The organism is Acidovorax sp. sic0104, from assembly GCF_019219095.1.
GTDB lineage: Bacteria > Pseudomonadota > Gammaproteobacteria > Burkholderiales > Burkholderiaceae_C > Acidovorax.
Window position 1 is genome coordinate 284905 of the sequence record NZ_JAHUWH010000001.1, and the last position, 56794, is coordinate 341698.

At 66.7% G+C, this 56794-nt stretch carries 49 protein-coding genes (2 of these 49 running past the window's edge); 30 read left to right on the plus strand and 19 right to left on the minus strand.

Annotated features, from left to right (window positions below):
- Positions 1-856, plus strand: the 3' portion of a protein-coding gene (locus tag KW835_RS01305; RefSeq protein WP_255593180.1) for a phosphodiesterase. Its footprint begins 1019 nt before the window's first position; only the last 856 of its 1875 coding nucleotides appear in the window; its start codon lies off the left edge, out of view; its stop codon occupies positions 854-856.
- A gap of 83 nt (positions 857-939) precedes the next feature.
- On the opposite strand, the gene KW835_RS01310 is transcribed toward KW835_RS01305, so the two are convergent.
- The 3 genes from KW835_RS01310 to KW835_RS01320 all read right to left on the minus strand — a co-directional run bounded on the left by KW835_RS01310 (position 940) and on the right by KW835_RS01320 (position 3849).
- On the minus strand, positions 940-1425 hold the full coding sequence (locus tag KW835_RS01310) for a type II secretion system protein GspG (protein WP_218380473.1): 486 nt from the start codon (positions 1423-1425) through the stop codon (positions 940-942).
- 154 nt (positions 1426-1579) lie between these two features.
- Positions 1580-2875 carry a urate hydroxylase PuuD gene (locus KW835_RS01315; protein WP_218380474.1) on the minus strand — a complete coding sequence of 432 codons (1296 nt, stop codon included), beginning with the start codon at positions 2873-2875 and terminating at the stop codon, positions 1580-1582.
- 278 nt (positions 2876-3153) lie between these two features.
- Entirely contained in the window at positions 3154-3849 is a 696-nt protein-coding gene (locus KW835_RS01320; RefSeq protein ID WP_218380475.1) for a GntR family transcriptional regulator, read from the minus strand.
- Between the two features lie 52 nt (positions 3850-3901).
- On the opposite strand from KW835_RS01320, the gene araD reads away from it, so the two are divergent.
- The 3 genes from araD (at position 3902) to KW835_RS01335 (ending at position 7439) form a co-directional block, all read left to right on the plus strand.
- The gene (araD, locus tag KW835_RS01325; protein ID WP_218380476.1) at positions 3902-5632 is read left to right on the plus strand and encodes an L-arabinonate dehydratase; all 1731 of its coding nucleotides are present in this window, start codon (positions 3902-3904) and stop codon (positions 5630-5632) included.
- 15 nt (positions 5633-5647) lie between these two features.
- Positions 5648-6358, plus strand: coding sequence for a ribonuclease activity regulator RraA (locus tag KW835_RS01330; protein ID WP_218380477.1), 711 nt, complete (start codon positions 5648-5650; stop codon positions 6356-6358).
- A 94-nt stretch (positions 6359-6452) separates the two neighbouring features.
- Complete coding sequence (locus KW835_RS01335; protein ID WP_218380478.1) at positions 6453-7439, plus strand: tripartite tricarboxylate transporter substrate binding protein; 987 nt, start codon at positions 6453-6455, stop codon at positions 7437-7439.
- Positions 7440-7676: 237 nt separating this feature from the next.
- On the opposite strand, the gene xdhC is transcribed toward KW835_RS01335, so the two are convergent.
- Positions 7677-8519 (minus strand): xanthine dehydrogenase accessory protein XdhC, encoded by an 843-nt coding sequence (gene xdhC, locus KW835_RS01340; protein WP_218380479.1) that lies wholly within the window; start codon positions 8517-8519, stop codon positions 7677-7679.
- A gap of 70 nt (positions 8520-8589) precedes the next feature.
- Here xdhC and KW835_RS01345 point away from each other — a divergent pair, with 70 nt between their 5' ends.
- Positions 8590-9138, plus strand: coding sequence for an energy transducer TonB (locus tag KW835_RS01345; RefSeq protein ID WP_370633563.1), 549 nt, complete (start codon positions 8590-8592; stop codon positions 9136-9138).
- A gap of 98 nt (positions 9139-9236) precedes the next feature.
- Here the strand turns inward: KW835_RS01345 and uraH are convergent, their stop codons facing one another.
- A complete protein-coding gene (gene uraH, locus KW835_RS01350) occupies positions 9237-9587 on the minus strand; it encodes a hydroxyisourate hydrolase (protein WP_218380480.1) in 351 nt (116 codons plus the stop codon).
- Positions 9588-9678: 91 nt separating this feature from the next.
- On the opposite strand from uraH, the gene KW835_RS01355 reads away from it, so the two are divergent.
- The 5 genes from KW835_RS01355 (at position 9679) to ggt (ending at position 16641) form a co-directional block, all read left to right on the plus strand.
- Positions 9679-10347 (plus strand): GntR family transcriptional regulator, encoded by a 669-nt coding sequence (locus tag KW835_RS01355; protein WP_218380481.1) that lies wholly within the window; start codon positions 9679-9681, stop codon positions 10345-10347.
- 28 nt (positions 10348-10375) lie between these two features.
- Positions 10376-11359, plus strand: a complete 984-nt coding sequence (gene puuE / locus KW835_RS01360; RefSeq protein WP_218380482.1) for an allantoinase PuuE — start codon at positions 10376-10378, stop codon at positions 11357-11359.
- Positions 11360-11361: 2 nt separating this feature from the next.
- The gene (uraD, locus tag KW835_RS01365; RefSeq protein ID WP_218380483.1) at positions 11362-13140 is read left to right on the plus strand and encodes a 2-oxo-4-hydroxy-4-carboxy-5-ureidoimidazoline decarboxylase; all 1779 of its coding nucleotides are present in this window, start codon (positions 11362-11364) and stop codon (positions 13138-13140) included.
- Positions 13137-14372 carry an ArgE/DapE family deacylase gene (locus KW835_RS01370; protein ID WP_218380484.1) on the plus strand — a complete coding sequence of 412 codons (1236 nt, stop codon included), beginning with the start codon at positions 13137-13139 and terminating at the stop codon, positions 14370-14372. The genes uraD and KW835_RS01370 overlap by 4 nt, the downstream gene beginning before the upstream one ends.
- Before the next feature lie 481 nt (positions 14373-14853).
- The gene (ggt, locus tag KW835_RS01375) at positions 14854-16641 is read left to right on the plus strand and encodes a gamma-glutamyltransferase (protein ID WP_218380485.1); all 1788 of its coding nucleotides are present in this window, start codon (positions 14854-14856) and stop codon (positions 16639-16641) included.
- Between the two features lie 109 nt (positions 16642-16750).
- Here the strand turns inward: ggt and glxR are convergent, their stop codons facing one another.
- From glxR to gcl, 3 genes are all read right to left on the minus strand, one after another.
- Positions 16751-17665, minus strand: coding sequence for a 2-hydroxy-3-oxopropionate reductase (gene glxR / locus KW835_RS01380; protein WP_218380486.1), 915 nt, complete (start codon positions 17663-17665; stop codon positions 16751-16753).
- 49 nt (positions 17666-17714) lie between these two features.
- Positions 17715-18494 carry a hydroxypyruvate isomerase gene (hyi, locus tag KW835_RS01385; RefSeq protein ID WP_218380487.1) on the minus strand — a complete coding sequence of 260 codons (780 nt, stop codon included), beginning with the start codon at positions 18492-18494 and terminating at the stop codon, positions 17715-17717.
- Between the two features lie 183 nt (positions 18495-18677).
- Positions 18678-20468, minus strand: a complete 1791-nt coding sequence (gcl, locus tag KW835_RS01390) for a glyoxylate carboligase (RefSeq protein WP_218380488.1) — start codon at positions 20466-20468, stop codon at positions 18678-18680.
- 153 nt (positions 20469-20621) lie between these two features.
- Between gcl and KW835_RS01395 the strand changes: the two genes are divergently transcribed.
- The gene (locus tag KW835_RS01395) at positions 20622-21551 is read left to right on the plus strand and encodes a LysR family transcriptional regulator (RefSeq protein WP_218380489.1); all 930 of its coding nucleotides are present in this window, start codon (positions 20622-20624) and stop codon (positions 21549-21551) included.
- 291 nt (positions 21552-21842) lie between these two features.
- Here KW835_RS01395 and KW835_RS01400 read toward each other — a convergent pair whose 3' ends face one another.
- On the minus strand, positions 21843-23183 hold the full coding sequence (locus KW835_RS01400; RefSeq protein WP_218380490.1) for a glycerate kinase: 1341 nt from the start codon (positions 23181-23183) through the stop codon (positions 21843-21845).
- Between the two features lie 204 nt (positions 23184-23387).
- On the opposite strand from KW835_RS01400, the gene KW835_RS01405 reads away from it, so the two are divergent.
- The 7 genes from KW835_RS01405 to KW835_RS01435 all read left to right on the plus strand — a co-directional run bounded on the left by KW835_RS01405 (position 23388) and on the right by KW835_RS01435 (position 31555).
- The gene (locus KW835_RS01405; RefSeq protein ID WP_218380491.1) at positions 23388-24668 is read left to right on the plus strand and encodes a C4-dicarboxylate transporter DctA; all 1281 of its coding nucleotides are present in this window, start codon (positions 23388-23390) and stop codon (positions 24666-24668) included.
- Between the two features lie 27 nt (positions 24669-24695).
- Complete coding sequence (locus KW835_RS01410; protein WP_218380492.1) at positions 24696-25535, plus strand: transporter substrate-binding domain-containing protein; 840 nt, start codon at positions 24696-24698, stop codon at positions 25533-25535.
- 133 nt (positions 25536-25668) lie between these two features.
- Positions 25669-27513 (plus strand): methyl-accepting chemotaxis protein, encoded by a 1845-nt coding sequence (locus KW835_RS01415; RefSeq protein ID WP_218380493.1) that lies wholly within the window; start codon positions 25669-25671, stop codon positions 27511-27513.
- Between the two features lie 27 nt (positions 27514-27540).
- Positions 27541-28251 (plus strand): GntR family transcriptional regulator, encoded by a 711-nt coding sequence (locus KW835_RS01420; RefSeq protein WP_218380494.1) that lies wholly within the window; start codon positions 27541-27543, stop codon positions 28249-28251.
- A 219-nt stretch (positions 28252-28470) separates the two neighbouring features.
- Positions 28471-29955 (plus strand): NCS1 family nucleobase:cation symporter-1, encoded by a 1485-nt coding sequence (locus tag KW835_RS01425; protein ID WP_218380495.1) that lies wholly within the window; start codon positions 28471-28473, stop codon positions 29953-29955.
- Positions 29956-29971: 16 nt separating this feature from the next.
- Positions 29972-30739 (plus strand): aspartate/glutamate racemase family protein, encoded by a 768-nt coding sequence (locus KW835_RS01430; RefSeq protein WP_218380496.1) that lies wholly within the window; start codon positions 29972-29974, stop codon positions 30737-30739.
- Between the two features lie 51 nt (positions 30740-30790).
- Positions 30791-31555 (plus strand): GntR family transcriptional regulator, encoded by a 765-nt coding sequence (locus KW835_RS01435; protein ID WP_218380497.1) that lies wholly within the window; start codon positions 30791-30793, stop codon positions 31553-31555.
- Between the two features lie 25 nt (positions 31556-31580).
- Here the strand turns inward: KW835_RS01435 and KW835_RS01440 are convergent, their stop codons facing one another.
- Positions 31581-32117, minus strand: a complete 537-nt coding sequence (locus tag KW835_RS01440; protein ID WP_218380498.1) for a hypothetical protein — start codon at positions 32115-32117, stop codon at positions 31581-31583.
- A gap of 280 nt (positions 32118-32397) precedes the next feature.
- On the opposite strand from KW835_RS01440, the gene KW835_RS01445 reads away from it, so the two are divergent.
- Together KW835_RS01445 and KW835_RS01450 are read left to right on the plus strand one after the other, a co-directional pair.
- Positions 32398-33885, plus strand: a complete 1488-nt coding sequence (locus tag KW835_RS01445; RefSeq protein ID WP_218380499.1) for a nucleobase:cation symporter-2 family protein — start codon at positions 32398-32400, stop codon at positions 33883-33885.
- 180 nt (positions 33886-34065) lie between these two features.
- The gene (locus KW835_RS01450; protein ID WP_218380500.1) at positions 34066-36372 is read left to right on the plus strand and encodes an NADP-dependent malic enzyme; all 2307 of its coding nucleotides are present in this window, start codon (positions 34066-34068) and stop codon (positions 36370-36372) included.
- A 324-nt stretch (positions 36373-36696) separates the two neighbouring features.
- Here the strand turns inward: KW835_RS01450 and KW835_RS01455 are convergent, their stop codons facing one another.
- Complete coding sequence (locus KW835_RS01455) at positions 36697-37515, minus strand: HDOD domain-containing protein (protein WP_218380501.1); 819 nt, start codon at positions 37513-37515, stop codon at positions 36697-36699.
- A gap of 342 nt (positions 37516-37857) precedes the next feature.
- On the opposite strand from KW835_RS01455, the gene KW835_RS01460 reads away from it, so the two are divergent.
- The 4 genes from KW835_RS01460 to KW835_RS01475 all read left to right on the plus strand — a co-directional run bounded on the left by KW835_RS01460 (position 37858) and on the right by KW835_RS01475 (position 41762).
- Positions 37858-38889, plus strand: coding sequence for an ABC transporter substrate-binding protein (locus KW835_RS01460; protein ID WP_218380502.1), 1032 nt, complete (start codon positions 37858-37860; stop codon positions 38887-38889).
- Between the two features lie 116 nt (positions 38890-39005).
- Positions 39006-39830 (plus strand): ABC transporter ATP-binding protein, encoded by an 825-nt coding sequence (locus KW835_RS01465; protein WP_218380503.1) that lies wholly within the window; start codon positions 39006-39008, stop codon positions 39828-39830.
- A 21-nt stretch (positions 39831-39851) separates the two neighbouring features.
- Positions 39852-40619: an ABC transporter permease gene (locus KW835_RS01470; protein ID WP_218380504.1), complete on the plus strand. Its 768-nt coding sequence runs from the start codon at positions 39852-39854 to the stop codon at positions 40617-40619.
- Between the two features lie 93 nt (positions 40620-40712).
- A complete protein-coding gene (locus KW835_RS01475; RefSeq protein WP_218380505.1) occupies positions 40713-41762 on the plus strand; it encodes a patatin-like phospholipase family protein in 1050 nt (349 codons plus the stop codon).
- A gap of 309 nt (positions 41763-42071) precedes the next feature.
- On the opposite strand, the gene KW835_RS01480 is transcribed toward KW835_RS01475, so the two are convergent.
- Both KW835_RS01480 and KW835_RS01485 read right to left on the minus strand, forming a co-directional pair.
- Positions 42072-42554 carry an ASCH domain-containing protein gene (locus KW835_RS01480; RefSeq protein WP_218380506.1) on the minus strand — a complete coding sequence of 161 codons (483 nt, stop codon included), beginning with the start codon at positions 42552-42554 and terminating at the stop codon, positions 42072-42074.
- Positions 42555-42889: 335 nt separating this feature from the next.
- Positions 42890-43753 carry a LysR substrate-binding domain-containing protein gene (locus tag KW835_RS01485; RefSeq protein WP_218380507.1) on the minus strand — a complete coding sequence of 288 codons (864 nt, stop codon included), beginning with the start codon at positions 43751-43753 and terminating at the stop codon, positions 42890-42892.
- A gap of 165 nt (positions 43754-43918) precedes the next feature.
- On the opposite strand from KW835_RS01485, the gene phnD reads away from it, so the two are divergent.
- The 6 genes from phnD to phnY are packed head-to-tail and all read left to right on the plus strand — an operon-like array spanning position 43919 to position 50230.
- Positions 43919-44794, plus strand: a complete 876-nt coding sequence (phnD, locus tag KW835_RS01490) for a phosphonate ABC transporter substrate-binding protein (RefSeq protein WP_218380508.1) — start codon at positions 43919-43921, stop codon at positions 44792-44794.
- Positions 44791-45615, plus strand: a complete 825-nt coding sequence (phnC, locus tag KW835_RS01495; protein WP_218380509.1) for a phosphonate ABC transporter ATP-binding protein — start codon at positions 44791-44793, stop codon at positions 45613-45615. The genes phnD and phnC overlap by 4 nt, the downstream gene beginning before the upstream one ends.
- The gene (phnE, locus tag KW835_RS01500; RefSeq protein WP_218380510.1) at positions 45612-46427 is read left to right on the plus strand and encodes a phosphonate ABC transporter, permease protein PhnE; all 816 of its coding nucleotides are present in this window, start codon (positions 45612-45614) and stop codon (positions 46425-46427) included. Before phnC ends, phnE begins: the two co-directional genes overlap by 4 nt.
- Positions 46427-47668, plus strand: coding sequence for a phosphonoacetate hydrolase (gene phnA / locus KW835_RS01505; RefSeq protein WP_218380511.1), 1242 nt, complete (start codon positions 46427-46429; stop codon positions 47666-47668). The genes phnE and phnA overlap by 1 nt, the downstream gene beginning before the upstream one ends.
- Before the next feature lie 10 nt (positions 47669-47678).
- Positions 47679-48788 carry an iron-containing alcohol dehydrogenase PsrA gene (gene psrA / locus KW835_RS01510; protein ID WP_218380512.1) on the plus strand — a complete coding sequence of 370 codons (1110 nt, stop codon included), beginning with the start codon at positions 47679-47681 and terminating at the stop codon, positions 48786-48788.
- On the plus strand, positions 48785-50230 hold the full coding sequence (phnY, locus tag KW835_RS01515) for a phosphonoacetaldehyde dehydrogenase (protein WP_218380513.1): 1446 nt from the start codon (positions 48785-48787) through the stop codon (positions 50228-50230). Before psrA ends, phnY begins: the two co-directional genes overlap by 4 nt.
- A gap of 129 nt (positions 50231-50359) precedes the next feature.
- Here the strand turns inward: phnY and KW835_RS01520 are convergent, their stop codons facing one another.
- The 6 genes from KW835_RS01520 to KW835_RS01545 all read right to left on the minus strand — a co-directional run.
- Positions 50360-51310 (minus strand): sugar kinase, encoded by a 951-nt coding sequence (locus KW835_RS01520; RefSeq protein WP_218380514.1) that lies wholly within the window; start codon positions 51308-51310, stop codon positions 50360-50362.
- Positions 51311-51314: 4 nt separating this feature from the next.
- Positions 51315-52856: a UxaA family hydrolase gene (locus KW835_RS01525; protein WP_218380515.1), complete on the minus strand. Its 1542-nt coding sequence runs from the start codon at positions 52854-52856 to the stop codon at positions 51315-51317.
- 42 nt (positions 52857-52898) lie between these two features.
- Positions 52899-54041, minus strand: a complete 1143-nt coding sequence (locus KW835_RS01530; protein WP_218380516.1) for a mannitol dehydrogenase family protein — start codon at positions 54039-54041, stop codon at positions 52899-52901.
- 150 nt (positions 54042-54191) lie between these two features.
- On the minus strand, positions 54192-55202 hold the full coding sequence (locus KW835_RS01535) for a zinc-binding alcohol dehydrogenase family protein (RefSeq protein ID WP_218381029.1): 1011 nt from the start codon (positions 55200-55202) through the stop codon (positions 54192-54194).
- 172 nt (positions 55203-55374) lie between these two features.
- On the minus strand, positions 55375-56145 hold the full coding sequence (locus KW835_RS01540) for a transporter substrate-binding domain-containing protein (RefSeq protein WP_218380517.1): 771 nt from the start codon (positions 56143-56145) through the stop codon (positions 55375-55377).
- A 158-nt stretch (positions 56146-56303) separates the two neighbouring features.
- A protein-coding gene (locus KW835_RS01545) for an amino acid ABC transporter ATP-binding protein (protein WP_218380518.1) crosses the window boundary here: on the minus strand, positions 56304-56794 show its 3' portion. The gene runs 238 nt beyond the window's last position; the window shows 491 of its 729 coding nt (coding positions 239-729); its start codon lies beyond the right edge, outside the window; its stop codon occupies positions 56304-56306.

Consider the following 56794-nt stretch of genomic DNA (forward strand, 5'->3'; position numbering starts at 1 on the left):
CCGCCAGCAGTTCATGAACCACTACGCCACGCTGTACTTCCGCGAGGTGCACGGGCGCAAGCCCTGCCTGGCGTTCGCCAACCCGTCACCGCGCGTGGTGGAGCTGGACTGCGATGTGGACCAGCTCGTGGGCATCCTCACATCGCAGGACCAGCGCTACCTGAGCGACGGCTACATCGTGACCGACAACGGCCGGTATCTGGGCCTGGGCACCGGCGACCAGCTGGTGCGCGCCGTGACCGAGACCCGCATCGAAGCCGCACGCCATGCCAACCCACTCACCTTCTTGCCCGGAAACATCCCCATCAGCCTGCACATGCAGCGCCTGCTGGACGCCGGCACCGAGTTCGTCGCCTGCTACGCGGACCTGAACAACTTTAAGCCCTTCAACGACCACTACGGCTACTGGCGCGGCGACCAGATGATCCGCCTGGTGGCCCGCCTGGCCACGGCGCACTGCGACGCGCGGCGCGACTTCGTGGGGCATGTGGGCGGGGATGATTTCATGCTGATTTTTCAGAGCAGCAACTGGCTGCAGCGCTGCAAAAACATCGTGGATGAATTTGCGCGCGAGGCGCTCACCCTGTTCGACGACGCGGCGCGCAAGGCGGGCGGCATCGGGGCCGAGGACCGGCACGGGGTGCAGCGCTTCTTTGCGTGCACCACGCTGTCGATCGGCGCGGTGCGGATCATGCCGGGGCGGTTTCGGCATGCGGAAGAGGTGGCTAATCTGGCGGCAGTGGCCAAGCACGAGGCCAAGCAGTCATGCTGCGGGGTGGTGCTGCACGGTGCAGCGGGTGACCTGGCTTTGAGCAACCTTGCAATCAGTCGTGCGCTGAAGGTGCTGGTGGCGTAGGTGCTTGGCACAAAGAAACCGGTGTGGAATGTCTAGGCCCACACTTGGAAGTTGCGCGTGAACTGAACTCGGCACTTCACCGCTCAGGGCAGCGTGGTGCCACGCTTCATCTTGCGGCGGAGCGCGCGTAAAAATGGGAATGAGACAGCCAGCAACGCCAAGCTAGCAATCATGCTCAGCACGCCAAGGGAAGGGCCGCAGTTCACCCCATAGTCATTGCACGTGTAGCGCTTTTTCCAGCCCGTTATGTCGTCCCCGCCCCCGTTTTCATCCATGCCATTCCTTCCCTTGGAATACAGCAAGTATCCGGGCTGATCTCCTGTCACTTTGTATACAAAGTTGTTTCCCCAGCGATCCTTTGGCGGAGAATTTAAGTACGGCCTAAACAGCTCGTCCAGGGAGAGAGGAAGCTCCTTGAAATCATGCTCATAGAGCTGCACGAGTTGCTGCAAAGACTCCACCTCAGAGGCCACTACATAGACCACTTGTGTTGTTGGAAGCGCGGCCCCGGGCAGTGCCGCGAGTGCCAGGCTGTATGAGAGCGTGCGAATACGCAGATGTCGGATCATGCACGCCCAATGTAAGAGACGCTCCATCCGACCATGGCTCTTTCGTAGTCTGTGCTCACGAGACAGCGGGGGAGGGATCCGAAAAGCATTCCCATAGAGCCGATCCGCACTCACCGCAGTTGTCTGCTTGCGCCTCAAGCCCCACGCCAAAACCTTACTGCCCCGTCACCGCCCCCGCCTCGAACCACCGCTTGACCAGCGCCCTCTCCGCGTCCGTCATACCCGTGGCATTGTTCATCGGCATCAGCTTTTGCACGACCACCTGCTGGTAGATGGCCTGCGCGTGCTGCTTGACGCTGGCGGGCGCATCCAGGCGCAGGTTCTTCATCTGCACCTGCTCGCCGTGGCACATGTAGCAGCGCTGGGCCAGCACGGGCTGCAGCGATGCATACTCATTTTGGCCGCTAGCGCTCGTTGCAGCTGCGCCAGCAGCTACTGAAACAGGAGCAGACCCTGCCGCTGCGGCGGTTCCGGCAACAGGCGCTGCAGATGCTGCGGGCGTAGCAGCGGGCACCACCACCGGCGCAGGCCGCATCCACGCAATCACGCCCAGGATGACCACCACCCCCACCAGCGCGTACGGCAGCGGGTTGCCGTTGCGGCCCAGCTTGTAGCCGTGGCGCGCCACGAAGAACTGGCGGATGGCGGCGCCGGCGAACATCATGAGGATCAGCACCAGCCAGTTCTGCGGGTGGCTCCAGGTAAAGCTGTAGTGGTTGCTCAGCATCGCAAACAGCACCGGCAGCGTGAAGTACGTGTTGTGCACGCTGCGCTGCTTGCCGCGCTTGCCGTGGATGGGGTCCACGTCCTGGCCGGTGCGGATCTGGCGGATCACCGTGCGCTGGCCGGGGATGATCCAGAAGAACACGTTGGCGCTCATGGCGGTGGCGATCATCGCGCCCACCAGCAGGAAGGCCGCACGGCCCGCGAACCAGTGGCAGGCCAGCCACGATGCGATGCAGACCAGCCCGAACACCAGCGCGCCCACGATGGCGTCGCCGTTCTTCTTTTGGCCGAAGATGCGGCAGATCGCGTCGTACAGCAGCCAGAACACGACAAAGAACGCCAGCGCCACCACGATGGCCGTGGCGGGCGCCCAGTCCATGCGCGACTTGTCGATGAGATAGGTGCTGGCGCTGTACAGGTAGGACACCGTGAACAGCGCAAAACCGCTGATCCAGGTGCTGTAGCTTTCCCAGAAGAACCAGTGCAGGTGGCCGGGCAGCTTGGGGGGCGATACGTTGAACTTGACCGGGTGGTAGAACCCGCCGCCGTGCACGGCCCAGAGCTCGCCGGAGACGCCCTGCTTCTTCAGATCTTCGTCCTCGGGCGGCGTGAGGCTGCTGTCCAGAAAGACGAAGTAGAACGACGAGCCGATCCAGGCGATGGCTGTGATGACGTGGACCCAGCGCAGCAGCAGGTTGGCCCAGTCGAGAAAGTAGCTTTCCATGGAAATCTCTCAATCAACTTTGGCGGCGCAGGGCGCGCCGCCGGTGTGCAACCTGCTCACCACTGCGGGCGCTCTGAGCAGACAGAACAGGCTGGTGATTCTTTCGGAGCCGAAAGCATCGCCAGCACGTTCCAGGAGGTCGCGCACCTTGGCATGCAATTGGCATGCCGGGGCACCGCTGCGACCACTGTTTGTGGACACGAAGTGTATGCACTTTCCGCGTCCGAAGCCAGCAGGCAAACCCAGGGTTGTCCCGAGGATGGCGGGCAGGCGGCGGGTCAGCGCTCCACCGCGATGTAGTCTGGGTATTGTGCGCAGATGGCATCGACGGCACTCAGCGTGCCCGACAGGTGGTCGCGCGCGGCCTGCTGGGCGCGCGCGGCGTCGCCCTGGCCGATGGCAGACACGATGGCGCGGTGGTCCGCCAGAATGGCTTCGGTCTTGCCCGCCGTGGGCAGGTGCAGGCGGCGCAGGCGGTCCACATGGCCCGACGAGCGCTCCACCAGCTGCCACAGACCGGGCACGCCGGCCGCCTCGTACATGAGCTGGTGAAAGCGCCTGTCGGCATCCACGAAGTCGCCATAGCGCTGTGCGGCCGCGAGCGACGCCTGCAGGGCGATCTGCGCCTCCAGCAGCGCCAGCAGGCCCGGCGGCGCCTCGCTGGCCAGTTTGTGCAGGATTTCCAGCTCGATGGAGCGGCGCAGGAAGTGCGCCTCGCGCGCTGCCGCCACGTCGATGCGCGAGACCAGCGTGGCGTGCTGGGGGAACACATCCACCAGCCCTTCTTCTTCCAGCCGCAGCAGCGCTTCGCGCACGGGTGTCTGGCTCACGCCGAACTGCTGGGCCAGCTCGCTGCGCACCAGTACCGCGCCAGGCGCCAGCTCCAGCGACAGGATGGCATGGCGCAGCGTTTCCAGCACCTGGGGGGCGGCCAGGCGCGAGCGATCCAGCTTGATTTTGCGGGTCAAAGACATCGGAAGATTCTCGCATTGCACGAGTAATATATTAGTGTTTTAATGCACCACAATGAACCGACGCACCCCAGATTCTTTGCGCAGCGCCCGCTGGTTCGCTGCTGACGACTTCCGCTCCTTCGGCCACCGTTCGCGCGTCTTGCAGATGGGCTACGGCTACGACGACTGGATGGGCAAGCCCGTCATCGCCATCATCAACACCTGGAGCGACGCCAACCAATGCCACTCGCACTTCAAGCAGCGGGTGGACGATGTCAAGCGCGGCATCCTGCAGGCGGGCGGCTTTCCGCTGGAGCTGCCGGCCATCTCGCTGAGCGAGAGCATGGTCAAGCCCACCACCATGCTGTACCGCAACTTCCTCGCGATGGAAACCGAAGAGCTGCTGCGCAGCCACCCGGTGGACGGCGCGGTGCTGATGGGCGGTTGCGACAAGACCACGCCGGGCCTGACCATGGGCGCGCTCAGCATGGGCCTGCCTTTCATCTACCTGCCGGCCGGCCCCATGCTGCGTGGCAACTGGCGCGGCAAGGTACTGGGCTCGGGGTCGGACGCTTTCAAGTTCTGGGACGAGCGCCGCGCCGGGCGCCTGTCCGACCAGGCGTGGAGCGAGATGGAAGCCGGCATCGCGCGCAGCCACGGCACTTGCATGACCATGGGCACGGCCGCCACCATGATGGGCATTGCCGAGGCCGTGGGCCTAACGCTGCCCGGCGCGTCCAGCATTCCGGCCGCCGACGCCAACCATGTGCGCATGAGCGCCGAGTGCGGCCGCCGCATCGTCGAGATGGTGTGGGACGACCTCACGCCCGCGAAGATGCTCACCCGCGCAAACTTCGAGAACGGCATCGCCTGCGCGATGGCCATGGGCTGCTCGACCAACGCCATCATTCACCTGATCGCCATGTCGCGCCGCGCGGGGCACGCGGTGGACCTGGCCGACTTCGACGCAGCCAGCCGCCGCGTGCCAGTGATCGCCAACATCCGGCCGAGCGGCGACGCCTACCTGATGGAAGATTTTTTCTACGCAGGCGGCCTGCGCGCCCTGCTGGAGCGCATCCGCGGCCACCTGCACACCGACGCGCTCACCGTGAACGGCAAGACCCTGGGCGAGAACATCGCGGGCGCCGAGGTCTACCACGACGACGTGATCCGCCCCATCGACAACCCCATCTATGCCGAAGGTGCGCTGGCCGTGCTGCGCGGCAACCTCGCGCCCGACGGCGTGGTCATCAAGCCCAGCGCCTGCGCGCCGCACCTGCTGCGCCACACGGGCCGCGCGCTGGTGTTCGACGACTACCCCTCGCTCAAGAGGGCGGTGGAAGACCCGGACCTCGACGTCACGGGCGACGACATCCTGGTGCTGCGCAACGCCGGCCCGCGCGGTGCCGGCATGCCCGAATGGGGCATGCTGCCCATCCCCACCAAGCTGCTCAAACAGGGCGTCAAGGACATGCTGCGCCTGTCCGACGCACGCATGAGCGGCACCAGCTACGGCGGCTGCCTGCTGCACTGCTCGCCCGAGGCCGCGGTGGGCGGCCCGCTCGCCCTGGTGCGCACGGGCGACCGCATCACGGTGGACGTGCCGGCCCGCACCATCCACCTGGAGATCACCGACGACGAACTCGCCGCGCGCCGCAGCGCCTGGACGCCGCCGCCTCCCCGCTACGAGCGCGGCTACGGCTGGATGTTCGGCCGACACATCCTGCAGGCCGACGAGGGCTGCGACTTCGACTTCCTGGAAACCACCTTCGGCAAGGCGGTTCCGGAACCCGATATTTTCTGAACGGAGCTTCTACCCATGACCCCCGACACCCGCGCGCTGCTGATGAAGGTCAGCACCGCCACGCTGTGCACTGCCCTCTTCAAGCGCGGCCTGCGCAACCAGTTCATCCAGGGCGTGCAGCCCCTGAACCCTGGCCTGCCCAACATGGTGGGCGAGGCCTTCACGCTGCGCTACATGCCTGCGCGGGAGGACCGCAACCCCATCGGCGTCTTCCAGAACCGCGACCACCCCCAGCGCGTGGCGGTGGAGCAATGCCCCGTGGGTGCGGTGCTGGTCATCGACAGCCGCAAGGACGCGCGTGCCGCCTCGGCCGGCGGCATCCTGGTGGCGCGCCTCATGCAGCGCGGCGTGGCCGGCGTGGTCACCGACGGCGGCTTTCGCGACAGCCCCGACATCGCCCAATACAGCATGCCCGCCTACCACGCGCGGCCCAGCGCCCCCACCAACCTCACGCTGCACGAGGCCATCGAGATCAACGGCCCCATCGGCTGCGGCGATGCGCCCGTGTTCCCCGGCGACGTGGTCGTGGGCGACGCCGAAGGCGTGATCGTGATCCCCGCGCACCTGGCGGACGAAGTCGCCGCCGAGGCCGCCGAGATGACCGTGTTCGAGGACTTCGTGCAGGAGCAGGTGCTCGCGGGCCGCTCCATCATCGGCCTGTACCCGCCCACCGACGAACAGGCGCGCAACGACTTCGCCGCCTGGCGCGCCGGCAACGGCCGCTGACACCGTGTTAGCACCCTGAGCCAATCGGGCTGCCCGCCAAGAGCGAAAAAACGCCACGGCGCCCGACCTTCACCCACAAACCGGAGACAAGACCATGCCCCCCATCCACCGCGCCGCAGCCCCGTTGCTGGCCTTGACGCTCGCCCTGCTGGGCGCCCCGCACGCCCAGGCCCAGGACTGGCCCGCCGCCAAGCCCATCACCTACGTGGTGCCCTTCACGGCAGGCGGCTCCACCGACATCGTGGGCCGCACCGTGGCCAACAAGCTGCAGGAGAGCCTGAAGCAATCCGTGGTGGTGGAGAACAAGCCCGGCCAGGCCGGCGGGATCGGAGCGGCCTACGTAGCCAAGGCCGCGCCCGACGGCTACACGCTATTCGGCGGCACCATCAGCACGCACGCCATCAACGCCAGCCTGTACAAGAAGCTGCCCTACGACCCCATGAAGGACTTCGAGCCCGTCACGCTCGTGGCACGCCTGCCCAACGTGCTCATCGTCAACGGCCAGCTGGGCGTGAACTCGGTGGCCGACCTGATCGCGCTGCTCAAGAAGGACCCGAGCAAGCGCATGTTCGCGTCGTCCGGCGCGGGCACATCGACCCACCTCGCGGGCGAGATGCTGGCCGACCTGATCGGCGTGCCGCTCACCCACGTGCCCTACAAGGGCACGCCCCCCGCCATGACCGACGTGGCCGCAGGCGAGGTGCCCTTCATGTTCGACCAGCTCACCGCCGCGCTGCCACTGGTCAAGGCCGGCAAGCTCAAGCTGCTGGCCGTGACAACGGGCCAGCGCATCACCATCGCGCCCGAGCTGCCGACCATGATCGAGTCGGGCATCCCCGGCTTCGAGATGTCGTCCTGGCAGGCCATCTATGCCCCCAAGGGCACGCCCCGGCCCATCATCCAGCGGCTGAACGCCGAGATCGTCAAGGCTCTGAAGCAGCCCGATGTGAAAGCGAAGCTGACGGATCAACTGGCGATGGAGATCGTGGGCAGCACGCCCGAGGAGCTGCGCGACCACATGGCCAAGGAGATCCCGCGCTGGGCCGCGCTGGTGAAGAAATCGGGAGCGACGGCGGAGTGAGAAGCGCTGGAGGCCCCATCATGATTGCTATTCCTTAAGTAGCAAACATTCCATACAGGACAGGCGGTAGGCGCCCATTCCTCCTGATTGGGTACGTATCTCAGATGAGGACATCAGCCTGTGCACCAGCAGCGGCGCTCAGGCTTCACACCCTCTCCCCTCGCGGGAGAGGGTGTGAAGGCCGTCGGAATCTGGGATAAGTGGCTGATCAGGCAATTTTTCTTGTACTTTTCGGAATCAACCTGGACGGGGCTGCGCACTGGTGGGCACTGCCAGCGTCTGCAGCAACTGCGCAGCCACCGCCACAGCTATCACTTCCGGCTCCTTGCCCTCTATGCCCGGCACGCCTATCGGGCACGTGACCTGCGCCATCTCGTCCGGCGCAAAACCGCGTCCGTGCAGGCGGTTGGAGAAGGTCGCCCACTTGGTCTTGCTGCCGATGAGGCCTATGAAGGGCAGATCCTGCCGCTCGCGTTGGCGGCGCAGGCAGGCGGCCACCACGTCCAGGTCTTCGGCGTGGCTGAAGCTCATGATCAGCACGCGGGTGCCGGGTGCCAGGCCCGGCACCGCCATCTGCACCGGGTCGGAATGTTCGCAGGCCACGCCGTCCGGCGCCGGTTGCGGAAAGATCCCGTCGCGGCTGTCGATCCAGGTCAGCGCGAACGGCAGCGGCGCCAGCACCCGCGCCAGCGCATGCCCCACATGCCCGCCGCCGAACAAGGCCACGGGGTGCAGGCGGGGCGCCAGGCGCTCGGCCAGCGTGGGCACGTCAGTGGCGGTCAGCAGCTCGAACGCCAGATACACGACACCGCCGCAGCACTGGCCCAGCGCAGGTCCGAGCGCGAACCGCACCGGTGCTGAACTGCTCGGCGGGATACCGGCCAGCCGCCGACGCGCCTCGGCGATGGCCTGGTGCTCCAGGTGCCCGCCGCCGATGGTGGCCACAATCCGGTCGGCGAACACGGCCATCCAGGCCCCGGGTTCACGCGGCACGGACCCTTGGGTAGACTCCACCCTGACCAGGCAGGCTGGGCCGTCCGCAAGGCCCTCCAGCAACCAACGCAAGTGTTCCACCGCCATCGTCCTTTCATTGCGCCCGGCCGCACGGCCTGAACAGCGTCTGCGGCCCACCACCACGAGCCAGTCCACCATGTCCGACACTCCGCCCCCCAGCCCCTCCGGCAAGCGCACCCACTGGCTGCTGGCAGGCATCATGGCCGCAGGCGCGGCCCTGGTGGCTGCCTGCAGGTCAGGGCCCGAGCCAACCCCCACGCCCGAGCCAGAAAGCCGCTCGCCATCGACCCCGGAAACCCCCGGCGTGAAGGGCCCCGTACCTGCCGCCGCAGGCTCGGCACGCGTCTCGGCCGCCGCCACTTCCAAAGCCTACCGCCAGGACGGCGCCACCCACCTGTATGGCCTGAACAGCGAACGCATCTTCAAGGGCAAGCTGCCCCCGCAGCTGTATGCCATCGGCGTGCTCGAAGTGGACATCGACCGCACCGGCAAGGTCAACCGCATCCACTGGCTGCGCGCCCCGCGTCACGCCCCCGAGGTGGTCAAGGAAATCGAGCGCACGGTGCGCGCTGCGGCCCCCTTCCCGGCCCCCACGCGCCTGGGCAAGGTCACCTACACCGAGACCTGGCTATGGGACAAGAGCGGCAAGTTCCAGCTGGATACCTTGACCGAAGGACAGCTCTGAAAAAGATAGCAGGTCGCGCTGGTCCATCTTGGATTTCAGGCTATTTCCGCCTGAAATCCTCGCACTCCAAGCGCCACCAGCCATCGATTCGATAGCGCCTACGACCCCCGGTACGTCGAGTAGCTCCACGGGCTCACCAGCAGCGGCACGTGGTAGTGCTGGTCGGTGTGCGCAATGCCGAAGTCCAGGCTCACCTGGTTCAGAAAGTTGGGTTCGGGCAGCTCCACGCCCCGCGCCTTGAAGTAGCCGGCCACACCAAAGCGCAGCCGGTAGGTGCCGGTGCGCAGGCTGGCGTTGTCGAACAGCGGCGCATCGGTGCGGCCGTCGTGGTTCAACACCAGGCGCTTGATCAGCGTGGCGTTGTCGCCATCCGTGGAGTACAGCGCCACTTCCATGCCGGCGGCGGGGCAGCCGTGCATCGTGTCCAGAACATGAGTGCTCAAGCCCATTGGGGATTCTCCTGAAGGAAGCAGGCCGGAAAAGCGCGACCTGTAGACCAAAAGTGTATACACTTTTAGCCAATCCACCTATCATGCAGCCATGGAATCTTCATCCACCAGTGCGATTGTCGAGGCGCTGACCCGCGCCATCGTGGAGCACCGCCTGCAACCGGGCACCAAGCTGGCCGAGCAGAAACTGGCCGACCACTTCGGCGTGTCGCGCACGCTGGTGCGCCAGGCCCTGTTCCAGCTGGCGCAGAACCGGCTGGTCACGCTGGAGCCCGCGCGCGGGGCCTTTGTTTCCACCCCCTCGGTGGAAGAAGCCCGCCAGGTGTTCGCCGTGCGCCGCATGCTCGAGACCGAGATGACCCGCGCTTTCGTGCGCAGCGTGACCCCCGCCAAGATCAAGGCCCTGCGCGCCCACGTGACGAGCGAGAAGACAGCCATGGGCACCGCCGACCCCAGCAGCCGCACCGAGCTCCTGGGAGACTTTCACGTGCGCATGGCCGAGCTGATGGGCAACGAGGTGCTGGCGCAGATGCTGGGCGACCTGATCTCGCGCTGTGCCCTGATCACGCTGATGTACCAGTCGGCGAGCGCCGCCGAACACTCCCACGAGGAGCATGGCGACATCGTTGCCGCACTGGCCGCGCGCGACGAGGCACTGGCCGTCTCGCTCATGCAGTCCCACCTGGAACACGTGGAGGCCAGCCTGACTTTCGACCGCAAGCGCCCGGCCAGCGACCTGGCCGCCGCGCTCGGCACCTGACATGACACCCTGAATCCGCGAGACGCCCATGATCTACGACTCCACCCAGCCCTACCCCCGCGACCTCATCGGCTACGGCAAGACGCCACCCCACGCGCAGTGGCCGGGCGGCGCGCGCATTGCCGTGCAGTTCGTGCTCAACTACGAAGAAGGCGGCGAGAACTCCGTGCTGCACGGCGACGCGGGCAGCGAGCAGTTCCTGTCCGAAATGTTCAACCCCGCGAGCTACCCCGAGCGGCACATGAGCATGGAAGGCATCTACGAGTACGGCTCGCGCGCCGGCGTGTGGCGCATCCTGCGGGAGTTCGAAAAGCGCAAGCTGCCCCTCACCGTGTTCGGCGTGTCCAGCGCGCTGCAGCGCCACCCCGAGCTGACGCAGGCCTTCGTGCAACTGGGCCACGAGATCGCCTGCCACGGCCTCAAGTGGATCCACTACCAGCACGTGCCCGAAGAGGTCGAGCGCGCCCACATGGCCGAGGCCATGGAGATCATTCAGCGCATGACCGGCCCCAGAGGAAGCTCGGAAGGCCATGTGCACGGACTGGGCTGGTACACCGGCCGCGACAGCCCCAACACCCGCCGCCTGGTGGCCGACTTCGGCGGCTTCGAATACGACAGCGACTACTACGGCGACGACCTCCCGTTCTGGATGGACGTGAAGAAAAGCAATGGAGCCACCGTGCCCCAGCTCATCGTGCCCTACACGCTCGACTGCAACGACATGCGCTTTGCGCTGCCGCAGGGCTACTCGCACGCGGACCCGTTCTACCAATACATGAAGGACACCTTCGATGCGCTGTATGCAGAGGGCGACCCGGCCGGCGACAACGCACCCAAGATGATGAGCATCGGCATGCACTGCCGCCTTCTGGGCCGCCCCGGCCGCATCACGGCGCTGCAGCGTTTCCTGGACCACATCCAGCAGCACAGCAACGTGTGGGTGTGCCGGCGCATCGACATCGCGCGCCACTGGAAACAGGCACACCCCTACCCTTCACAGAAAGCAGGCTGAGAATGGCATTGACCCTGGAACAACTCAACGCCGCCAGCAGTGCCGAGGCCCTGCAGTTGCTGGACGGCCTGTACGAGCACTCGCCCTGGATCGCCGAGCAGGCGCTGGCGCAGCGCCCCTTCCGCTCGCAGGCCCACCTGCAGCACGCGCTGGCGCAGGTCGTGCGCACGGCGGGGCAGGACGCGCAGCTCGCGCTGATCCGCGCCCACCCCGAACTGGCGGGCAAGGCCATGGTGGCGAAGAATCTCACGGCCGAGTCCACCAACGAGCAGAGCAAGGCGGGCCTCACGCAGTGCACGCCTGAAGAGTTCGCGCGCATCCAGTCGCTCAATGCCGCATACAACGAGCGCTTTGGCTTCCCGTTCATCCTGGCGGTGCGCGGGCCGCGCGGCACGGGCCTGACCAAGCAGGAGATCATCGACACCTTTGCGCGGCGCCTGGACAACCACCCCGAGTTCGAGCTGGCCGAGGCCCTGCGCAACATCCACCGCATCGCCGAGATCCGCCTGAACGACAAGTTCGCCACCGAGCCCGTGCTCGGCAACGACGTATGGGACTGGCAGGAGAAACTCGCCGAACACTCCGACCCGGGCTTTGCCGAAAAGGGCCAGCTCACCGTCACCTACCTCACCGACGCGCACCGCGCCTGCGCCCAGCGCATCAGCCACTGGATGCGCGACTGCGGCTTTGACGAAGTGGAAGTGGACGCCGTGGGCAACGTGGTGGGGCGCTACCACCCCGCCACGGAAGGCGCGCGTTACCTCATGACCGGCAGCCACTACGACACCGTGCGCAACGGCGGCAAGTACGACGGCCGCCTGGGCATCTTCGTGCCCATGGCCTGCGTGCGCGAGCTGCACCGCGCCGGCAAACGCCTGCCCTTCGGCATCGAGGTGGTGGGCTTTGCCGAAGAAGAAGGCCAGCGCTACAAGGCCACGTTCCTGGGCTCGGGCGCGCTCATCGGAGACTTCAACCCCGCCTGGCTCGACCAGAAGGATGTGGACGGCGTGACCATGCGCGCGGCCATGCAGCACGCGGGTTTGTGCATCGATGACATCGTAAAGCTCAAGCGCGACCCCGCGCAGTACCTGGGCTTCATCGAGGTGCACATCGAACAAGGCCCCGTGCTCAACGAGCTGGACCTGCCCCTGGGCGTCGTCACCTCCATCAACGGCAGCGTGCGTTTTCTGTGCGAGATGATCGGCACCGCCAGCCACGCCGGCACCACCCCCATGGACCGCCGCCGCGACGCAGCCGTGGCCGTGGCGGAGCTGGCGCTGTATGTGGAGCAGCGCGCCGCGCAGGACGGCGACTCGGTCGGCACCATCGGCCAGCTGCAGGTGCCCGCGGGCTCCATCAACGTGGTGCCGGGCCGCTGCCAATTCAGCCTGGACCTGCGCGCACCCACCGACGCCCAGCGCGACGCGCTGGTGAGCGACGTGAAGGAGCAGCTTGCAAAGATTGCGGCCCGGCGCGGCCTGCGCTACACGCTGGAGGAATCCATGCGCGCTGCCGCAGCCCCCAGCGCGCCCGCATGGCAGCACCAGTGGGAGCGCGCCGTCGATGCCCTGGGTGTGCCCGTGTTCCGCATGCCCAGCGGCGCCGGCCACGACGCGATGAAACTCCATGAAATCATGCCCCAGGCCATGCTCTTCGTGCGCGGCCTGAACTCCGGCATCAGCCACAACCCGCTCGAATCCACCACCAACAACGACATGCAGCTGGCCGTGGACGCCTTCACCCAGGTCCTGCGCCAACTTGCAGAGGAACAACAACCATGACAACCCCCAACAACTACGCCGCTCTTGACGCCTGGATCGACCAGCACTTCGACGAGGAAGTGCGCTTTCTGCAGGCCCTGGTGCGCGTGCCCACCGACACCCCGCCCGGCAACAACGCCCCCCACGCCGAACGCACGGCCGAGCTGCTGACCGAGTTCGGCTACACCGCTGAAAAACACGCAGTACCGGCCGCAGACGTGCAGGCCTACGGCATGGAGTCCATCACCAACCTCATCGTGCGCAGGCCCTACGGAAGCGGCGGCACCACCATCGCCCTGAACGCACACGGCGATGTGGTGCCCCCCGGCGAAGGCTGGACGCACGACCCTTACGGTGCGGAGATCGTCGATGGCGCCATGTACGGCCGCGCCACGGCCGTGAGCAAGAGCGACTTCGCAAGCTTCACCTTCGCGGTGCGCGCGCTGGAAGCCGTCGCCAAGCCCGCCCGGGGCGCGGTGGAACTGCATTTCACCTACGACGAGGAATTCGGCGGCGAACTCGGCCCCGGCTGGCTGCTGCAAAAAGGGCTGACCAAGCCCGACCTGATGATCGCCGCCGGCTTCAGCTACGAGGTGGTCACCGCCCACAACGGCTGCCTGCAGATGGAAGTGACCGTGCACGGCAAGATGGCCCACGCCGCCGTGCCCCACACCGGCGTGGACGCGCTGCAGGGCGCGGTGCACATCCTGAACGCGCTGTATGCGCAAAACGGCGAGTACACGAGGATCACGTCCAACGTGGCGGGCATCAAGCACCCGTACCTGAACGTCGGCCGCATCGAAGGCGGTACCAACACCAACGTCGTGCCCGGCAAGGTGACCTTCAAGCTCGACCGCCGCATGATCCCCGAAGAGAACCCGGTGGAGGTCGAAGCCGCCATCCGCCGCATCATCGAGCAGGCTGCGGGCGAACGAGCCGGCATCAGCGTCGAGATCAAGCGCCTGCTGCTGGCCAACGCGATGACGCCGCTGGCCGGCAACAAGCCTCTGGTCGACGCGATCCAGAAGCACGCCCACACCGTGATCGGCGAGCCCCTGCCGGCCGTCGGCACGCCGCTGTACACCGATGTGCGTCTGTATGTAGAGCGCGGCATCCCCGGCGTGATCTACGGCGCAGGCCCGCGCACCGTGCTCGAATCACACGCCAAGCGCGCCGACGAGCGCCTGCAGCTCGAAGACCTGCGCCGCGCCACCAAGGTCATCGCGCGCACCCTGAGCGATCTGCTGGCCTGAGCCTGGAACGGCTTGGCGATCCCCTGCGGATTCGCTTTCAATCACGCAGCAACCGCTACCGTTCGTGCCGGGCTGTCGAAGCCCTGCGCGGCGCTTCGACAAGCTCAGCGTGAACGGTGGTTTGCTTGGTCCATTTGTTGGAGCCTGAAGCGCTCCGGCGATCTCACGCGCATCCGCGTTCAGTCATTCAACACCCCATACCGTTCGGGCGGAGCCTGTCGAAGCCTTGCGCCGGACGTCGACAGGCTCGGCGGCATCGGTTTTATATGCTTGAAAGCAGCTGGGCATCCTGCGTAAGTCCCTTTAATGCAGCGTGCGCATCACTTGCGCGCAGCAAAGTCATGGCGCGATGGGTCAGGCAACCCTTGGGCCGGCCTACACTGTCACGGGCGCCTCCACACGATGGAGGCGTCCGTTCAATTTTGAACCGGTTCGCGTTTTCTTTTCGTAGCACCCCCATCCACCAACAAGGAGTTCTGCAATGAACATTCGCCAAACGCTGCTGGCCGGCAGCGTCGCGCTGGCCCTGGCCAGCCTCACTGCCTGCGGCAGCACGCCGCCTGCCGCCACCGCCGCGCCCGCGCCGGCCGTACAGCAGACAGCCTCGGCCCAGGCCGCCAGCGCCGCATACGACTTCGACATGGATGTGTTCCACCCGGTGGTGGCACGCAATGGCATGGTCGCCACCGAACAGGAACTGGCCTCGCAGATTGGCCTCGACATCCTCAAGGCCGGCGGCAACGCGGTGGACGCCGCCGTGGGCATCGGCTTTGCGCTGGCCGTGGCCCTGCCCAACGCGGGCAACCTGGGCGGCGGCGGCTTCATGGTCGTGCACGACGCCAAGACCGGCAAGAGCGTGGCCCTGGACTTCCGCGAAGTGGCGCCCATCAAGGCCACGCGCGACATGTACCTCGATGCCAAGGGCAACGTGGTGGACGGCAAGTCGCTGTACACGCACTACGCCGTGGGAGTGCCCGGCACCGTGGCCGGCATGGAGCATGCGCTCAAGACCTGGGGCACCCTGCCCCTGTCGCGCGTGATCGCCCCCGCCATCGAACTGGCCGACAAGGGTTTCCCGGTGAGCGAAACGCTCGCCAAGATCCTGCAGCAGGAAAAGAAGAACATGGGCAACTGGCCCGCCACCCAGGCCATCTTCTGGAAGAACGGCGAGCCCCTGAAGGTAGGCGACCCGCTGGTGCAGAAAGACCTGGCCCAGTCCATGCGACTGATCGGCCAGCAAGGCGCCAAGGCCTTCTACGAAGGCGAGATCGCCCAGAAGATCGCGGCCGAAATGGCGCCGCACGCCGGTGCCCTGACGCTGCAGGACCTGCGCGAATACAAGGTGGCAGAGCGCGTGCCCACACGCGGCACCTACCGTGGCTATGAGATCGTGACCATGCCGCCACCCTCCTCCGGCGGCCCGCACCTGGTGCAGATCCTGAACATGCTGGAGCCCCTGCCGCTTGCCCAATGGGGCCCCAACAGCGCGCAGACCATCCACTACATGGCCGAGAGCATGAAGCTCGCCTACGCCGACCGCGCCGAATACCTGGGCGACCCGGACTTCGTGAAGATTCCCTTGAAGGGCCTGACCTCCAAGCGCTACGCCGCATCACTGGCCAAGGGCATCGACGCCAACACCGCGCGCAGCGGCAAGAGCATCAAGCCCGGCCAACCCCAGCCATACGAGAGCGACCAGACCACCCACTACAGCGTGGTGGACAAGGCCGGCAACGCCGTGGCCGTGACGTACACGCTCAACACCAACTTCGGCAGCGGCATCGTGGCCAAGGGCACGGGCATCCTGCTCAACAACGAGATGGATGACTTCTCGGCCAAGCCTGGCGTGGCCAACGCCTACGGCCTGGTCGGCGGCGACGCCAACGCCGTCGCAGCCAAGAAGCGCCCCCTGTCGTCCATGACGCCCACCCTGGTACTGAAAGACGGCAAGCCCACCCTGGTGACGGGCAGCCCCGGCGGTGCACGCATCATCACCACGGTGCTGCAGACGGTGGTCAACACCATCGACTTCGGCATGAACCCCGCCGAAGCCGCTGCCGCACCCCGCGTGCACCACCAGTGGACGCCGGATGAGCTGCGCGTGGAAAAGGGCCTCTCGCCCGACACCCTGGCCCTGCTCAAGCAACGCGGCCACAACATCGCGGTGAAGCCCTCGATGGGCCGCACGCAGACCATCCAGATCCGCGGCGGCGCGCTGTATGGCTACTCGGACCCGCGCAACCCGGATGGGAAGACGCTGGGGTATTGATTGCTACATATTTGATAGCTGCTGGCGCTTTATAGACAAGCGGTAGCGGCCAATTCAACTCAGATCCCGCTCACCGAGAGGCCAGCGGGATTTTTTGTGCCCGCCCGTGTCAGGCCGGCGACGCCTGGCCGATCTCAAAATTCGCCATCTTCTCCAGCGCCCGCACCATCGCCGAGTGGTCCCAGCCCTGGCCGCCGTGCGCCACGCAGGCGTTGAACAGCTCCTGCGCCATCGCCGTGTTGGGCAGCGGCACACCCAGAGCCCGCGCACTCGACAGGGCGAGGTTCAAATCCTTCTGATGCAGGCCGATGCGAAAGCCCGGCTCGAACGTGCGATTGATCATGCGCTCGGCATGCACCTCCAGGATCTTGGACGATGCGAAGCCGCCCAGCAGCGCCTGGCGCACGCGTGCCGGGTCGGCGCCTGCGCGGGCGGCAAACAGCAGCGCCTCGGCCACGGCTTCGATGTTCAGGGCGACGATGATCTGGTTGGCCACCTTGGCGGTCTGTCCGTCGCCGTTGCCGCCCACCAAGGTGATGTTCTTGCCCAGGCGCTCGAACAGCGGCCTGATGCGCTCGAACACCGCCTCAGGGCCGCCGACCATGATGGACAGCGTGGCGTTCTTCGCGCCCAGCTCGCCGCCCGAAACGGGGGCGTCCAGATACTGCGCGCCCAGGGCCTCGATGCGCGCCGCGAAGTCCTTGGTGGCCACGGGCGAGATGGAGCTCATGTCCACCACCACCTTGGACGCGCTGCCTTTCAATCCCTGGGCCACGCCGTCGTTGCCGAACAAAACCTTCTCCACATCCGGTGTGTCGGGCAGCATCAGAATGATGATGTCGGCCCGCTCGGCCACGCCGCGTGCCGTGGTGCACTGCGTGGCACTGCTCTGTGCGATCTGCGGCGCCACGCGGCCGCGCGTGTGCACGTACAGCTGGTGGCCCGCCGCGATGAGGTGGCCGCACATGGGCGCGCCCATGATGCCCAGGCCGATGAAACCGAGTTTGAGGGGGGTTTCGGTCATGTTCTTTTTTCCTTCTGTTGTGTCGTTTCGTACATCTGTGGGTGGTGGCTCATGCGGTAAGCGCCGTGCGCCACCCCAGGCCGATGTCCGTGGTACGTGCAGGCCGGTACTCGCAACCCACCCAGCCGTCGTATCCGATGCGGTCCAGGTGCGCGAACAGGTAGCGGTAGTTGATCTCGCCCGTGCCCGGCTCGTGGCGCCCCGGGTTGTCGGCCACCTGCACGTGGCCGATGCGCGGCAGGTGCTTTTGCAGCGTGGCGGCCAGTTCGCCTTCGGTGCGCTGCGCGTGGTAGATGTCGTATTGCACATAGGCGTTGCTGGCATCCACTTCGTCCAGGATGTCCAGCGCCTGGTCCGTGCGGGTCAGGTAGAAGCCCGGGATGTCGAACGGGTTGATGGGCTCGATCAGCAGGCGCAGCCCGGCTGCCTTCAGCTCCGTGGCCGCAAAGCGCAGGTTCTCGACCAGGGTGCGGCGCAGCAAGGCGGCGTCCGCGCCTGCGGGCGCCTTTCCGGCCAGGCAGTTGAGCTGCGGCACTCCCAGCGCCTGGGCATAGGTGATGGCCCGGGCCACGCCGGAGCGGAACTCGGCAATGCGATTTGGGTGGCAGGCGATGCCGCGCTCGCCCGCGTCCCAGTCGCCTGCTGGCAGGTTGTGCAGCACGATCTGCAGGTGGTGTGCGTCAATCTGTGCGCGCAGTTCCTCGGGGGTGTGGGCGTAGGGGAAGAGGAATTCCACGGCTTCGAATCCGGCGCGGGCAGCGCGCTCGAAGCGGTCGATGAAAGGCACCTCGGTGAACAGCATGCTGAGGTTGGCAGCAAAGCGGGGCATGGGAAAGTCTCCGTGACGATGAATCAAAAAACGGTTTGCGTCGAGGATCGGGCTACACCACTTTCCGTTCGGGCTGAGCCTGTCGAAGCCGGGGCACTGGGGCAGCCTTCGACAAGCTCAGGCTGAACGGGTAGCGGCCCGAGAAGGCCTTCGACAGGTTCAGGCTGAACGGAGGGGTTCGCCTCAATCCAGCACCGCCAGCGCACTCGGCACGTCGGCCGCCTGCGTGGCCAGCTCCTCGAACTCGACGATGTTGTCGATCTCGGTGCCCATGGCGATGTTGGTCACGCGCTCCAGGATCACCTCGATCACCACGGGCGTCGCGTGCTCGGCCATCCAGGCCTCGGCCTGGGCGATGGCGGGCGCGAACTCCTCGGGCCGGTGCACGCGGATGGCCTTGCAGCCCAGGCCTTCGACCACCTTCACGTGGTCAACGCCGTAGCCGCGCGCCACCTCGCCCTCGGGCATGTTCACGTTGTCGAACGCGAGCTGCACGCAGTAGTCGATGCTGAAGGTGCGCTGCGCCTGGCGGATCAGGCCCAGGTAGCTGTTGTTGACGAGCACGTGGATGTACGGCAGCTTGAATTGCGCGCCCACGGCCAGCTCTTCGATCATGAACTGGAAGTCGTAGTCACCGGACAGCGCCACGATCTTGCGCGCCGGGTCGGCCATGCGCACGCCCAGGGCAGCGGGCACCGTCCAGCCCAGCGGTCCGGCCTGGCCGCAGTTGATCCAGTGGCGCGGCTGGTACACATGCAAGAACTGCGCGCCCGCGATCTGCGACAGGCCGATGGTGGAAACATAGCAAACGTCCTTGCCCAGCGCGCGGTTCATGCACTGGTACACGCGCTGCGGCTTCATGGGCACGCTGTCGAAATGGGTCTTGCGCAGGTAGTCCACGCTGCGCTTGCGGCCCTGGCATTCAGCCGCCCAGCCGCTGCGGTCCTTCAGGCGCCCCGTGGACTTCCATTCCTGCGCCACCTCGACGAAGAGCCTGAGCGCGGCGCCCGCGTCGGAGACGATGCCGAAGTCCGGCGCGAACACGCGGCCGATCTGCGTGGGCTCGATGTCCACGTGCACGAACTTGCGGCCCCGGGTGTACACCTCGACCGAGCCCGTGTGCCGGTTGGCCCAGCGGTTGCCGATGCCCAGCACGAAGTCGCTGGCGAGCATGCTGGCGTTGCCGTAGCGCTGGCTGGTCTGCAGGCCGCACATGCCGGCCATGAGCGGATGGTCGTCCGGAATGCAGCCCCAGCCCATGAGGGTGGGGATCACCGGCACGCCCAGCACCTCGGCGAACTGCACCAGCAGGTCGGAGGCATCGGCGTTGATGATGCCGCCGCCTGCCACGATCAGCGGACGCTCGGCGTCGTTCAGCATGCCCAGTGCTTTTTCAATCTGCGCACGCGTGGCGGCGGGCTTGTAGGGCGCCAGGGGCTCGTAGGTGTCGGGGTCGAACTCGATCTCGGCCAGTTGCACGTCGATGGGCAGGTCGATCAGAACCGGCCCGGGCCGGCCGGAGCGCATGAGGTGGAAGGCCTGCTGGAACGCCTGCGGCACCTGGGCGGGCTCCAGCACCGTGGTGGCCCACTTGGTCACGCTCTTGGCGATGCTGGCAATGTCCACGGCCTGGAAGTCCTCCTTGTGCAGGCGGGCGCGCGGCGCCTGGCCGGTGATGCACAGGATGGGGATGGAATCCGCACTGGCCGAGTACAGGCCGGTGATCATGTCGGTGCCGGCAGGGCCGCTGGTGCCGATGCACACGCCGATGTTGCCAGCCACGGCTCGGGTGTAGCCCTCGGCCATGTGGCTCGCGCCCTCCACATGGCGCGCCAGGATGTGGCCGATGCCGCCATGCGCCTTCAGCGCCGCGTACAGCGGATTAATGGCCGCGCCGGGCACGCCGAATGCGACGCTCACACCCTCTTTCTCCATCACCTTCACGGCGGCCTCGATGGCCTTCATTCTTGGCATTGCACATCTCCTTCGGTTGGGGTCGTTGATGTGGCAACTCTAGGCAAGCACCCTTTTCGGCGGAAGGTGGCGGCAGACCATAAAATTTATTCCACACAGGAATAAGCCGCAGCGCAAAGCCGCTGCACCATGCGCTGCAAGGAGGTAAAAACAATGGACCGACTCGATGCCATGGAAATGTTCGTGCGCGTGGTGGAGACCGGCAGCTTCACCAAGGTGGCCCGCGAGTTCGCCACCACGCAGCCCACGGTGACCAAGCAGGTGGCAGCGATGGAGGCACACCTGAAGGTGCGGCTGCTCAACCGCAATACACGCGGCGTGAGCCTGACCGAGCCCGGCGCGCTGTACTACGAGAAGTGCAAGGCCATCGTGACCGACGTGGCCGAAGCCGAGAGCGTGGTGCGCGTGCGCCAGACCCAGGTGCACGGCCAGCTGCGCGTGGGCAGCTCTGTGGCCTTCGGGCGGCGCGTGGTGGTGCCACTGGCGCTGGAGTTCATGGCGCAGAACCCACAGGTGCATCTGGACCTGAGCTTCGAGGACCGCTACACCGACCTGGTGGCCCACGGCATCGACGTGGCGATCCGCCTGGGCAAGCTGGCCGACTCGGCCCTGGGCGCACGCACGCTGGGCATGAACCCGTGGGTGCTGGTGGCTTCGCCCACCTACCTGCGCCGCCACGGCACGCCGCGCCGGCCGTCGGACCTGAAGGACCACGCCACGCTGATCTACAGCAGCGTGCAGGGCAACGACCTGTGGCGGCTGCGCAATGCGAGCGGCGAGGCGGTGTCGGTGCCCGTCACGGGGCGGCTGCGGTCCAACAACCTCTCCGCGCTGCTGGCGGCGGCGCGCGCGCACATGGGCATCGCGGCGCTGCCGCACTACGTGGCGGTGGAGTCGCTGGCCGCCGGGCGTGTGGTCGAGGTGCTCAAGACCTGCCGCCTGCCCGAGCAGGAGATTCACGCGGTGTACCCGTCGCCGCGCCTGGTGCCGCAGAAGGTGCAGGCGTTCGTCGCGTTTTTGCAGGGGCGGTTTGGCAAGGAATGGGTGGCGTCGTTGCCGCGCGAGGGGGCGGCGAGGAAGTGAGGGAGGGAGGGGTTGGGAGACGACGAGGTTTCGCCCTGATTGAAGACCCCCTCTCCCCAGCCCTCTCCCGCGAGGGGAGAGGGAGTCAAACCGGGACGCTGGCGATGCTTGCGAGGTCTTGGCCGAATGAGCCGCCTTGCGGCGGGCGTGGCCGTCGCCAGAGCCCTTGCAGTCGCTGCGCCCCTGAAGCTCCCTCTCCTCTTGCGGGAGAGGGGTCAGGATCAGGCACAGCGCCAGCCCAAAACCCTGGACCTTATCGCCCTGCAGCCCAGGCGCAGCCAGCACCACCCGCTACAAAATCAGGATCGCCCGGAAGTCGTTGACGTTGGTGTGCGTGGGCCCGGTGATGACCAGGTCGCCCAGCGCATCGAAGTAGCCGTACGCATCGTTGCGGTCCAGGCAATCCGCTATGCGCAGGCCCTGCGCAGCAGCACGCGCCAGGGTGTCGGGGGCCACGCGGGCGCCCGCGTTGTCTTCCACGCCGTCGATGCCGTCGGTGTCCGCAGCGAGGGCCCACACACCCGGCTGGCCCTGCAGCGCCTGCGCGAGCCCCATGCAGAACTCGCCCGCACGGCCGCCCCGGCCCTTGGCAGCGCCCGGTGCGCGCGGCCGCACCGTGACGGTGGTCTCGCCGCCCGAGAGGATCACGCAGGGCCGGGCGAACGGCTGGCCGTGCCGCGCCACGGCCCGTGCCAGCGCGGCGTGCACCTTGCCCACCTCGCGCGATTCGCCTTCGATCTCGTCGGAGAGGATGTAGGCCGGCACGCCCGCCGCCCGCGCGGCCTCGGCCGCTGCCTCCAGCGACTGCTGGGGCGTGGCCGTCATGTGCACGGCGTGCCCTGCGAAGACGGCGTCGCCGGGCTGGGGGGTTTCCAGATCACCGGCCTGCAGCGCAGCGCGCACGCTGGTCGGGATGTCGATGTGATAGCGCGCCAGGATGGCCAGCGCGTCGGCGCAGGTGGTGGCGTCGGGCACGGTGGGGCCGCTGGCGATGACCGAGGGGTCGTCGCCCGGCACGTCGCTGATGGTGAGCGTGACCACGCGCGCGGGTGCGCAGGCCGCCGCCAGTCGCCCGCCTTTGATGCGCGAGAGGTGCTTGCGCACGCAGTTCATTTCATCGATGGCTGCGCCGCTCTCCAGCAGCGCCTTGTTGATGCGCTGCTTGTCCTCGAGCGTGAGGCCATCGGCCGGCAGGGTGAGCAGGGCCGAGCCCCCGCCCGAGATCAGGCACAGCACCAGGTCGTTGGCCGTGAGGCCCTGCGTCAGCGCCAGGATGCGTTCTGCGGCGGCCAGGCCCGCCGCGTCGGGCACGGGGTGCGCTGCCTCCACCACCTCGATGCGCTGCGGCAGGCCTTCCGGCCGGGGCGGGGTGTGGTGGTAGCGCGTCACCACCAGGCCCGACAGCGGCGCGTCGGCCGGCCACAGCGCTTCCACCGCCTGGGCCATCGCGCCACCGGCCTTGCCGGCGCCCAGCACCAGGGTGCGTCCGCCGCTCTCGGGGCTGGGCGGGGCGGGCAGGAAGGCCGCCGTGTTGTGCAAGGGCAGCGCGCGGCGCACGGCCACGCGGTACAGGTATTCAAGGAACTCGCCGCTCTGGCGTACGGGATCGGGCACTTTGTCGTTGCTGGTCATGGTGGTCTCCGCGGGCGATTGTGCGGCACCCGCCTGGCCGATACCGCACGCAAAAGTCAAAAGAACTTCAACCGCCCCGGCCCCGGCGGCTCCGTGGCTATGCGGGGATAACCCTATGTCCTGGTGCGCAACACTTGCCTACATTTCTTGTATGCAAGATTGATCGCAGTGCCAATTTCTCCTTTCCTTCGTCAAAGGGTTCCCATGCTCCGCTTCCTCAACTCATTGTTCGGCCGGGTGATCCTGGCCCTGATTGCCGGCGTGGCCGTCGGGCTGCTCTGGCCGGACACGGCCGTGCAGCTCAAGCCGCTGGGCGACGGTTTCATCAAGCTCATCAAGATGCTGATCCCGCTCATCGTGTTTTGCGTGGTGGTGCACGGCATCGCTGGCACGGGCGACCTGCAGCGGGTCGGCCGGGTGGGGGTCAAGTCGCTGATCTACTTCGAGGTGGTCACGTCCATCGCGCTGGTGCTGGGCCTGGTGCTCGCGTTCTGGTTCGAGCCCGGCGTGGGCATGAACGTGGACCCCAAGGCGCTGGACCCCAAGGCCATGGGCGCCTATGCGGAAAACGCCAGCAAGCTCACGGGCGGCGGCTTCAGCGACTTCTTGCTCAAGCTCATCCCCACCACCGCAGTGAGCGCGTTCGCCACCGGCGACGTGCTGCAGGTGCTGCTGTTCTCCATCATCTTCGGCTGCGCGCTGGCGCTGCTGGGCGAGCGCGGCGCGCGCATCACCAGCCTCATCGAAGACCTGTCGCACGTGCTGTTCAAGACCATGGGCCTGATCATCAAGCTGGCGCCACTGGGCGTGCTGGGCGCCATTGCGTTCACGGTGGGCAAGTACGGCATCGGCTCGCTCAAGCAGCTGGGCATGCTGGTGGTGCTGTTCTATGCGGCGGTGTTCCTGTTCGTGGTGGTGGTGCTGGGCCTCATCATGCGGGTGTCGGGCTTCAGCCTGTTCAAGCTGCTGCGCTACCTGCGCGAAGAGCTGGCCGTGGTGTTCGCCACCACGTCGTCAGACAGCGTGCTGCCCCAGATCATGGCCAAGCTCAAGCACATGGGCATCCGCGACTCGACCGTGGGCCTGGTGATTCCCACGGGCTACTCGTTCAATCTGGACGCGTTCTCGATCTACATCACGCTGGCGGCCGTGTTCATCGCGCAGGCCACCAACACTCCCATCACCATGACCGACCTGCTGACCATCCTGGCGATCTCGCTGGTCACTTCCAAGGGCGCGCACGGCGTGCCGGGCTCGGCCATCGTGGTGCTGGCGGCCACGCTGCACGCCATTCCGGCCATCCCGGCCATCGGGCTGGTGCTGGTGTTGTCGGTGGACTGGTTCATGGGCATCGCCCGCGCCCTGGGCAACCTGATCGGCAACTGCGTGGCCACGGTGGCGATAGCCGCGTGGGAAGGCGACATCGACCGCGAGCGCGCCCATGCCGTGCTGGACGGCCAGGCCGTTGCGCCGCTGCAGAAGTAAACCCAACGCGCCACGCGAGGCACCACCATGGCCCAGCCATTCCTCTCCCTCCATCCCACCCGGCGCAGCGCCATCGCAGGCGCGGCGGCCCTGTGCACGCTGGGCTGGGGCATTGCCGCCGCACAGGGCAAGGGCGATGCACCGGACCAGCTCGAACGCATCCTCAAGAGCCGCGTGCTGCGCGTGGCCGTGCCGCAGGAGTTCCCGCCCTTCGGTTTCACGAAGAACGGCGTGCTGGACGGCTTTGACATCGCAGTGGCCCGCATGCTGGCCGGCGACCTGCGCGTGTCGCTCAAGACCCTGCCCGTGGCCAGTGGCGATCGCCTGGCGGCGCTGCGCGAGGACCGGGTGGACCTGGTCATCGCCAGCCTGGGCAAGACCGCCGAGCGCGAGCGCGAGATCGACTTTTCCACGGCCTACGCGCCCACCTACATGGGCGTCTTTGGCGACTCCGGCGCGGGACTGGCCGACCTGGCCGCGCTCAAGGGACGCCGCGTGGGCGTGGTACGCGGCAGCCTCGAAGAAACCGAACTCAAGGCCCAGGCAGCGCATGCGACGGCCGTGACGTTCGACAGCTCGGCGCCCCTGCTCGATGCCTACGTGCGCCGCACCATCGATGCGTTCGCGGCGGGCAACGTCGTGGCCGAATCCATCCCCGACACCGCCCTCCGCGAGCGCGTACGCCGGGTCGCGGTGCTGCGGCAAAGCCCCTGCCACATCGGCGTGCGCAAGGGTGAACCGCGCCTGCTGGCGCGGGTGGACGCGTTCCTGGCCCAGGCCCGGTCGTCCCAGGCGCTCATGGTCAACGCGATGCACTGGTTCAAGCACAGCCTGTCACCGGACATGTTCAAAGACGGCAAAGGCTGAGACTGCGCGCAGCAGCATCCGCTAAACCGCCACCCGGCCGCAATCCCCTGAGCAACACGCAGTGCACAGGTTCGACGCTACCCACAGCCACCCCCACCGCTCCGTCCCTCTCCCCGGCCAAGGCAGCACCCCCATGATCACCTCGCTTCGCACCCGCATCCTGCTCATCACCACCGCAGCCGTCACCACGGCCCTCGCGCTCACGGGTGCCGCCACCTACACCATCGTGCGCTCGGCCACGCTGCAGACCATAGAGGACAACCTGGCCGCCATCGCCTCGGGCAATACGCTCGCCATCGAGAAATGGGTGGCGGCCAAGGCCACGGCCGTGACGGCGACGGCGGCAGTGGTCGAGCCCGGCGACCCCAAGGGCCTGGTGCTGCACATGAACCAGGCCGGCGGCTTCCCGGTGACCACGGGCGGCTGGCAGGACAAGAGCTGGGTGTCGAGCAGCGCCAGCACACCCCCCACCTACGACCCCACCGCCCGCCCCTGGTACAAGACCGCGCTGCAGGCCGGCAAGCTGGTGGTGACCAAGCCCTATGGCGACGCCTCCACCGGCGAGCCCTTCGTCTCGTTCGCCGCGCCCATCCTGCGCGGCGGCACGGCGCAGGGCGCGGTCAGCGGCGCAGTGCCGCTCAAGGGCGTGCAGGAGGTCGTGGCCGCGGTGCACCCCACGCCCAGCAGCCTGGGCTTCGTGATCGACAAGGACGGGCTGGTGCTGGCCCACCCCGACGGCAAACGCATGCTCAAGCCCGTCGCGGAAGTCTCTGCCGCGCTCACGCCCGCCGTGGTGTCGTCGCTGCAGAGCGCCAGCCATTCGCTGGAAGCAGACCTCAATGGCACCCCCAAGCTGCTGCGCGCGCTGCCCGTGCAGGGCACCGACTGGCTGCTGGTGGTGGCACTGGACAAGGCCGAGGCCATGAAGGGTCTGGGCCAGGTAGCCCGCACCTCGGCCATCGCCATCGTGCTGCTGGTGCTGGCGGCTGCCGGCGCCACGGCCGTGCTCACCGCGCAGTCGTTTCGCCGTCTGTCGCAGGTGCGCGACGCCATGGACGAAGTGGGCACGGGCAGCGGCGACCTCACACACCGCCTGCCGGTGAACGGGCGAGACGAAGTGGCGCAGATCGCGGGCTCGTTCAACAGCTTTGTCGAGAAGATCGGCACCGTGCTGCAGGACGTGCGCCAGGGCGTGGAGTCCATGAAGACCGCCACCGATGAGATCAAGGCCGGCAACCAGGACCTGTCCAACCGCACCGAGGGCTCGGCCAGCGCGATCGAGCAGACATCGGCCTCGCTTTCCGAGCTCACGATCACCGTCCAGCAGTCGGCCGAGGCCGCCGCGCGCGCGGCGCAGCTGGCCAACTCGGCCAGCGCCACGGCCACGCGGGGCGGCGAGGTGGTTGCGGGCGCGGTGTCGACGATGGACGAGATCACCGCCGCATCTGCCAGGATCGGCGAGATCATCGGCGTGATCGACTCCATCGCTTTCCAGACCAACATCCTCGCGCTGAACGCGGCGGTGGAGGCGGCCCGCGCCGGCGAGAACGGCCGAGGATTTGCCGTTGTCGCCAGCGAGGTGCGCAGCCTCGCTCACCGCAGCGCCACGGCCGCCAAGGAGGTCAAGGCGCTGATCGACGCCTCCGGAGCCAGTGTGGCCACAGGCACGCAGCGCGTGCAGGCCGCGGGCAAGACCATGGGCGAGATCGTGCGGGACATCCAGCACGTGGCGCAGATCATCGGCGAGATCAACGGATCGATGAACGAGCAGAGCGCCGGCATCGGCCAGATCAACCAGGCCGTCGCCGAGATGGACCGCGCGACACAGCAAAATGCTGCCCTGGTGGAAGAATCCACCGCAGCGTCCTCCGTGCTGAACGAACAGGCCCACCACCTTGCGCACACGGTGGCGGGCTTCAAGCTCGACGGCGACACAGCCGCCCCTTCCTCCAACCCGCGCCTGGCGCTGCCGCGCTGACGCCCCTGCCCACACCCACTGCCTCCAATGAGCATCAGCCCCAACCAGATCGCACAGCAGGTGGTCGAATCCATCCTGGCCCAGAAACTCTCGCCCGGCGAACGGCTGGGCGAGCAGGAGCTGGCCGATCTGTTCGGTGTGAGCCGTACTCTCGTGCGCGAAGCGCTGATGCAGCTGCAGGCGCGCGGTTTTGTCGAAGTGCGCCCGCGCCGCGGCTGGTACGTGGTGGAGCCGTCGGTGGACGACGCGCGCGACGCGTTCTCGGCCCGGCGCATCATCGAGTCGGGCATCCTGGCGGATGCGGGGCGCCCGCTGCAGTCGGTCACGCCGCGTCTGCGTGCCCACATCGCCGAAGAACAGCAGGCCATCGACGGGGCGGACGCGGCCACGCGCGCCTTTCTGCTGGCCGACTTCCATGTGTGCCTGGCCGAGGCCATGGGCCATCGCAGCCTGAGCGACATCCTGCGCGACCTCACGGCGCGCACCACGCTGGCGGCGTCGCTCTACCAGTCGCGCCACGAGGCCAGCCAGTCGTGCGCCGAGCACGCGGCCATCGTCGAGGCACTGGAAGCCGGTGACACGGCCCTGGCGCGCGAACGGCTGCTGTCCCACATCGGCCACGTCGAAGCCGCGCTGAACCATGACGAGCCGCTGGTGCGCGACCGGCTGCGCGATTCGCTCAGCCCGCTGCCGGGGCCGCGCACGGGCACGGGCACGAGCACGAGCACGGAGAGCTGACCTCCCACTCCCCCCAGTTCACGGTTTTCCAGCCGCCCCGGCCACACAGCCCGGGCGGCTTTCTTTTTGCGCGCCTTCGCCAGCCTGCGGGTAAACCCCTGGAAATTCCTGTGCGAGCGGCGTTTTATTGCACTCATTTTTTGTATACAAATATAGGGTACAAAATTACCCAGGCCGAAGATGCCCGGATTCCATCCTTTTCCACACGAGGAGACACCCGTGAACACAGCCGTCAGCAGCACACCCTTGACGGCGGGCACCGAGCCCGCCGGCCCCCACCATGGCAATGCCCTGATCAAGCCGGGCTATGACCCACGGCTGACCAACGAGGACCTGGCACCGCTCAAGCGCCAGACCTGGGGCCAGTACAACATCTTCGCGTTCTGGATGTCCGACGTGCACAGCGTGGGCGGCTACATCACGGCGGGCAGCCTGTTCGCGCTGGGCCTGTCGAGCTGGCAGGTGCTGGTGGCGCTGCTGGTGGGCATCGTGATCGTTCAGTTCTTCTGCAACCTGGTGGCAAAGCCCAGCCAGGTGACGGGCACGCCCTACCCGGTGATCTGCCGCGCGTCCTTTGGCGTGCTGGGGGCCAACATCCCCGCCATCATCCGCGGGCTGATCGCGGTGGCGTGGTACGGCATCCAGACCTACCTCGCATCCGGCGCCTTCCTGCTGCTCACGCTGCATTTCCTTCCTGGCCTGGCCCCGTACGCGGACGTCACGCAGCATGGCTTTGCAGGCCTGTCCACGCTGGGCTGGGTCGCATTCATGGTGATGTGGGTGCTGCAGGCGCTGGTGTTCTGGCACGGCATGGAGGCCATCCGCAAGTTCATCGACTGGGCCGGCCCGGCGGTGTATGTGGTGATGGCGGTGCTGTGCGGCTGGCTGGTGTGGAAGGCAGGCTGGAAAAACATCGACCTGAACCTGGGCGGCATCAAGTTCCAGGGTTGGGATGCAGTGCCGGTGATGCTCTCGGCCATTGCGCTGGTGGTGAGCTACTTCAGCGGGCCCATGCTCAACTTCGGCGACTTCTCGCGCTACGGCAAGAGCTTCGACGCAGTGAAGAAGGGCAACTTCTGGGGCCTGCCGGTCAACTTCGTGTTCTTCTCGCTGCTGACGGTGGTCACCACCGCCGCCACGGTGCCGGTGTTCCGCGAGCTGATCACCGACCCCGTGCACACCGTGGGCAAGATCGACAGCACCACCGCCGTGGTGCTGGGCGCGCTGACCTTCATGATCGCTACGGTGGGCATCAACATCGTGGCCAACTTCGTGTCGCCCGCGTTCGATTTCTCCAATGTGGCGCCCCAGCACATCAGCTGGCGCACGGGCGGCATGATCGCCGCCGTGGGCTCGATCTTCATCACGCCCTGGAATCTGTACAACAACCCCGAGGTGATCCATTACACGCTCGACGTGCTGGGCTCCTTCATCGGCCCGCTGTTCGGCATCCTGATCGCCGACTACTACATCGTGCGCCGCCAGCAGGTGCTGGTGGACGACCTCTACACCATGAACAGCCGGGGCGCCTACTGGTACAGCAAGGGCTACAACCCGCGGGCCGTCTGGACGCTCGTCCCCGCGGCCCTGGCGCCCATCCTGTGCGTGTTCGTGCCTGTGCTGCGGCCTGCCGCCAACTATGCCTGGTTCATCGGCATGGGGCTGGGCTTCGTCATCTACCTGGCATTGAACCGAAAAAACTGAAAGAAAGAACAAACCCGTGCGCATCAAGATCATCAACCCCAACACCACCTGGAGCATGACCGAGAAGATCGGTGCCTGCGCGCGCGCCGTGGCGCGGCCAGGCACCGAGGTGGTGGCGGTGAGCCCTGCCATGGGCCCGGCCTCCATCGAGAGCCACTACGACGAGGCACTGGCCGTGCCCGGACTGCTGCAGGAGATAGCGGCCGGCGAGCGCGACGGGGTGGACGGCTACGTGATCGCCTGCTTTGGCGATCCGGGCCTGAAGCCCGCGCGCGAGCTGGCGCGCGGCCCCGTGGTGGGCATTGCCGAGGCGGCAATGCACATGGCCAGCATGGTGGGCTCGAAGTTCTCGGTGGTGACCACGCTCTCGCGCACCATGGGCCAGGCCTGGCATCTGGCCGAGATCTACGGCATGCAGCGCTTTTGCGCCAACGTGCGCGCCTGCGAGCTGCCGGTGCTGGAGCTGGAAGTGCCCGGCTCGAACGCCCGCGAGCGCATCACCGACGAGTGCCGCCGCGCGCTGGCCGAAGACGGTTGCGACACCTTGGTGCTGGGCTGCGCGGGAATGGCGGACCTGTGCGAGCACATCAGCGGCGCGCTGGGCGTTCCGGTGATCGACGGCGTGGCGGCCGCCACATCCATGGTCGAATCGCTGGTGCTTCTGGGCCTCTCCACCAGCAAGCACGGCGAGCTGGCACGGCCACTGCCCAAGGCCATGGCCGGAGCGCTCGCAGGGTTTGCCCTGCCGCCCGCCACCCCGGTGCGCCTGCCGCGCGCCGCTTGAACTGGGGTCTGCGAGCATTGGGTACATCCTCCACCCAGGCCACAATCCGGCATGCCCCGCGCCCGAACCAGCACCCTGAACGCCCCGCCCGATACCTCGCCCGAGCCCGTGGAGGGCGTGCTGGCCCCGGCGGATGACCGCCTGGCCTCCACCGAAAGCATTGCGCAGGACCTGGCCACCGCCATCGTCGAGAAGCGCCTGCCACCCGGCACCTGGCTGCGCGAGGAGGCGCTGGGGCGGGTCTACACCGTCAGCCGCACCAAGGTCCGCGCGGCGCTGGTGATGCTGTCCAAGGACAAGCTGATCGAGATCATCCCCGACAAGGGCGCCTTCGTGAGCCGCCCCAGCGTGCAGGACGCCCGCGAGGTGTTCGCGGTACGGCGTGTTCTGGAGAGCGAGGTCGTGCGCCTGTTCGTGGCCACGGCCGGCGACGCTGACTACCAGCTGCTGGAGCAGCACATCCGCTTCGAACGCGCGGCGCTGCGGGGCAGCACCACCACGGGCCGCGTGCGCGAAAAGCTCCTGGGCGACTTCCACGTGGTGCTGGCCGAGGCCACGGGCAACCGCACGCTCGCCGAGCTGGTGCGTGAATTGGTCGCCCGCAGCTCGCTGATCGCCATGCTCTACCACTCCTCCAATGACCCGCACTGCTCGTCGGAGGAACACGCGGAGTTCCTGCAGCTGTGCCGCGCTGGCGATGCCGAGGCCGCCGTTGACAGCATGATGGAGCACCTGCGGCGCATTGAGGCCAACCTGGAGCTCGACACCGAACGGCCGGACCGCCAGACGGACCTGGTCAAGGCCCTGCTGGCCTGAGCCTGTTCAAGCCGGAAGAAGCCCGTCAGGACCGCGCTGTGTTCTGCGCATTCTGCGCATCCACACAGCCCTTTTGCAGCACGCGCAGCAGCAGTTGCATGCCGCTGGCGTGCACCCAGTTCTGCGCTTCCAGCACCGACACTGCAGCATCGTCCGTGTGCGCGCGTCCTGTGGCCACGTTCACGTCGAAGGTCGCGTCGGCCCGGTCATTGGCCAGCGTGACGGCGGCGCCCAGCAGCGGGATATCGAAGGACGGGCGCGGCCCGGCCTCGCCGTCCACGTCGATGCGCAGCACGCAGCCCGGCAGCAGCACGTAGCTCCAGCGGCGCTCGGCGTGCGCTTCACCGCCCAGCACGTTCATGTGCGCGAGCCGCTGCCCCTGCGTCATCGCGAACGGGTCGAGCGCCGGCGCGTCCTGCTCTGGGTAGCCGTCCATGCAGGCCGCGCCCACACCCACCATGCCCACGGCCAGCGCCAGGCGCCAGCGGGCCCAGACGCCAGCGGGTCGGCTGTGATCAGGCGCGTCAGCAGCATGGGTGGAAGGGAGCGAAGGCTGGTTCATGGCGGCGGGATTGTGAGAAGGATCAGCCGCTGCGGCGGGAGGACGAGCCACCAGCGACGCGGCGATTGTAAAAACGTGTTCGTCGCTGCCGCCCGAAACCCCTGCCGGCCCGCGGTCCTTTGCCGAAAGACTGCCCACCGCAGGGCGTGCCCTACCTAGGGTTTACCGGAATAAGGCGGCCCGGCCAAGGTGTATACACTTTTTGTATGGATCGCTGTGCACCAAAACTGGATGCGGTCCACCCGCGCCCCGGTAGCGCCCCACCCGAAGGAGATTCCCGATGCAACCGTCTGTTCACCCCGTGGACGAACAACTACCCCTGGGGCGCCTGACCGCACTGGGCTTGCAGCACGTGCTGGTGATGTATGCCGGCGCGGTGGCCGTGCCGCTCATCGTGGGCCGTGCGCTCAACCTCACGCCCGACCAGGTGGCCAAGCTGATCTCGGCCGACCTCTTCGTCTGTGGGTTGGTCACGCTGATCCAGGCGCTGGGCGCCTCGCAGTGGTTCGGCATCCGCTTGCCGGTGATGATGGGCGTGACCTTCGCCTCGGTGGCGCCCATGGTGTCGATGGCGCAGAGCACCAGCGGCACGGCCGGCGCGGGGCTGATCTTCGGCTCGGTGATCGGCGCCGGGGTCGTTTCCATCCTGATAGCGCCGCTGGTCAGCCGGATGCTGCGGTTCTTTCCGCCTGTGGTCACCGGCACCATCATCGCGGTCATCGGCATCAGCCTGATGCGCGTGGGCATCAACTGGATCTTCGGCAACCCGGTGGGGCCCACCGCACCCAACGTGGTGAACCCCGAGCACATGAAGTGGCTGACCGAGATGCAGTCGGCCGCCGGTGCTCCGGGCTCGTCGCTGCCGCCCGTGCCCAAGGGTTTCGCTGTGGTGCCCACGGTGCCCAACCCCCGGTACGCGGACCTCACGGGAGTCGGCATCTCGGCCGTGGTGCTGGTCTCCATCCTGCTGATCGCCAAGTTCGCACGCGGCTTCATCGCCAACATCTCGGTGCTGCTCGGTATCGTGATCGGCGCCATCATCGCGGTGGCCATGGGCCTGATGTCGTTCGAAAAGGTGGCCAAGGCGCAGTGGTTCGACTTCGTGCTGCCGTTCGAGATCGCCGGCCCGGTGTTCGACCCCATCCTGATCCTCACCATGACGCTCGTGATGATCGTGGTGATGATCGAGTCCACCGGCATGTTCCTGGCCCTGGGCGAGATGACCGACCGCAAGATCGAGCAGGCCGACCTCACGCGCGGCCTGCGCACCGACGGCCTGGGCACGCTGCTGGGCGGCATCTTCAACACCTTCCCGTACACCAGCTTCTCGCAGAACGTGGGCCTGGTGGCCGTCACCGGCGTCAAGAGCCGGTTTGTCTGTGTGGCCGGCGGCGTGATCCTGATCGTGCTCGGGGTGTTGCCCAAGATGGCGGCGCTGGTCGAGTCGCTGCCCACCATGGTGCTGGGCGGCGCGGGCCTGGTGATGTTCGGCATGGTGGCCGCCACGGGCATCCGCATCCTGGGCGGGGTGGACTTCAAGCACAACCGCTTCAACGCAATGATCGTGGCTGTCTCCATCGGCGTGGGCATGATCCCGCTGATCGCGCCGAGCTTTCGCCAGTGGATGCCGCATGCGATCCACCCCCTGATCGAATCCGGTATCCTGCTGGCCTCGATCACGGCCGTAGCCCTGAACGTTTTCTTCAATGGCGCCAGCCGCGACACCTCCGCCGCTGTGAACGCCGCGCGCCAGGCCGACGCCCACTAGCGTCCCGCCCGCCGCTGCCGAAGAAACCCATGCCCCACCGCCCCGGGGCCCGCCCTCTTGCCGGCTTTGCCGCAAGGGGGTTTTGGCTTCATGCTGCATCCGCATAAACCGCCATGCCAGCCGCCCGCGCCATCGGGTAACCTAGTTTTGCATTCCGCCGAGGACTTCCAGGATTTCCGTATGACCCAGAAACTTTCCGCCGCCGAAGAGGCGCTGCGCGACGCCGCGCGTGAATACCACCGCAACCCCACGCGCGGCAAGATCGCCGTCACGCCCACCAAGCCGCTGTCCAACCAGCGCGACCTGTCGCTGGCCTACTCGCCCGGCGTGGCCTATCCCTGCCTGGATATCCAGGCCGACCCGTCCAAGGCGTTCGACTACACCTCACGCGGCAACCTGGTCGGCGTGATCACCAACGGCACAGCCGTGCTGGGCCTGGGCGACATCGGCCCGCTGGCCGGCAAGCCGGTGATGGAAGGCAAGGGCTGCCTGTTCAAGAAGTTCGCGGGCGTGGACGTGTTCGACATCGAGCTGGCCGAGCGCGACCCTGACAAGCTGGTCGAGATCATCGCGGCCATGGAGCCCACGCTGGGCGGCATCAACCTCGAAGACATCAAGGCGCCCGAGTGCTTCTACATCGAGCAGCAGCTCAGTGCGCGCATGAACATCCCGGTGTTCCATGACGACCAGCACGGCACGGCCATCATCTCCAGCGCCGCGCTGCTCAACGGCCTGGAGCTGGTGGGCAAGGAGATCGGCGCGGTGAAGATCGCCGTCTCCGGCGCCGGCGCTGCCGCCATTGCCTGCGTGGACGTGATGGTGGGCCTGGGCGTGAAGCGCGAGCACATCTTCATGGTGGACTCCAAGGGCGTGATCTTTGACGGCCGCCCGGGCGGGCTCGACGCCTCCAAGCAGCGCTATGCGCAAAAGACCGACGCCCGCACGCTGGCCGACGTGGTCGACGGCGCCGACGTGTTCCTGGGCTGCTCGGCCCCCGGCGTGCTCACGGCCGAGATGGTGAAAACCATGGCCGCCAAGCCCATCATCCTGGCGCTGGCCAACCCCGAGCCAGAGATCCGCCCCGAGCTGGCCAAGGCCATCCGTCCGGACTGCATCATCGCCACGGGCCGCTCGGACTACCCCAACCAGGTCAACAACGTCCTGTGCTTCCCGTACATCTTCCGCGGCGCCCTGGACTGCGGCGCCACCAAGATCACCGAGGCGATGAAGCTCGCCTGCGTGCGCCAGATCGCCGACCTGGCCAAGGCCGACATCAGCGAGGAAGTGGCCAGTGCGTACGCCGGCAAGGAACTCACCTTCGGGCCCGACTACCTGATCCCTACGCCGTTCGATTCGCGCCTGATCCTCAAGATCGCCCCCGCCGTGGCCAAGGCCGCAGCCGAATCCGGCGTGGCCACGCGCCCCATCGAGGACATGGAGGCGTACAAGGAAGCCCTGTCGCGCTTCGTCTACCAGACCGGCATGCTGATGCGCCCCGTGATCACGGCGGCCAAGGCCCTGCCCGCGGACCAGAAGCGCGTGGCCTATGCCGACGGTGAAGACGAGCGCGCTCTGCGCGCCGCGCAGATGGCCATCGACGACAAGATCGCCCACCCCATCCTCATCGGCCGCCCCGCCGTGATCGCCGCCCGCATCGAAAAAGCCGGCCTGCGCATGCAGCTGGGCAAGGACGTCGAGGTGTGCAACCCCGAGGACGACCCGCGCTTCCGTCAATACTGGGAGCACTACCACCAGCTCAACAAGCGCAACGGCGCGACGCCCGAGGTGGCCAAGGCCGCCGTGCGCCGCTCCAACACCATCATCGCCTCGCTGATGGTGTCGCTGGGCGATGCCGACGCCATGATCTGCGGCCTGGTGGGCACGTACGAGACGCACCTGGAGCGCATCCACAGCATCCTGGGCCGCCAGGCTGGCGTGAACGACTACGCGGCGCTGAACGCGCTGATGACCAACCGGGGCACGCTGTTCATCGCCGACACCTACGTGAACGAGAACCCCACGGCCCAGCAGCTGGCGGACATCGCCTGGATGTCGGTGCAGGAGGTTCAGCACTTCGGCCTGCCGGCCAAGGTGGCGTTCCTGTCGCACTCGAGCTACGGCTCCTCCAAGCGCGCATCGGCCCGCAAGATGCGCGAGGCCCGCGACCTTTTCGTGGCAGCCCACCCCGAGATCGAATGCGACGGCGAATTGCACGGCGACGCGGCGCTGGAGCCCAGCATCCGCAACGTGTACATGGCGGACTCCACACTCACCGATTCGGCCAACCTGCTGATCTGCCCGAACCTGGATGCCGCCAACATTTTGTACAACGTGCTCAAGACCACGACCAGCGGAGGTGTGACGGTGGGGCCCATCCTGATGGGCGGCGCCGCCACCGCCTACATCCTGACCCCCGCGGCCACGGTGCGCCGGGTGTTCAACATGACGGCCCTGGCGGTGGCCAGCGCAGCATCGCGCAAGAGCTGATCTGCAGCAACGCACCAACGACTAAGGGGGCTTCGGCCCCCTTTGTCGTTTCATCCATTCATAGCGCTGCACGCCACTCACAACATCGCACAAAACTGGCGCGGCCCCAGCCAGGGCCCCCGTGCAAGGGCCGCCTAGGCGCGGAGGCGGCGCTTCGCTTGCGTGCACCGGGGGCGTCCCCCTCCCGGCTCGCGCAGCGAGTCGAGAGAGGGGCTGAGGGCCGCGGCTCCAAGCCTGCATGCGCAGGCTTGGACGTGCCCGAAGAGCCACCGCCTCTGGCGGTGGCACCGAGGCGCGAAGCGACTCAGGGGGTGTTTTACGACCTCAGCGCACGGACACGTCCACGTAGTCCGCCACGGGCGGCAGGTGTTCGGCCAGCCAGGCGGAGTCGAGCTGCAGTGCCTGCTTGATCTCGGCAGGCAGGCTGGCGATGGTGTCGGCCGGCGACATGGGCTCTTCCAGCCCGATCTCGGCCAGCAGTGTGGCCACGTGCAGGATGCCGCCCAGCCTGCAGAACGGGGTGGACGCGACCGGGTCCTCGGCCGTCTCCAGCGCCAGCACGATGGTGTCGGGAAAGCGCCAGCGCCGCGCCAGCTCGGCCGTGACCTGCGCCTCGGTAAAGCCCAGCAGCGTGCGTTCGCGCTCCCAGCGTCCGCCCGCATGGTGGGGCAGCTGCTCAATGGCCGGAATCTGCTCGGGCGCCTTCTGGGCAATGATCAACTCGCCCAGGCGTACCAGAAAGCCCGCCAGCCACGACTCCTGCACGTTGGAGCCCAGCGTGCGGGCCAGCCACTGTGCATAGCCCGCAATCGCCATGCTCTCCTTCCAGAAGGCTTCGGCGTCCACGCCCGGCGCGTCCTTGAAAACGCCGGACATGCATGACGCCAGCGCCAGCGTGCGCACCTGGTTCAGGCCCACCATGGTGATGGCGTCATCCAACGAGGCCACCTGGCGCGGCAGACCGAAGCGCGCGCTGTTGGCCAGGCGGATCAGCTTGGCCGTGAGCGCCGGGTCCTTGGAGATGGCACTGCGCACTTTCTCGAAGGGGATGTCATCGTCCTTCATGGTCGCGATGAGCTCGCGCGCCACGTCGGGGATGGTGGGTAGTTGCACGTTTTCGAAGAATGCCTGGATGTTCGCCATGAAAAGCCCTCCCAAGTGCTGTGCGGTGTGAAGAACTTTTGTTGTACCACCGGCAAAGTCGCGCGGCCTTCGCGTTTGCCCCAATGTGCCGCAGGCGCACAACCCCGCGCCCCGACTCGGTGCAATGCAGGCACGCGGACAGGTCGCGCACCATTTCGGGAAAGCCTCTAGAGCCCTACGCACCAATTTGGCGAACAATAGTCCGCTCTTTCTCCCCGCTCCGGTGAAACCGGGCATCGTTTTTGCTGGCTGGGTCAGCATGGCATGCGGCCACCCCCTGCGGCGCCTCTGCGCCAGGCCCCGCGTGCCTTCCCTTCGACGACTTCTGACAGGAACCTTCCCATGAACAAACGCAGCCTCCTGCAAGCCGCCCTTCTGCTGGCCACCGCTGGCGCCTTCTCTGCCGCCCACGCCCAGGCCACCACGCCGATCAAGTTCCAGCTCGACTGGCGCTTCGAAGGCCCTTCCGCCCTCTTCCTGCAGCCCGTGGCCAAGGGCTACTTCAAGGCTGCCGGCCTGGATGTGACGGTGGACGCGGGCAACGGCTCGGGCGGCGCGGTGCAGCGCGTGGCCTCGGGCACCTACGACATGGGCTTTGCCGACCTGGCCGCAGTGATGGAATTCCATGCCAACAACCCCGACGCGCAGAACAAGCCTGTGGCGGTGATGATGGTCTACAACAACACCCCGGCCTCGGTCATGGCGCTCAAGAAGAGCGGCATCACCAAGCCGGCCGACCTGGCCGGCAAGAAGCTCGGCGCCCCGGTGTTCGACGCGGGCCGCCGCGCCTTCCCGATCTTCCAGAAGGCCAACAGCGTGGGCAACGTGCAGTGGACCGCCATGGACCCGCCGCTGCGCGAGACCATGCTGGTGCGCGGCGACGTGGACGCCATCACCGGCTTCACCTTCACCTCGCTCCTGAACCTGGAGGCACGCGGCGCCAAGGCCGCCGACGTGGTGGTTCTGCCCTATGCCGACTTCGGCGTGAAGCTGTACGGCAACGTGATCATCGCCAGCCCCAAGCTCATCAAGGAGAACCCGGCCGCAATCAAGGCCTTCCTCTCGGCCTTCACCAAGGGCGCCAAGGAAGTGATCGCGAACCCCGCCGCTTCCATCGAACACGTGAAGGCACGCGACGGCATCGTGAACGTGCCGCTGGAAACCCGCCGCCTGCAGCTGGCGATCGACACCGTCATCAACAGCCCCGACGCCCGCGCCGAAGGCTTCGGCAAGGCCGTGCCCGGCCGCCTGTCGCTGATGGCGTCGCAGGTGTCCGACGCGTTCAACACCAAGACCCGGGTGAACGCCGACGACGTCTGGAACGCAAGCTTTTTGCCCAGCACCGCCGAGCTGAACATCCTGCCGAAGAAGTAAGGCCGACGCGCCACGCAAGCCTGTGCACAGGCTTGCGCAGGCCAACTATCAAATCAATAGCTGCCAGCGCTTATCTGTAAAGCGTTAGCGGCCATTTTTACCCCCAAAACCACTCCATGCAGGCTGCTGATTCCTACTTTGTGGACTTCCGCGATGTCTGGCTCGCGTACAACGACGAGTTGCTCGCGCAGAACCACTTCGCCGTCGAGGCCATCGACCTGCAGATCCGCCAGGGCGAGTTCATCGCCATCGTCGGCCCCTCGGGCTGCGGCAAGTCCACCTTCATGAAGCTGGCCACCGGCCTGAAGATGCCGTCGATGGGCAAGATCCTGATCGACGGCCAGGGCGTGACCGGGCCGCTCAAGATATCGGGCATGGCGTTTCAGGCGCCTTCGCTGCTGCCCTGGCGCACCACGGTCGACAACGTGCTGCTGCCGCTCGAGATCGTGGAGCCCCACCGCAGCCAGTTCAAGGCCAAGCGCAAGGAGTACGAGGCCCGCGCCCGCGCACTGCTGCAGAAGGTGGGCCTGGGCGGCTACGAAGACAAGTTCCCCTGGCAGCTGTCGGGCGGCATGCAGCAGCGCGCCAGCATCTGCCGCGCGCTGATCCACGAGCCCAAGATGCTGCTGCTGGACGAGCCCTTCGGCGCGCTCGACGCCTTCACGCGCGAAGAGCTGTGGTGCATCCTGCGCGACCTGCAGGCCGAGCAGAAATTCAACGTGATCCTGGTCACGCACGACCTGCGCGAGTCGGTCTTCCTGGCCGACACCGTGTACGTGATGAGCAAGAGCCCCGGCCGCTTCGTCGTCAAGCGCGACATCGAGCTGCCCCGCCCGCGCGACCTGGAGATCACCTACACCAAGGAGTTCACCGACATCGTGCACGAGCTGCGCGGCCACATCGGGGCGCTGCGCAAAGCGGGCGCTCCCATCCAGCAATAAGAACCGACAAGGCCCCACCCCATGCACAAGAAAACCGTGGAGCGCTGGTCCCCCTGGATCCTGCTCGTCGCCATCGTCCTGCTGTGGCAGATCATCTGCTCTGCCTTCAACGTCTCGGAATTCATCTTCCCCAGCCCCTGGGCCATCGGCGTACAGCTGGTGGAGTTCAGCGGTGTCATCGCGGGCCACGCCTGGCGCACCTTCTGGGTCACGATGGCGGGCTTCGGCATCGCCATCGTGGTGGGCGTGCTGCTGGGCTTTCTGATCGGAAGCTCGCGCCTGGCATATGCCGCCGTCTACCCGCTCATGACGGCCTTCAACGCACTGCCCAAGGCGGCCTTCGTGCCCATCCTGGTGGTGTGGTTCGGCATTGGCGTGGGGCCGGCCATCCTCACGGCCTTTCTTATCAGCTTCTTCCCGATCATGGTGAACATCGCCACGGGCCTGGCCACGCTGGAGCCCGAACTGGAAGATGTCTTGCGCGTGCTGGGCGCCAAGCGCTGGGACGTGCTGGTCAAGGTGGGGCTGCCGCGCTCCATGCCGTACTTCTACGGCTCGCTCAAGGTGGCCATCACGCTCGCCTTCGTGGGCACCACCGTGTCGGAGATGACGGCTGCGAACGAAGGCATCGGCTACCTGCTGATCTCCGCTGGCTCCTCCATGCAGATGGGCCTGGCCTTTGCCGGCCTGATGGTGGTGGGCGCCATGGCCATGGCGATGTACGAGCTGTTCAGCTGGGTCGAGAAGCGCACCACGGGCTGGGCGCACCGGGGGTCGCAAGGCGAGTAAGCCTGCCAACAACACTGCTGCAGACTGCGGAAAACCCCTGCCGATATACTCGCGGCCCTGTCGACAACAAGGCCCCCCAGCGGGCGATTTGACATGCGCTTGCACGTCGTCTTCCTGCGCCCAGCGGCGCTCGCATTGGCCGTGGCCGGCCTGGCCGCCTGCGGGGGCGGCACGGCCCCAACCCAACCAGCCGCTGCCGCATCCGCCCCGGCCATGCAGACGGCCGCACCAAACGCCATCAAGATCGGCATTGCCCTGGGCGGCGGCGCAGCCAAGGGCTTTGCGCACATCGGCGTGATCAAGATGCTGGAGGCCAACGGCTTCGCGCCAGCAGTCATCTCCGGCACCAGTGCGGGCAGCGTGGTGGGCGCGCTGTACGCCAGCGGGATGAACGCCTTCGAGATGCAGGAAAAGGCCGTTGCCCTGGACGAAACCAGGATCCGCGACCTGCAGCTGTCGTCCGGTGGCCTGGTGCTGGGCCAGAAGCTCGAAGACTACGTGAACGAACAGGTACGCCGCAAACCCCTGGAGCAGATGGCCAAGCCCTTCGTGGTGGTGGCCACGCGGCTGGAAGACGGCGAGCGCACCGTGTTCGCCCGCGGCAACACCGGCCAGGCCGTGCGCGCGTCCAGCAGCGTGCCCGGCGTGTTCCAGCCTGTCACCATCGGCAAATACCATTTTGTGGATGGCGGCATCGTGAGCCCCGTGCCCGTGGACGCCGCGCGCCAGCTGGGCGCCGACATCGTGGTGGCCGTGGACATATCGAACAAGGCCCGCGGCCAGACGCCGGGCAACATGCTGGGCGCGCTGAACCAGTCGATTGCGATCATGGGCCAAAAACTGGGCGAGGCCGAGCTGGCCCGCGCCGATGTCATCGTCCGCCCCAAGGTGCTGGACATCGGTCCCGGAGATTTCAGCCAGCGCGCCAGCGCCATCGTGGAAGGCGAAAAAGCCGCCTTGGCAGTGATGCCGAAGATCCGTGAACGGATTGCGCAGATTCAGGCTGAGCGTGCGCGGACTGCCCAACTGGCGCAGGAGAAAGAGCGTGAGGCAGAGTACCAGGCTTGCCTGGAGAAGCGGTCAAGCCTGCAGAAGTTGGCGGGGATGGCAGGGATGGGTGAGGGGTGCGTAGGAGCTAAGTAGATTTCAGTTTGCGGAGCACCCCGCTGGGGTGTCGTAGAGTTGATCTTCAGCAGTACGCTCGTGGCGCGCGGAAGGGTTCAGGCGCAGTGATCGGAATACCTGCAATGCAGCGTTTGAAGCCATCCGCTCTTGCTCGTCGGATGCGTACCAGCGATTCGGAGCAGCCGGCGGCTACTGGGCTCAGCGCACACTCAATGTTCGATTTGAAGCGGGACCGAAGGTGAGGCGCCGAACCCGACGTGCTGACGACAAAAACCGCCACACGACGGGCTTGGGGGCGTGCCGTGCGGCCACGCATCCAAAGGCGTGCTAAGCCGTAGCTGGCCCAGGTTGATAGACGACTTTGAATGTCTCACACGCGAGCAACATCCTCTCGTCAAACTGTCGCCCGGCCCTGGCGCACTCATGCTCGAAGTACCGTCGATGGCCTTCAAGCCAGCATGCGAGAGACCCATCGCCTTCTCCTTCAACGGCGGCAAACTCTGCAGTGACTTCGTTGTAGGGCACGACATCGACGGCCTGCGTCTCAATGATGCACAGCGGCTGGCCTGACCAGGCTGTGACTATGCTGAGGTCTCCCGGCTTTGGGGGCCGTATCCCCTGGTCTTCATACGACCACAACGAGCCTGCGGTTGCGCGCTTGACGCCGCGTAGCACCAGGTCGGTCAGTTCATCGGCAAGCTTCTCGCTGTCGCCAAAGATGCAGACGTCATAGTAGCGGCCGTGACCGGCCGTCCCTGTGGCAAGCAGGAACTCGTTCCAGAACGAAAGAAGGTTTGGGGGGACGGACATGGACTGGTTGGCGGCCTAAAGAATGAAAGGGACTTCCGATCCCGGGTAATCCGTGCATTTGCACGGTACGGCATCCACGTGCCACGATCTCTTGTCCCCTCACGCGTTGGCTGGAAGGGCAAGTCCCTGCAATCGGATCCGTTGATGGGGATTTCCATGCAAACCTGCCGCCTCGAAGGTTCCTGGAAAACCCGGGCCGATTCTATTCAAGCAGGGTGTCGGAAGAATGCGGTGGTACGCTTTTCTCATCTCAGTGACATGCGCGGCGAACCCTGCTTGACCGCCCGCAAGGAATGCCTTGCGTCCAAGACCGGCATTCGTGCCGCACTGTGCGACTAGGATTCACGTCCGATGATGTTGAAGAAGGCCCTGATGAGACGCGTGTCCCTGCGCTCTGCCAAGCACACGACATGTGCATAGGTCTTGATTTGCGCATCGCTGATTCGCACTGTGTGCAAGCCTGAACCGGGCACGTACTCCACCTCAGAGACCGCCGCAACGCCCAGCCCTTGGAGCACGGCTTCCCGGATGATCTCCCGACTGGCGACCTCCATGACGACTGTCGGCTGCACATTCGCAGCCTTGAGCGCCAGTTCTATGGCCTTGCGGGTTGTAGACCCTTGCTCACGCAATATCAACTTTTCGCCTTGCAGCTCTGCGGTACGGATGCTGCGGCGGCGGGCGAACCGATGGTCTGCATTGCAGAAGATCACGATGGGGTGTTCGCTGTATGGAACCGAAACGAAACGCTTGTCTTTGAGCACCTGCGCCAGAACACCGACGTCGGCCCGGTAGTCCAGCAGCCTGCTCAACACGTCTTCCGAGTTGCCGGTTCCTACCGAAATCTGGATCTCCGGGTATCTCTGGTTAAACGCCGCCAGCATCTTCGTCACGTGTGAAGGGCCCACGGCCGCCACACGCAAATGCCCCGAACGCAGCTCGCCAGCGTCTCGAAGAACCTGCACGGCTTCTTGCTCAAGGTCGAACATCTGGCGCGAAAGCTGGAGCAATCGCTCTCCGATCTCCGTCGGGCGAATGCGGCGCCCCGTTCGGTGAAAAAGTTCGACTTTGTAGAGCTCCTCGAGTTGCTGAACCTGCGTGGTCACGGTGGGCTGACTCACGTGCAAGGCCTGCGCTGCGCGGGTAAAGCTCCCTTCGGTCGCCACCGCATGAAAAGACCTCAATTGCGTCAACCTCATGACAGCTACCTCCGTGTTATCCCGGGCCAACTATAGATTGAATGAATGGATCGGTAAAAAAACTTGAATTTGCAAGATAGTCCCGCACCACCGACAGTTGCCCCATGCACTGCGCTTGGTTGGCAGTGCAAAAAGAGGTTCAAACCCACCAGACAGGAGACATCGATGAAACTCACGCGCCGTTCTCTGTTGGCCAGCGCATCCGTGCTGCTAACCCCGCCGCTTGCTGGCCTCAACCCTGCCAGGGCTGCCAATGCCCTCACGGTCGGCCTGATCCCTTCCGAGGATTCGCGGGCCATGATCGCCAACAGCCAGGCCATGATGGACATGCTGTCCAAGTCGCTGGGCATGCCGGTCAAGCCCTTCGTGGCGGCGGACTACAACGGCGTGATCGAGGCCCTGCGCTCCAAGCGGCTGGATGTTGCCTACCTCGGCCCCTTCTCGTACGTGATGGGCACCACCGTGGCACCCATCGAAGCATTTGCCGTGGCCGAGACCAAGAAGGCCGGTCGGGCTTTCTACCACTCCCTCATCGTGGCCCACAAGGACAGCGGCATCAAGACCGTGGCCGACCTCAAGGGCAAGACCTTCGCCTTCGTGGACCCGACGTCCACCTCGGGCCACCTGTTCCCCAAGGCCGGCCTGATGAAGGAAGGCTTCAACACCGACAAGGATTTCGGCCGCGTGATCTTCTCCGGCTCTCACGACTCGAATGCCGTGGCGGTGCAGAACAAGAAGATCGAAGCCGTGGCAATTGCCGACCGCATTCTGGACGCCGCCATCTCCAAGGGCTTGGCCAAGCGCGAGGACCTGGTGGTGGTATGGAAGTCGGACCCGATCCCCGAGTCGCCCACCGTCTGGCGCAAGGACCTGGATGCGAACCTCAAGAAGCGCGTGCAGGCCGCGTTCCTGGACGTGAAGGACATCCCCTGGTCGGACCAGGGGATGCTCAACGGATTCCATCCCACGAACGACAAGGCCTACGACATCATCCGCGAGACGGCCAAGATCCTGAACCTCGACCTGAGGGCCATGAAATGATCAGGATCCGTGGCCTGAACAAGCGCTACGGCGACTTCGATGCACTGACAGGCATCGACCTCGACGTGGCGCCGGGGGAATTCCTCGTGGTCCTGGGGCCTTCGGGCGCCGGCAAGTCGACGCTGCTGCGCTGTATCAATCGCCTGGCCGAGCCCACGAGTGGCGAGATCCACATCGACGGGCAACTGGCTCAGTCCGGCGGCGCGAGCCTGCGCGGCCTGCGCCGCCAGGTGGCGATGATCTTCCAGCACTACAACGTGGTGCCTCGCCTGTCGGTGCAGAAGAACGTGCTGACAGGACGCATGGGGGCGGTGCCTTCGGTGCTGTCATGGCTGCAGATCTTTCCGCGCAAGGACGTGGCGATTGCGCTCGAATGCCTGCGCCGAGTGGAGCTGCAGGACAAGGCCGGGCTGCGCACCGACACGCTCTCGGGCGGGCAAAAGCAGCGCGTGGGCATTGCGCGCGCGCTGGCCCAGCAGCCCAAAGTGATCCTGGCCGACGAGCCGGTCGCCAGCCTGGACCCCAAGACCTCGCGCACGGTGCTCAACTACCTCAAGCAGGCCAGCCGCGAACTGGGCATCACCGTGGTCTGCAACCTGCACCAGATCGACTATGCGCGCGAGTTCGGCGAACGCATCGTGGGCGTGTCGGGCGGGCGCATCGTGTACGACGGCGGGCCCGAAGGCCTGACGGACGAGGTACTCAAGCGCATCTACCCCGGCCTGGACGAGGGCGACGCCCGCAGCCGCAGCGCCCCCGCGGTGGCGGCCGCAGCCGCGCCCGCGTTGAGCCAGTTGAAACTTGAGGAGGCAAGCGCATGAACATCGGTTCCTACACTTTTCTGGTGGCCCGGCCCAGTGGCGGGCTGGGTTGGTGGCCGCGCATCGGAATCGGAGCGCTGTTCGTCGGAGTGCTGTGGTGGGCCGCGCGCGGCGCGCAGGTCAGCTTTGGCGAACTGGCCAAGGGACTGCCGTGGATCGGCGATTTCCTGGGGCGCATGCTGCCTCCCAATTGGGCGTTTCTGGACAAGCTGATCGTTCCGGCGATCGAGACCATCCAGATCGCCGTGTGGGGCACGCTGCTCGCCGTGCTCCTGGCGATACCCGTGTGCTTCTTCGCCGCGCGCAACCTTACGCCCAACATGCTGGTCTACCAGTTCACACGCCAGCTGTTCAACGTGACGCGCGGAGTCAACGAGATCATCCTGGCACTGGTGTTCGTTGCCGCCGTGGGGCTGGGGCCGTTTCCGGGCGTGCTGGCCCTGGCGGTGCATGGAGCGGGCATGCTGGGCAAGTTCTTCTCCGAGTCGATCGAGGAGATCGACCAAGGCCCGATCGAGGCGCTGCGCTCCACGGGGGCCGGGCCTATACAGACCATCATCTTTGCCGTGCTGCCCCAGGTGGTGACCGCATGGATCGCCGTGATCCTCTACCGCTTCGAGACCAACCTGCGCCAGGCCACCGTGCTGGGCATGGTGGGCGCGGGCGGCATCGGATTCGAACTGGTGGGCAGCATGAAGCTGTTCCAGTACCAGGACACCGCCACCTGCATCGTCGTGATCATCGCCATGGTGATGGTGGCCGACACCATCTCGACCCGGCTGCGTGCCTGGATTCAAAAAGGAGCCCGTTGATGAAAACCGTTGTTGACACCGTGCAAGCCAACGGCCGGCAGTATGCCCGACCCCAAGCCCCGGTGGTGGTGGTCTGCGTGGATGGCTGCGAGCCCGACTACGTGACGCAGGCCATACAGGCTGGCGCGGCGCCCTACCTCAAGCGCATGCTGGCGCAGGGTAGTTCTCTGATCGGGGACTGCGTGGTCCCCAGCTTCACCAACCCGAACAATGTGTCCATCGTGACCGGCGTGTCGCCTTCGGTGCACGGCATCTGTGGCAACTACTTCTACGACGTGGCCGCCGACCGCGAGGTCATGATGAACGACCCGCAGTACCTGCGTGCCCCAACGCTCCTGGCCGCATTTGCCGATGCCGGTGGTCTGGTGGCGGCCGTGACGGCCAAGGACAAGTTGCGCACCCTGCTCGGACACGGGCTCAAGGGCATTTGCTTTTCAGCCGAGAAGGCTGACAAGGCCACGCTGGCCGAATGCGGCATCGAGAATGTGCTGGAGCTGGTGGGCAAGCCCGTGCCTTCGGTGTACAGCGCTGACCTCAGCGAGTTCGTGTTTGCGGCCGGTGTGCGCTTGATGGAAACACGCCGGCCTGACCTGATGTACCTGTCGACCACCGACTACGTGCAGCACAAGTGCGCCCCGGGGACGCCGGAGGCCAATGCCTTCTACGCGATGATGGACGGCTACCTCGCCCAACTCGATGCGCTGGGCGCGGTCATCGGCCTCACCGCCGACCATGGCATGAGCCCCAAGACCGATGCCGCTGGCAACCCGCGCGTGGTCTACCTGCAGCAGGAGCTGGATGGGCAGCTCGGCGCGGGCAGCACGCGGGTGATCCTGCCCATCACCGATCCCTACGTGGTGCACCACGGCGCCTTGGGATCGTTCGCGACCATCTACGTGAATGCCGGCGCCACGGTGGAGCGCGTTCGCAGCGCGCTCCTGACGCTGCCGGGCGTGGAGGTGGTGCTCACGCGCGAGGAAGCGGTGCAGCGCTTCGAACTGGCGGGCGACCGGATTGGCGACCTGGTGGTGGTGTCGGACCACCTCACGGTGCTGGGCACCAGTGCGGCGCGGCACGACCTGAGCGGGCTGACCGTACCCCTGCGCTCGCACGGCGGCATCTCGGAGCAAAAGGTGCCACTGCTGTTCAACCGGCCTCTGAAGGGTGTCGCCCCCAGCCGGCGGTTGCGCAATTTCGACGTGTTCGACCTCGCGTTGAACCACGCTCTTCCCTCCGTCTAGAGGTCTCTCCATGCCACATGAATACTTGAACCCCGTACGCAGCGTCTACGGGGCAGGGGAACTGTTGTCTCTGCCAAAGCTGCTGGGCGGCCGGCGGGCGCTGCTGGTCACCTTTCCCGAGGCCCGCCAGCTGGGCCTTGTGGCGCGCATCGAGGCCCTGCTGGGCGAGCAACTGGCCGGCGTGATCGACGATGTGCGCCCCAACCCGGACGTCGCGGAGCTTGCGGCGGTCTACGACGCCTTCTGGTCCGGCGGTGCCGCCAGTGCCGAGGTGATCATTGCGGTGGGCGGTGGCAGTGCGATCGATACCGCCAAGGCGCTGATGGTGGCCACGCCCAGCGGGCGCTTTTCCGAACTGGTGGCGCTGCTGTCGTCCGGCAAGGCATTCACGCCGGCGCGGACCAAGATGCTCATCGCCGTGCCGACGACGGCCGGCACCGGCAGCGAGGTGACGCCCTGGGCCACGGTATGGGACCGCGGCGCGCAGAAGAAGTACTCGCTGCACCTGCCCGAGACCTGGCCCAGCATCGCATTGATCGACCCCGAGCTCATGCTGTCACTGCCTGCTTCGGTCACGCTGCAAAGCGGGCTGGACGCTCTGTCGCACGCGCTGGAGTCGATCTGGAACGTGAATGCCAACCCCGTGTCCGACACCTTCGCGGTGGCGGCGGTGCACGAGATCCTGGAAGCCCTGCCGCAGCTGATGGAGCACCTGGACGACGCGGCGCTGCGCGGTCGCATGGCCCTGGCGGCCCTGAAGGCCGGCATGGCGTTTTCGAACACGCGCACGGCGCTGGCGCACTCGATCTCGTACGAGATGACGCTGCGCTACGGCCTGCCGCACGGCATTGCCTGCAGCTTTCCGCTGCCCATGGTGCTGGAGCGGGCCATTGGCCAGAGCCCGGAGCGCGATGCCGTGCTGGAGCGGGCCCTGGGAAACCTGGCAGGTGCGCCGGCCCGGCTGGCCCGCTTCATCGAGGAACTGGGCGTGAGGACGCGCTTTGCCGACTACGGCGTGAGCGACGACCAGGCGCAGCAGATGGTGGCCCATGCGCTGACCGGCGCACGCGGCAAGAACTTCATCGGAGCCAACACGGCAGCACTCAAGGAGGCAGCATGAGCTTCATCATGGAAAGCGTGGACTTCCGCGCAGAGGCCCTGCGCATCGGCGGCGCCAGGGTGCGCACGGAGCGCAACATCGACGTCGTCAACCCCTATAGCGGCGAGCGCGTGGGCACGGTGGGCATGGCCAGCGTGGAGGACGTGCGCCGGGCGATGGACATCGCCCATGCGTACGTGCCCACGCTGTCGCGCTACGAGCGCTCGGCCATCCTGAACCGTGCGGCGGCGCTGCTGCGCGAGCGCACCGACGAGGCGTCGAACATCATCACCGCCGAGTCGGGCCTGTGCAAGAAGGACAGCACCTACGAGATCGGGCGTGTGGCCGACGTGCTCAACTTCGGCGCCAACGAGGCCCTGCGCGACGATGGGCAGGTGTTCTCGTGCGACCTCACGCCGCACGGCAAGAAACGCAAGGTGATCACCACGCGCGAACCGCTGCTGGGTGTCATCACGGCCATCACGCCCTTCAACCACCCCATGAACCAGGTGGCGCACAAGGTGGTGCCAGCCGTGGCCACCAACAACCGCATGGTGCTCAAACCCTCGGAGAAGGTGCCCCTGTCGGCATACTATTTTGCCGATCTGCTGTACGAGGCCGGTCTGCCCGTGGAGATGCTGCAGGTGGTGACCGGCGATCCGCGAGAGATCGCCGACGAGCTGCTGACCCACCGCCATGTGAATCTCGTCACCTTCACCGGCGGGGTGGCCATCGGCAAGTACATTGCGTCGAAGGCCGGCTACCGGCGCATGGTGCTGGAGCTGGGTGGCAACGACCCGTTGATCGTGATGGACGATGCCGACCTGGACAAGGCCAGCGATCTGGCGGTGCAGGGCTCGTACAAGAACTCGGGCCAGCGCTGCACGGCGGTCAAGCGCATGCTGGTGCATGAGAAGGTGGCGGCCGAGTTCACCGAGCGCGTGGTGGCCAAGACGAAGGCTTGGCGCTACGGCGACCCGATGGACAAGGCCAACGAGATGGGCACGGTGATCGATGAGGCCGCGGCCCGCCACTTCGAGCAGGTGGTGACCGAGGCCATCGCCCAGGGCGCACGCCTGCTGGCGGGCAATGTGCGCGAGGGCGCGCTGTATTCACCCACGGTGCTGGACCGGGTGCGGCCGGAGATGACCGTGGTGCGCGAGGAGACCTTCGGCCCCGTGTCGCCCATCCTGACCTTTCGCAACATCGACGAGGCGATCCGCATCTCCAACGGCACGGCCTTCGGCCTGTCGTCGGGCATCTGCACCAACCGCCTGGACGACGTGACCCGCTTTGCCAAGGAGCTGCAGGTTGGTACCGTGAACCTCTGGGAGGTGCCGGGCTACCGCATCGAGCTGACCCCGTTCGGTGGCATCAAGGACTCCGGTCTGGGCTACAAGGAAGGGGTGCAGGAGGCGATCAAATCGTTCACCAACTGCAAGACGTTCACGCTGCCTTGGTAGCGGTTTGGAAAGCACCTGAACGCGTTTTCACTTGGGCAGTGCGTGGCCGCCAGGGCGGCCGCTCACGCCGGTGGTCGCAAATGACTCCGTTCAACCTTCAGCAGCCAATCGCCGTGGCCAGCTCTGACGTCACCCCAACTCCGAGCGTGTAGGCAATCCGTCCGCATCCCCTGGAAACTGCACCACACGCGCCCCGATCGCATTGCCGCGGGCAGCAGCATGGGCCAGTGCGAAGCCTTCGAGCAAGCCGCTGATCACACCCACCGCAAACCCATCACCAGCGCCCACGGTATCCACCACGCGCTCCACACGCAGCCCAGGCGCGATACCCGATGCGCCGTCGCGTTGCGCGTAGTACGCCCCCTCAGGCCCGAGCTTCACGACAACCTGCTTGGCGCCGCGCTCCAGGTAGAAGGCAGCAATGTCTTCGGCCGTGTGGTGGCCGGTCAGCTGGCGACCTTCGGCCAGGCCGGGCAGCACCGTGTCGCTCAGCGCAGCCAGGGCGTTGATGCATTCGGCCATGGCCTCGGGCGAGGCCCAGAGGCGGGGGCGCAGGTTGGGGTCGAACGAGACCGTTGCGCCGGCCGCGCGGGCCTGCTTGGCCAGGTGAAATGCCAGCTCGCGCGTCGTGGGCGACAGCGCGGGCGTGATGCCGGTGAGGTGCAGGTGGCGGGCGGGGAAGGCCCCCACGGGCGCATCGGCCACGCCCAGGTGGCTGGCGGCCGAGCCTTTGCGGAAATATTCGATCTGGGGGTCACTGCCGTCGTCAGTGCGGGTCTTGAGCATGAAGCCCGTGGGGTGGGCCGCGTCGGCCACCACATAGCGTGCGTCGATGCCTTCGTGCGCGAGCACGCCGCGCAGGAAGTTGCCGAACGAGTCGTTGCCCAGCCGGGTGATGTAGCCGGTGCGCAAGCCCAGGCGGGCGAGGCCGGTGGCGACGTTGAGCTCGGCCCCGGCGGCGACGCGGCGGTAGTCGGGCACGGCGTGCAGGTCGCCGGGCTGCAGGGCCATGAACAGGGCCATGGGCTCACCCACCGTGAGGACGTCCAGGGGTGGCAGATTTTGCTTTTGGATAGTCATGTCGTCACATCACCGCGCCCAGTTGCCAGGGCAGGAATTCGTTGTCGCCCAGGCCATTGTCTTCGCTCTTGCTGCGCTGGCCCGAGGCGGTGGCGATCATCAGCTCGAACAGGGCCTGGCCGGCCTCTGCAATGCTTTCGCGGCCGTCCACGATGCCACCGCAGTCAAAATCCATGTCGAGCGACATGCGCGTGAACATGGGCGTGTTGGTGGCCAGCTTGAGCGAGGGCGTGGGCTTGCAGCCGTAGGTGGAGCCACGGCCGGTGGTAAAGCAGATGAGGTTGGCGCCGCCTGCTACCTGGCCGGTGGCGGACACAGGGTCGTAACCCGGGGTGTCCATGAAGACCAGGCCGTGGCTGCGCACAGGCTCGGCGTATTCGAGCACGTCCATGAGCCCGGTGGAGCCGGCCTTGGCCACGGCACCCAGCGATTTTTCGAGGATGGTGGTGATGCCGCCGGCCTTGTTGCCGGGCGAGGGGTTGTTGTTCAGGTCGCCACCGTGCAGGGCGGCATAGCCTTCCCACCAGGCCAGGCGCTTGAGCAGCTTGTCGGCCACGGCGGGCGATGCGGCGCGGTGGGTGAGCAAGTGCTCGGCGCCATAGATCTCGGGCGTTTCGGACAGGATGGCGGTGCCTCCGTGCTGCACCAGCAAGTCCACCGCAGCGCCCAGCGCAGGGTTGGCGCTGATGCCGGAATAGCCGTCGGACCCGCCGCATTGCAAACCCACGGCCAGGTGCGACAGCGGCACGCTCTGGCGCCGGGCCTGATTGGCCTGCTGCAGCATGCCGGCCAGGATGTCCTTGCCGGCGGCAATGGTCTCGCGCGTACCGCCTTCGTCCTGGATGGTGAGGGTGGCGAACATGCCGGGCGAGCGCGCCGTCAGCGTCTCGACCAGCGGGGCGATCTGGTTGACCTCGCAGCCCAGGCCGATGACCAGCACGCCTGCGAAGTTGGGGTGATTGGCATAGCCGCGCAGGGTGCGCTGCAGCAGTTCCAGCCCTTCGCCGTTGCCGCCCATGCCGCAGCCGCTGCCGTGGGTGATGGCGACCACGCCGTCCACATGCGGATAGGCGGCCAGTGCCTCGCCCTTGAAGGCGTCGGCAATGTGGCGGCACACGGTGGCCGAACAGTTGACGCTGGCGATGACGCCCAGGTAGTTGCGCGTGGCCACGCGGCCGTCGCTGCGCACATAGCCTTCGAAGGTGCGCGCATCGGCCGCCTGTGGCGTGGCGCGGTAGCCGGCGCCGGCCGCGTGCTCGTGCACGGACTCGGCCATGCCCACGTTGTGGACGTGCACATGATGGCCGGGGGCGATGGCTGCGGTGGCGGTGCCTATGCCCTGGCCGTACTTGAGCACCTGCGCGCCGGACGCGATGGGCACCAGCGCGAATTTGTGGCCTGAGGCAATGGCTTCGGCCAGGGTGACGCTGTGGCCGCCCACCTGCAGGGTGGTGCCGGCGGCCAGCGCCTGGCGAGCCACGGCCACGTTGTCGGCCGGACTCAGTTGCAAGGCCAGGGGGGGAGTGGGTGTGGTTGCGGTGTTCATCGTCGGGGCCGCACGGCCATGGGGCCGCGCGGTGGCAGAGAGTCAGGGTTGGGCCAGTGCGGCCTTCAGGCGCGGCTGGGCCAGGTGGGGGGCGTTCTTGGCAGCCAGCGCGACAATGGGGCCCAGTCGGCGCTCCTTCTTTTGCGCGTGGTTCTGGGCGATGTCGGCGATGCGGTGGTCGAGGAAGGGGTTCTCGAAGCGCTCGCGCACGTCCCCCAGGTAGGCGTCGGCCTGCGCACGCGCGGCCAAGCCCAGGGTGCTGAACACGGGCAGGATTTCTTCGGCCCACAGGGCCTCGACCTCGGCGCGCAGCGTGGCATCGGCCATGGCTTCGCGCACCGTGAGGGTGGCGGGGTGGCCGTCACGCTGCCAGCGCTCGGCCAGGAAGGTGTGGGCGGCGTTGAGCAAGAAGAGCTTGAGGCGTTCGTAGAAGGCCAGGTCGTCGGTGAGCACGATGCTGGGGTGCGTGCAGGGCAGCTGCAGGCGCGCCTGGCGCTCCACCACCCACACGGCATAGGGCTCGGCCACGGCGCCCACGGGCTCGATGGCTTCGGAAACGATGCGGTCCACCAAAGAGTTGGCCCACACGCAGTGCGCCTGCAGCCAGTTCGTGAACTCCACGGGCAGCTGCCACTGGCGCGCCACGCCCAGCACCACGTCGCGCAGCACTTCGCCATTGCGCTCGATCAGCTCGCAGGGCAGCAGGGTCAGTTCGGTCGCAGGGGCGGCCTGCCAGCGGCCGTGCAGCAGCACCAGCAGCTTGGCGGGAAAGCTGTGGGGCACGCCAGCGCCTGGCACCAGTGCACTGGGGCCGTCGCGCTCGTCGAGCAGGTAGCCCTTGTCGGCGGTGTTGGAGACGATGACGCGCACCTTGCCGGCCACGGCGTCTTTCAGCTCGGCCCAGTGGGTGGAGGCCTGCCAGGCTTCCTTGACGGCCAGGCACTGCACGGTGCGGTCGACGCGCTCGCCGCCCGAGATGCCGCGGATGCGCACGGGGTAGCCGCCACCGGCAGCCAGCGCCGCGATGCGGGCTGCGCCGTCGGCACGGTCGGTGGTCTGCACCACGGTGATGCCGCCCAGCGCGTCACCCGTGCCCGCCACCCCGGCCATCGCCTCGGAGACGAACAGGTCCACATGGGCCTGCAGAAAGCGGCTGGTGCCGAACTGGAGGATGGGTTGACTCATATACGTATCAGTTATCTATCGGACTACGCCGGGCCTTCAACCTTGAAAGCCGGCGCGGCCCATGCCAGCGCCCCCGCGCAAGGGCCGCCCCGCAGCGCTCGGGGGCCCCCCTGGGGGGAAGGCGCGAAGCGACTCAGAGGGGCTTCCATTTCAGACCTCGACGATGGCCTTGACGACGCCGCGGGCGGGGTCCAGCAGTTGTTCGAAGTCCGTGGGCACGTCGGCCAGCGCCATGCGGTGCGTGTTGAGCGCCGCGGTAGGCACCTTGCCGTCGCGCATGGCGGCAATCACGGCCTCGAAGTCTTCGGTGGTGGCGTTGCGGCTGCCCAGCAACGTGGTCTCCCGCTTGTGGAATTCGGGGTCGGAGAAGGTGATGGTGTCTCGCACCACCGAGATCAGCACGTAGGTGCCGCCGTGCGCCACGAAGCCGAAGCCGCGCTCAATGGCCTTGGCATTGCCGGTGGCGTCGAACACCTGGTCGAAGAACTCACCATGGGTGACCTGGGAGAGCTGGTCCACGTCGCCGTCGCCCAAAGTCACGGCGTGGGTCACGCCCAGTTCGCGGCGGCAGAAATCCACGCGGTCCTGGCGGCCGTCGATGGCGGTGACCTCTGCGCCGCGCAGGCGGGCGAAGATCATGGCGGCCATGCCGATGGGGCCGGCGCCCACCACCAGCACGCGCTGGCCGGGCTGCACGTTGCCACGGCGCACGGCGTGCGCGCCGATGGCCAGGAACTCCACCATGGCGGCCTGGTCAAGCGTGACGCCCTCGGCCTTGTGCACGAAGGCTTCGGGCAGCGAGAGGTATTCAGTAAAGGCGCCGTCGCGGTGCACGCCCAGCACCTGGATGTTGACGCAGCAGTTGGTCTTGCCCTGGCGGCAGGCAACGCAGGAGCCGCACGACAGGTAGGGCATGACGTAGGCCACGTCGCCCTTGGCCAGGCGACCGCCGGGCACGGGCTCTTCGATCACGCCCGAGAGCTCATGCCCCATCACGCGCGGGTACTGCAGGAACGGCTGGTTGCCCGTGAAGATGTGCAGGTCGGTGCCGCACACCCCCACGCGCTTGACGCGCAGCAGCACTTCGCCTTCGCCGCGCACGGGGCGCTCGCGTTGCTCGGCGCGCAGGGTGCCGGGGGTTTCACAGATCACGGTGAGCATGGAGGGGGCAGCAGAGGTCATAGCGGATGGAGGGGCGTGGACGAAGCGGAACGCGGCTTGGAGCGGATGACAAAACTCAGCGAAGCGGTTCTGGCTAGGCGCTGCGTCCCAGGCAGTACGGTCAGTACGACAAGACGCAGCAACGACGCCAGAAGAGTTTTGTCAGCCGCTCTCAGTTGCCGTGGTACTTCTTGTAGATGGCGGGCAACTTGCCGTTGGCCGTGTTCTTGGTGATCCAGTCGTTGAGCCAGGCCTTGAGTTCGGGCTCGTTCTTGCGCAGGCCGATGCCCAGCGGCACGGTGGACATGGTGAACTTGGTGACCATGTCCTTCTGCGGGGCCTTGGCGAGCACGGTGCTCACGATGGCGGGCGAGGTGGCGATGATGTCGGCCTGGCCGCTGACGGCGGCGGTGACCAGGGTGGCGTCGTCGTCGTAGCGCACGATCTGTGCATCCTTGGCGCCGGTGGTCACGACCTTGTCGTTGTTGGAGCCGCGGGTGGTGGCCACGCGCTTGCCCTTGAGGTCATCAAAACCATTGATCTGTACGGCCTTGGGGCCGGCGACCACGGCCAGGATCTGGGCGTAGGGCACGGAGAAGTCGACGACCTTCTCACGCTCGGGCGTCACGGACAGCGAGGCGACCACGATGTCGGCCTTGCCGGTCTGCAGGAAGGGGATGCGGTTGGGGCTGGTGGTCTGTACCACTTCGATGGCCACGCCCAGGTCCTGCGCCAGCAGGTGGGCGGTTTCCACGTCGGAGCCGACGGCCTTCATGTTGGCGTCCACGAAGCCGTAGGGTGGCGATCCCGTGTCCAGCGCGATGCGGATCTTCTTGGCATCTCGGATGTCCTTGAGCAGATCGGCATGGGCCGAGCCTGCACCAAAGGCCAGCAGCGCGGCGGATGCGATGGCGCTGCGGATCAGAAGGGAACGCTTGTTCATGGATTTGTCTCCGTTGTGGTGTTGAGAGAAGGGGAAAGAGTGTTGGGAGCGGCTGACAAAGCTCAGCGAAGCGGTTCTGGCTAGGCGCTGCGTCGCAGGCAGTACGAGCAGTACGACAAGACGCGGCAACGACGCCAGAAGAGGTTTGTCGGTCGCTCCTAGAGGCCGTTGCCGACGAAGTCGCGCAGTTCGGTCGTGGCGGGCGTGTCGAGGATGGAAGGCGGGCCCTGCTCCCACACGCGGCCCTTGTGCATGAAGATGACCTCGTCGGCCACCTTGCGGGCGAAGGCCATTTCGTGCGTGACGAGGATCATGGTCATGCCGCCTTCGGCGAGCTTTTCCATCACGCGCAGCACTTCGCCGGTCAATTGCGGGTCGAGCGCGGAGGTGACTTCGTCGAACAGCATGAGCTGCGGCTGCATGGCCAGCGAGCGGGCGATGGCCACGCGCTGCTGCTGCCCGCCCGAGAGCTGCGAGGGGTACATCTCGGCTTTTTCGGACAGGCCCACCTGGGCCAGCACGGCCAGCGCGCGCTCGCGCGCCGTGGCCTTGTTGACCTTTTGCACCAGGCGCGGGGCCAGCATGATGTTCTGCAGCACCGTGAGGTGGGGGAACAGGTTGTAGCTCTGGAACACGATGCCCACGTCGC

Excerpts from the sequence above, each read along its gene's own strand:
- KW835_RS01465 (WP_218380503.1), top strand. The coding sequence starts at position 39,006 with ATGCAGGCTGCTGATTCCTACTTTGTGGACTTCCGCGATGTCTGGCTC.
- KW835_RS01330 (WP_218380477.1), top strand. The coding sequence starts at position 5,648 with ATGACCCCCGACACCCGCGCGCTGCTGATGAAGGTCAGCACCGCCACG.
- KW835_RS01420 (WP_218380494.1), top strand. The coding sequence starts at position 27,541 with ATGAGCATCAGCCCCAACCAGATCGCACAGCAGGTGGTCGAATCCATC.
- KW835_RS01530 (WP_218380516.1), bottom strand. The coding sequence starts at position 54,041 with ATGAGTCAACCCATCCTCCAGTTCGGCACCAGCCGCTTTCTGCAGGCC.
- phnY (WP_218380513.1), top strand. The coding sequence starts at position 48,785 with ATGAGCTTCATCATGGAAAGCGTGGACTTCCGCGCAGAGGCCCTGCGC.
- KW835_RS01345 (WP_370633563.1), top strand. The coding sequence starts at position 8,590 with ATGTCCGACACTCCGCCCCCCAGCCCCTCCGGCAAGCGCACCCACTGG.
- KW835_RS01320 (WP_218380475.1), bottom strand. The coding sequence starts at position 3,849 with ATGTCTTTGACCCGCAAAATCAAGCTGGATCGCTCGCGCCTGGCCGCC.
- KW835_RS01485 (WP_218380507.1), bottom strand. The coding sequence starts at position 43,753 with ATGAGGTTGACGCAATTGAGGTCTTTTCATGCGGTGGCGACCGAAGGG.
- KW835_RS01335 (WP_218380478.1), top strand. The coding sequence starts at position 6,453 with ATGCCCCCCATCCACCGCGCCGCAGCCCCGTTGCTGGCCTTGACGCTC.
- KW835_RS01470 (WP_218380504.1), top strand. The coding sequence starts at position 39,852 with ATGCACAAGAAAACCGTGGAGCGCTGGTCCCCCTGGATCCTGCTCGTC.
- hyi (WP_218380487.1), bottom strand. The coding sequence starts at position 18,494 with ATGCCCCGCTTTGCTGCCAACCTCAGCATGCTGTTCACCGAGGTGCCT.
- araD (WP_218380476.1), top strand. The coding sequence starts at position 3,902 with ATGAACCGACGCACCCCAGATTCTTTGCGCAGCGCCCGCTGGTTCGCT.
- KW835_RS01415 (WP_218380493.1), top strand. The coding sequence starts at position 25,669 with ATGATCACCTCGCTTCGCACCCGCATCCTGCTCATCACCACCGCAGCC.
- KW835_RS01370 (WP_218380484.1), top strand. The coding sequence starts at position 13,137 with ATGACAACCCCCAACAACTACGCCGCTCTTGACGCCTGGATCGACCAG.
- KW835_RS01475 (WP_218380505.1), top strand. The coding sequence starts at position 40,713 with ATGCGCTTGCACGTCGTCTTCCTGCGCCCAGCGGCGCTCGCATTGGCC.
- KW835_RS01315 (WP_218380474.1), bottom strand. The coding sequence starts at position 2,875 with ATGGAAAGCTACTTTCTCGACTGGGCCAACCTGCTGCTGCGCTGGGTC.
- KW835_RS01525 (WP_218380515.1), bottom strand. The coding sequence starts at position 52,856 with ATGAACACCGCAACCACACCCACTCCCCCCCTGGCCTTGCAACTGAGT.
- KW835_RS01520 (WP_218380514.1), bottom strand. The coding sequence starts at position 51,310 with ATGACTATCCAAAAGCAAAATCTGCCACCCCTGGACGTCCTCACGGTG.
- puuE (WP_218380482.1), top strand. The coding sequence starts at position 10,376 with ATGATCTACGACTCCACCCAGCCCTACCCCCGCGACCTCATCGGCTAC.
- KW835_RS01440 (WP_218380498.1), bottom strand. The coding sequence starts at position 32,117 with ATGAACCAGCCTTCGCTCCCTTCCACCCATGCTGCTGACGCGCCTGAT.
- phnA (WP_218380511.1), top strand. The coding sequence starts at position 46,427 with ATGAAAACCGTTGTTGACACCGTGCAAGCCAACGGCCGGCAGTATGCC.
- phnE (WP_218380510.1), top strand. The coding sequence starts at position 45,612 with ATGAACATCGGTTCCTACACTTTTCTGGTGGCCCGGCCCAGTGGCGGG.
- KW835_RS01400 (WP_218380490.1), bottom strand. The coding sequence starts at position 23,183 with ATGACCAGCAACGACAAAGTGCCCGATCCCGTACGCCAGAGCGGCGAG.
- uraH (WP_218380480.1), bottom strand. The coding sequence starts at position 9,587 with ATGGGCTTGAGCACTCATGTTCTGGACACGATGCACGGCTGCCCCGCC.
- phnD (WP_218380508.1), top strand. The coding sequence starts at position 43,919 with ATGAAACTCACGCGCCGTTCTCTGTTGGCCAGCGCATCCGTGCTGCTA.
- KW835_RS01310 (WP_218380473.1), bottom strand. The coding sequence starts at position 1,425 with ATGATCCGACATCTGCGTATTCGCACGCTCTCATACAGCCTGGCACTC.
- KW835_RS01535 (WP_218381029.1), bottom strand. The coding sequence starts at position 55,202 with ATGCTCACCGTGATCTGTGAAACCCCCGGCACCCTGCGCGCCGAGCAA.
- uraD (WP_218380483.1), top strand. The coding sequence starts at position 11,362 with ATGGCATTGACCCTGGAACAACTCAACGCCGCCAGCAGTGCCGAGGCC.
- psrA (WP_218380512.1), top strand. The coding sequence starts at position 47,679 with ATGCCACATGAATACTTGAACCCCGTACGCAGCGTCTACGGGGCAGGG.
- gcl (WP_218380488.1), bottom strand. The coding sequence starts at position 20,468 with ATGCCAAGAATGAAGGCCATCGAGGCCGCCGTGAAGGTGATGGAGAAA.
- KW835_RS01480 (WP_218380506.1), bottom strand. The coding sequence starts at position 42,554 with ATGTCCGTCCCCCCAAACCTTCTTTCGTTCTGGAACGAGTTCCTGCTT.
- KW835_RS01435 (WP_218380497.1), top strand. The coding sequence starts at position 30,791 with ATGCCCCGCGCCCGAACCAGCACCCTGAACGCCCCGCCCGATACCTCG.
- KW835_RS01460 (WP_218380502.1), top strand. The coding sequence starts at position 37,858 with ATGAACAAACGCAGCCTCCTGCAAGCCGCCCTTCTGCTGGCCACCGCT.
- KW835_RS01540 (WP_218380517.1), bottom strand. The coding sequence starts at position 56,145 with ATGAACAAGCGTTCCCTTCTGATCCGCAGCGCCATCGCATCCGCCGCG.
- KW835_RS01410 (WP_218380492.1), top strand. The coding sequence starts at position 24,696 with ATGGCCCAGCCATTCCTCTCCCTCCATCCCACCCGGCGCAGCGCCATC.
- KW835_RS01405 (WP_218380491.1), top strand. The coding sequence starts at position 23,388 with ATGCTCCGCTTCCTCAACTCATTGTTCGGCCGGGTGATCCTGGCCCTG.
- KW835_RS01450 (WP_218380500.1), top strand. The coding sequence starts at position 34,066 with ATGACCCAGAAACTTTCCGCCGCCGAAGAGGCGCTGCGCGACGCCGCG.
- glxR (WP_218380486.1), bottom strand. The coding sequence starts at position 17,665 with ATGACCGAAACCCCCCTCAAACTCGGTTTCATCGGCCTGGGCATCATG.
- KW835_RS01395 (WP_218380489.1), top strand. The coding sequence starts at position 20,622 with ATGGACCGACTCGATGCCATGGAAATGTTCGTGCGCGTGGTGGAGACC.
- ggt (WP_218380485.1), top strand. The coding sequence starts at position 14,854 with ATGAACATTCGCCAAACGCTGCTGGCCGGCAGCGTCGCGCTGGCCCTG.
- KW835_RS01445 (WP_218380499.1), top strand. The coding sequence starts at position 32,398 with ATGCAACCGTCTGTTCACCCCGTGGACGAACAACTACCCCTGGGGCGC.
- phnC (WP_218380509.1), top strand. The coding sequence starts at position 44,791 with ATGATCAGGATCCGTGGCCTGAACAAGCGCTACGGCGACTTCGATGCA.
- xdhC (WP_218380479.1), bottom strand. The coding sequence starts at position 8,519 with ATGGCGGTGGAACACTTGCGTTGGTTGCTGGAGGGCCTTGCGGACGGC.
- KW835_RS01355 (WP_218380481.1), top strand. The coding sequence starts at position 9,679 with ATGGAATCTTCATCCACCAGTGCGATTGTCGAGGCGCTGACCCGCGCC.
- KW835_RS01455 (WP_218380501.1), bottom strand. The coding sequence starts at position 37,515 with ATGGCGAACATCCAGGCATTCTTCGAAAACGTGCAACTACCCACCATC.